Raw genomic sequence first — 57,671 nt, forward strand, 5'->3', positions numbered from 1 at the left:
GCGATTTGATATAGTGCGCGCCTGCGAAACCTGCTCAATCAGGAGTGACGGTCATGCGGTGCGGCAGCTCAGCCTTGGCATTGGCGGCCATGCTTTTTTCAACGCACGTCTTCGCCGATCCGCTTCAAAAGTCGGAAGACATCGTGAAGTTCTTCGCCGGCCAGGCCGGCAACCTAGGTGCCTCGCGCGGCATCTGCGTCGGCACGGAGGAAGAATGCAAGAGCAAGGCCGATAAGAGCGGCTCATCGCAAAAGACCGGTCTCGACATGATGATCAATTTTGCCCTGGATTCCGCGCAGCTCGACCAGACCGCGCGCGCCGAACTCGACGAGTTCGCCAAGGCGCTGAAGGACAACCGGCTGAGCACGTTCAGCTTCGTCGTCGAAGGCCACACCGACGCGACCGGCCCGGATCAATACAACCAGACGCTTTCGCAGCGAAGGGCGCAGTCGGTGGCCGCCTTCCTGGAAGCGAATGGCGTTGATTCGGCGCGGCTCGAAGCGATCGGCCTCGGCAAGTCGCACCCGCGTGTCGCCAACCCCTACGATCCGGTCAACCGCCGGGTGGAAATGCGGATCAGGACCGAATAGGTCGCCGGAGCCGCCCAGGTGGTCATAGCGAGACTACCGGCGGGAGCCTTGCCCACAGGCTCCGCTTTACCTCCAATCAGTTCTTGAGCGCGCCGCCCACCGCGATGCCGGTGCCGAAAATCAGCGCCTTGCTCAGGAAGTCGTTGTTGTCTCTCGGCGGCGGCTCGTCGCGCACCACGGTGTCGCCGTCGCGCCGGCGCTGGACGACCTGTTGTTTCTTGCGCGGTTTTTGCTGCGCCACCGGCTTGAGCGCACGGGTCTTCTGCACCGCCTGTTTCTTCGGCGCAGCCGGGCCCTGACCGGCGGCATGCTTGGCCCGCACGGCATCCATCATCGGGTCGGTCTGGATCACCAGGAAAGCCAGCTGTTCGCGCGTCAGATAGGTGGTCGGCGGCAAGCCGTTCTTGCCCTGCCAGACGCCGATCGCCCGGCGTGTCCGCGGGCCGATATTGCCGTCGACCTGGCCGAGTTCGTTGCCCAGCGCTTCGATGCGCAATTGCAGATCGATGCGGCCGTCGCGGTCCAGGCCGATGGCGCTTTCCGTCAGCTCGCTGCCTTGCGTCTTTCTCATCTCGTCGGTGATGCCGACCGAGGTGCGAACCGCCGAGCCTGGATTCGCTTCGTCGAGCGCCGCGAGCTGCTTGCCTGCCGTCGGATCCTTCAGCTGGTCGATGTTGAGCTTTGCCACCGTGGCGAAACGGCCGTTCGGGAACTGGTCGAGATAGGCCTCGTAATAGGGGACGGCATTCTTCTTCGAAGCCTCGTCCCAAAGCCGCTGTTCGACTTCCCAGGACGGCGCCTCGCTGGACACCGCAGCGGCGGGCGCTGCCGTCTTGGCTGCGTCGGCCACCGGTGCCGTGACAGGCGCTGCCGCCGCCGACGGCTTGCCCAGGAACACCTCGCGGCCCAGCGATGCGTTGTGCCATGGCCGCTGCCGGCCCTGTGTGGCCTCCGTCACCTCGCCGCGAACACGCGTCAGCGCGCTCTGGATCTCGACGCCGGGCTCGGTCAGGTGCTTGGCCAAAGCCAGCGAATAGGGGCTGTCGACGCCGTTGCCGTCGAACGCGATGGCGCCGGGGTCTGTCGCATAGGCGATCAAGACGCCGCCGGAGCCCATGCCCTCGGCCTTCGCGTCGACGGGCGCGAGACCGGCGCCGAGCGAGCGGCTCTTCGGCAGCGCGGCGGCCAGCGTGCGTGCCAGCGGATTGTCGCGGCAGGCATCGAGGATGATGATGCCGACGGCGGGATCGGCCGGCAGCGCGGCCATGAACTCGTCGATCTCCACGGTGCGCGTCTTGAGATAGGCCGGCGATGTCAGCTCGGCATCGACGGGGATGAGGTAGTTCTTGCCGTCCACCTGCATGCCGTGCCCCGCATAGAAAATGACGGCGACGTCGGCATTGTAGGACTCCTCGGTGAACTTGCTGATCAGTGTGTGCATGCCGGCATTGTCCTGGTCGACGCCTTCGATTACCTCGAATCCGGCATTGCGCAGCGTGGATGCGATCAGCTGCGCGTCATTGGCGGGATTGGGCAAAGGCACCGCGTTGACATATTTGCTGTTGCCGATGACCAGCGCGACCCGCTTGTTGTCGGGCGTGGCCGCCTGGGCGCCGAAGGCGGCATGGAAAAGCAGGATCAACCCGCCCAAAAGGATGGCGAACGCTTTCATGGATCTACCCTCCGCCCACTGGGCGCGTTATCGATGTCTGCGCATGCTGAATTTCGTAAGCGACAACGTCGCTTCTGCCAAAATGTCTCTCGGACGTCTGTGATCTCGACCACAGATTTGGTTCACGAAAGGTCCGAAAGTTGCTCTGCAAATATTCGCTAATGTACCATTCGCGGGTCTGAAAACCAATCGGCGCGCCGAAAACACCGCCTTGGTGAACCCGCTAGCCGGGCTCCAGCGTGCTCTGGATCGAACTGACCAGCGCGGTGATTGCCTGCTTGTACTTTTCGAACTCCGGCGACGTCTGCCGGACTTCGGTCGTCGTCGGCTGCCTCTCATCGGTCGCCACGCGCGGCGCTTTCTGCCCCATCTTCCGCTCGGCCCAATCGATGACATAAGCGACGGTCTTGCCGGTCAGGAACGGGTTGGCCTGGATGACGGCTGACCCGAGAACGGCGCTCAATTGCGATGCACCCGGCGCGGCCAGCACCTGATGCGCCCCCTCCATGCCCAGGAAATGACAGAGATAGAGCCGACCGGCGGTGATCTGGTGGCCGCGGGCGCGCAGATAGGCTTCCCCTTCGCGCGCCAGGTTGCGCACCATTTCGCGCGACAGCGTCGCGTCGTAGCGAAGCGCGAGCAGATCGGTGGACGAAAGCGATCGGGCAAGATCGGGACGATAGGTGTTCATCATCCGGATCCAGGTCTTGGTGATGAACTGGCCGGCGCCGGTCGCCGACGAGTTGGGATTCTTGGCGCGGGCGCTGCCGCCGCTTTCGACATGGACGATCCTGTCGGTCAGCGTCTCGACAGCGGAATCGCCGGAACCGCCGGAACTGACGGATACGGCGGTGGCGACCGTGGTCACCGTTCCCAGTGGGTCGATCGCCTCGCCGTTCTGGTAGAGCTCGAAATGCAGATGCGGGCCGGTCGAAAGCCCCGTGGTGCCGATAAAGCCGATGACGTCGCCGGCCTTCACCTTGGTGCCGACACCGCTGGCGATGGCGAATTTCTGCATATGCGCGTAGCGCGTCTCGCGACCGTTGGCATGCGCGATCTTGACCAGATTGCCGTAGCTGCCGCCATCGCCCTGGAAAGTGATTTCGCCGTCGAAGGCGGCCATGATCGGCGTGCCGACCGGAGCCGCCCAGTCGACGCCCTTGTGGATTCGAACCGTGCCCAGGATCGGATGCTTGCGCGGGCCGAAGGTCGAGGTCATCACCCCGCTGACCGGCGTGACCATGCCGTTGGTGACGGCCAACGAGCGAACCTGATCGTCGCCGGTCACGCAGGCATACTGGCCGTCGCTCTGCTGGAAGACGAAACAGTCGAGGCTCTTTTGCGTGCCCTGGACGCCGACATAGAGCACCCGCCCGGAGATCTCGCCCTGGCCGCGCGGTGTCTGCGAATAGATCAGCACCAGACGCTGGTCCTCGCTGGCGAAGGCGTCGAGGTCCTGTCCCCGCGACAAATACATGATCGCCTCGCCGATCACGCTGGTCGGCACCTTGTTGCGCGCCGCCGTCGAATAGATCGCGTCGAGCAGTCGGTACTGCCGCTTGGGCCCGCCCTGATCCGAAGCACCGGAATAGTTGAAGAGGTCCTCGCGCACCCATGGATCGACGCCCGACACAAAGGCGCCGGCCGCATTGCGCGTCAGCGTGCCGACATAGACGTTCCTCGCGTAGATGGAGACCTGCATCAGCGACATGGTCGTCGTCTCGCGGTTCGGCCGGAACCCGCGCATGGCCACGACGAAGCCGGGCTCAAGCCCGTCGCGATTGAACAGCGTCTTCAGCGCCTCGCCCGCAAGCTTCGCGTCATCGGCGGAGAAATGCGCGTCGAGCGCCACGCTGTCCAGGCTGCGGTCGTTGAGGATCTTCACAAAGGTGTCCTCGGTCGCCTCGAAGCGCTGATATTCGCTGGTGACGGTCGCGACGGTCGTGTTGTTCTCGATCGCGGTTTTCTTGAAGGCGGGAAGCGCTGCTTCCCCCTGGTCGATGGTCTCGCCCCAGCCGGCCTCGGGGTCGTCGGCGTCGGCCTTGGGCGCCGAACCGGCGTCGCTCTCGTCCGGCGCCGCCTGGAGATCGTTTTCCAGATCGCCCTGTTGATCGTCCGGCGCCGCGGCGGGCGCGGGCGGGGCCGATTGCTCATCATCGGGCGCCGTTGACGAAGGCTTGGGAGCCGCCTGCCGCTGCGCCTGGAAGAAGGCGAAATCCTCCTGCGTCGACGGGATTGTCGTCATGAACTTTTCGCTGGCGCTCAGCATCACGTCGGAGAGGATTTCGATCTGCGGCGAGGCCCCGGAACTGTCGAGCTCGGCCGGGCGCGCGACCGTATGACCCTTCGTCGCGGTGTCGGCATCGGGCGCGAGCGTGATCCACATCGGATCGCCGGCGAGATCGATGATGGCCGGCACATAGACCGAAGCGTCGGGCGGCACGTCTTCCATGCCCTCGACCGGATGCAGCTCTTCGTCCTCGTCGCCGAAGGACCAATAGTCCCTCGTCAGATAGAAGCCGGTGGCTAAAGCAACGACGGCGAGCGTGGCAAGGCCGGCAAGAGCCCGGCGCCAAAGCCTGCGCCGGCGCTTGGCCAGGCGCGCCTGCTTCTTCTGCCTGAAGCTCGTGTCGATCGAGTGCGTCACGGGCTGTTTCCGGTCAGGAAATAGGTCCAGCGCGCTTGCTCCAGCGTGTCGACCTCGACGAAGCGCGCCGCGATGTGGCCGCGCTGCCAGCACTCGTCGATGCCGCGGATCGAGAAGCGCCTCCGGTCGATGCACATCTCGGTCGATCCGTCGAGGATGGCGTGGCCGAAGACGTCCGTCGCGTAGAGGTAGATGTAGCGGTTGGCCAGCTCCTCGCGGATGACGTTGACGCACTGGTTGGCGCCGATCGTCCACCAGCCGTCCGTCTGGTCGGCATTGTCGACCTTCTGTCCGACCGCGAGATTGACGACGTCGAGCGTCTGGTTGCAGACGGTGAATTCGGCATGCGCCAGGCTCGGCGAAAGGATTGAGAACAGCGCGGCGCCGAGCAGCGCGGCAAGCGCCGCGCGGCCGGAGAAGTCAGGCAGGAATCGGAGCCGGCTACGCTGCTTGCGTGGCGAGGGCTGGCACAATGAACGCTGGCGGCGAAGGTCCATCGGCGTCCATGCTATCCGCCGAGCCGGAAATACGTGGCCGTGGCCGAGAACTGCGATCCATCGGCCTCGATCTCCTCGAGGATCTTGGGCAACAGTTCCGAGGCCGGCGTCGGTCTGGAGAAAATAGCGGCCTGGATGTCCTTGGGCCCGGTGATCACCAGCATGATCTGCGGCACGGCCTTGCCGGCTGCCTTGTCGGTGGCGGCAAGACCGATGGGGATGTTGAAGGTTACCCCGTCGGCTTGCGGCACCATGCGGTCGTCGAGGTTGAACGCGATGCCCTTGTGGTCGATCAGCATGATGTTCGAGATGAGCCCGCCGCCCGTATGCAGCGCGCCGCTGACCGGCGAACCGTCCGGGATCGAAGTCCGGTCGAGGACGAGTTGCGGCTTTTCAGCCGAGCTCCGGTCGAGAAAGCGCAGGAAAGTGGGCACTCCGCACTGGGGTGGGGTTATGAGGCGCACGCTGATGTCCGGCTCGACATGGAACCTGGATTGGAAGTCGTTGAGCAATTGTTCGAAGGGCTGCACCGCCGTCCCGAAACCCTCGATCGCGGGGGAAGCGCCGGGTCCCGATGTCACGTTGGCGTAAAAGCAGCTGCCGCCGCTGAAATCGCGCACCCAGGAGCGGCGCTCGGTCCACGTGGCCGTATCCTGTTCCGGCGACGGAAGCGCCGGCTTGGGCACGTTGATTGCGACGTCGGTGTCACCGGGCTTTTTGGTCGCCGGCGGCTGAGGTTGCTGCGCCGGCTGTGTTGGCGCGTTCGGCGTTTCCGGCCGGCTGGCTGTCGGGGTCTGTGCCTCTGGCTCGGCCGGCGGACTGGTCGGCAGCGCCGGCGCCTGGTTTTCCGAAGCCGGCGACGGGGCGGCCTTCGGCTTGGGTAACTTGGAAAGCTTGTCCACGAGGTCTTTTACGCTGGGCCTGGTCGTCGGCGGATTTGCTTCCTGCGTCGGCTTGTTTTCAGCCGTCTGGCCCGGTTCCGGCGTCTTGACTGCCGGCTCGCTTGCGGGTTGCGTCGGCTTCTGGCTTTCCGCGGCCTCCGGTGCTGGCGTTGGCGCAGGCGTTTGCGGTTCCGCGGCCTTGGCCTCGGCCTGGGGAAGCTGCGCCTGGTCGTTGTTGGCCTTACTCTCCGGCCGAACCGCGGGCGGTGCCGGCTTCTCGACGGGCGTCTTGGTCTCCGCAGCGGGTTCTGTGGGAGGCTGTGCTGTCTCGATGGTGGCCGCGGCCCCGGGCTTCGGCGAGTCCGGCTGAGGCGCGGCCGGCGCCTGCGATTGAGGTTTCGGCTCCGGTTGCTGCGCTTCGGTCGCTGGTTTGGCCGCCTCCGGGATCGGCTTCGGCGTCAGCGGCTTGGACTTTTCCGCCACCGGCGGCGGCGTCAGGATGCCGCTGAAATAAAGGCCTCCTCCCACCAGCACCGCGAGCGCCGCGACGCTGCCGGCGATGGCGGGCATCCGCGAAGTCCTTTTCGGCGCAGCCGCTGCGGGCGCGCTGGCCGGAGCGGCCGCCGGCGCGGGCCGTGGTTCCGACAGAAGCGCGGGGCGCACATGCTCGACGAAGCGCGGCCCGCCGGGAACCACCGGCGGCTGGGGTTTGGAGGCCGGCGGCGCCGTCCAGCCGGCGCGCGGCAGGCCGGAGCGCTCGCGCGCCCCAAACGACACCGGCGGCAATGTCGCCTCGAGATCCTCGCCGCGCGTCGCCCTGGCGATCTCGGCCATGCTGGCGGGGCGGTCGCGCGGATCCGGCTGCAGCATCGCTTCGAGGAGTTCGTGAAAATCGGGATCGATATCCGACAGGTCCGGCACCGTCCGACGTTTCTCGATGACCTCGTATTGCGAGCCGCTCATGTCGAGCGGCTTTCCGCGCAGCGCCGCGGCCAGCACCAGCCCGAGACTATAGATGTCCGATTGCTCGCTGACGTCGCCGCCATAAAGGCCGAGCTGCTCGGGCGAAACATAGTTGTATTTGCCGGCGAATTTTCCGCCGATGAGCGTTTCGCCGCCGGTAGCCGATCGCGCGATGCCGAAATCGATGATCTTGGCCCGCTCGACCCAGCCACCCGGCAGGATGATGTTGTCGGGCGAAAGGTCGCGATGCACGGCGCCCGCCTGGTGCACGGCGCTGAGCCCCGAGGCGAGGCGATGGCAGAGCCGGCGCACGTCTTCCCCCGGCATAGGGCCGCGCCGCATGACGTCGAACAGCGACTCGCCGTCCACGAACTCCATGGCAAGATAGGGGCGGCCGATCCCCTTATCGATGGTGAAGACGTGGTAGCGCACCACCGCGTCATGCGACAGATGGTTGAGGATCGACGCTTCCTTGCGGAACAGCGACAGGATCGTCTGGTCGCGGGCGAATTCGGGCAGCACGATCTTGATCGCCACATGATCGCCGGTCTGGATGTTGTGGCCGCGATAGACCTCGCCCATGCCGCCGGAGGCGATCTTCTCGTCAAGCTCGTAGATGCCGCTGAGCTGCGTGCCGACACCGGTATAGGTGACGTTCGTCGATAGCCGTGTCTTGTCGTCGTCGCTCATCTGGCCAAGCCCTCCACTCCGGACCGATCCGAATGGAGCGCGCCGTCGCGCCCGCCGCCGATCTTCACGAGTACGATGGTTACATTGTCGGTTCCACCGCGCGCCAGCACCGTATCCAGCAGGGTCTGGCAGGCTGCCCGCGGCGTGGCCGATCCGACCGCGGCCTCGATCTCGTCGTCGCTGACATGCGCGGTCAGTCCGTCGGTGCCCAGAACGAAAACGTCGCCCGGCATCAACTCACCCTGCTGGAAGTCGATCTCGAGTTCGTCGCTGACGCCGACCGCATGCGTGATCACATTGCGGCGCGGCCAGGTGCGCGCTTCCTCCGCGCTGATCATGCCGCGGTCGAGCAATTCCTGGACTTCAGTGTGATCCTTCGAAACCTGGAAGATCGTGCCGTTGCGGACGAGGTAAATGCGGCTGTCGCCGGCCCACAGGCAGGCGAACCGTCCGTCCATGGCAAGCAGGGCCGCGAACGTGGAGCCTATGGTGATGCCGCGCGACCGCGATATGTTGCGGATCTCGGCGTTGGCGCGGCTAAGCCGGTCCTCGAAGCGGGCGCGAAGATCCGGCGCCGAACTTGGAATGCCGATCGTCGCCAGATGATCGACGATGGCGGCCGAAGCAACTTCGCCGGCCTCATGCCCGCCCATCCCGTCGGCCACCACCCAAAGCCCGGTCTGCGGTTCGATGAGGTAGTTGTCCTCGTTATGGTCGCGCACGCAGCCCTTGTGGCTTACGCCGAAGCTTTCGATGGGGAGGGCGACAGTGCTCAATTTGCCACCAAGCGCTTCGCGAGCGTCCTCTGTGACCAGCCATGGGCCGCGTGCCCAAGCCACTGTGCCACAAGCGCATACATTAGAGTACCGAAATGAAGATACGCGCCGGCCATCTCAGAACGCCTTCGGACAACTGAAACCGGACAAGGCCGGCAGCAGGAACGGATTGGCGCCCGACCCGGCCTGGATGGTGTAGGCGACATCGCGTCCCCCGATCACGAAGCGCGCTTCGGTGTTGGCGCCGTCGCCGGTGATGGTCGCCTTGTCGAGCAGCCGCTTCAACGCCCATGGGCCTTCGAATTTGAGCGCGGAGTCGCGGCCCGGCATTTCCGGCACCAGGCTGAGGCTCGCCGACCCGGAAGCGGCGCCGCTCGGCCATGTCACCGTGCTCGGCGCGTTGCCAGCCTGCGCGCTCTGGACCGTTTGCCCGTCGACGTTGAGCACGGCGCTGTCGGCTTCGCTGTTCAGCGAGGTCGGCGTGAAGGTGATAGAGACCGACGGCGTCGATCCGCCCGAAGGGAAGAAGGCGCTGCGGATTTCCGCCGCCGCTTGGAACGCCTTCAAGGTCGATTTCGCAAGGTCCTTGCTGGAACGGGTGTCCTGCTTCCAGGCCCACTCCTGGCCGGTCATGTCGATCAGCGGCGCAAGATTCTGCGCAAAGAAGCGGTCCATCAGGCCGCCCGGTGCGAACAGTTTGGCGAAATCCGCCATGGACATGTCTTCGGTGGCGTCACCGGCGAAGGGATAGCGGCCGTTGACAGCCTCCTCGCAGGCGCGCGTCACCGTCTGGTCGAGGATCTGGTTGAGATTTGCCACGGAGGCCTCGGCGACATTGCCTTCGAACTCGTCCGCCGCGGCATTGACCATGCGCGCCAGCGGCTTGGGCAGGCGCGAGACATTGGCGCGCAATGTCGAGATCTGCAGCTGCAGGTTGGCGTTGACGCGTTCGGTCTGCGAGGGGATATCGGCCGCGAGCTTCAGGCTCTGGAAGATGTCGTGGAAATTCTGCGTCAGCGCATCGAGCGGCCGGCGGCCGGCGGCCCCGCCGACCAGCGCCTGGAAAGACCGGAACTGCGCCTCGACGCTCGCGCCGGCATTCTGCGCAACGGCCGAGCTCGCGCCGGCGCGGCTCTGCGATTTGCCGCCGGCGATCTGCAGGCCGATGCGCGCCAGCCCCTTGGCTATGCCGGCCGGATCCTGCTGCGCCGTGCCGGTCTCGTCCTCGGCGGCGGTACCGTCCTTCGTCAATGCGGTCTCGTCCGCGATTGCCGTGAACAGCTGGTCGAGAGGTGAGCCCGCAGACGCGACGGCTGAGAGCGCCAGATATTGCGGCTTGTCTTTCAGCATCGCCTTGAGCTTCAGCTGGTCGAGCACGCCGTTCCAGGCGCCGGCGAATTCCTTGCCGTAGCGGTCGATGAGCTCGGGCCCGAGCCTGGCCAGGTCCTGGTCGATGCCGCCCTGTTCGCCGCCGCCGCCAAGCACCCACTGGTCGTCGACCAGCATCTGCGCGATGCGCGCGAGCTGCGGCAGGAAGAAACGATTGAAGCCGACGCGCGTGTAAAGCCCGGGGACGCGAAGATCGGCGAGCTCGCTGCCGTCCACGCGTTCGAACAACAGCTGTGCCTCAGGCCCGGCCTTTGCCGCGACGGAGAAATCCTGCAGCCGTGCCGCATAGACCGCAGACTTGATCTGCGCCGAGGCGCGGTCGGCAAGGCTCATGCGTCCGAGCGAGCGTTGCGCGGCCTCGACCAGCGGCTGGTTGAGCTCGAAGACCGGATCGTAGGCGTCGTCGAGCGCAAGCATGGCGCGCAGGTGCTTTTCGAGCTGCGCGCGGCCCTCGCGGTTGTTCTCGCCGGGGTAACGGTTCTCTTCCCAATCCTGCTTCATCCAAGAGACGATCAGCTCGTCATCCACCTTCGGCGCCTTGCCGCCCAGCATCAGGTAGATCTTAAGCGGCTCGTAGAGAGCGATCGGATCCGCCATCCTGGCCTGGATCGTCCGCTCGGCCTGAACCAGAAGCCGGGAGCGGAAGGTCCGCTCCAGCGCTTGCCGGTAGGCAGTCCTGGAAGCGGACAGCAGCCTTTCGCGCTGGCTGAGGCCGAACGTCTCTTCGATCGGCTTTCCCTGCTCGGCGTTTTCGAATCCGGCCGGCAGGTTGCGCAACTGGTCGAGCGGATCGATGACGTTTTCGAGATCGACGTCGGTCACCGTCGTGCTCTTCAACAGCGAGTCGGCGCTGTCGCGGTAATGCGCCATGGCTTGCCTTGTGGAGGCGATCAGCGACTTGTTGGCGGAGAAGCTGAGCCCCAGCACGCCGAGCGCCGCCAATGCCGCCAGCGTGATCGCGGCCAAGCCGCCGAACCTGGCGAGCCTAGAGCGCCGTTCGGCGGCCCTGTCGAAGGAAACCCAACCCGATTCCGGGAAGATCACATTGGCCAGGAGATTGTGCAGGAAGAAGCTCTTGCCGGTGCCGGAAAGATGCGCTTGCGAGGCGTTGCCGAAACTGCGGCCGATCGCGCCCAGCACCTGGTCGAAGGGCGTCCCTTCCTGGGTGCCCGACGAAAAATAGAGCCCGCGCAGGCTGACATTGACCTGAGACCGCGAGACATCGAACAGGCTGCCGACAAACCGGGTTATCCGGTCCTTCAGCGCGCCGAACTGCGCGGGGAAGCCGAACAGCGCGATCCGCGCCACCGGATCGGCCTCTTCCTGCAGGCGGTCGGCAACCTCTTCGGCGAGCCGCCTTGCCAGCCCGTCGAATTCGGCCGGAGCCTCGCCGGCCATGTTTCTGGTGCGATCGGCGGTCTGGAACGTCGCGCCCCACACCTTGCGCCTGCGCGCCTCGTCGAAATCGCCGAAATATTCCATGAAGCCGGAGACGAGATCGGCCTTGGTGAAGAGCAGATAGACCGGGAACTGGATCTTCAGCGTCTCGTGCAATTCGCGCAGGCGGCTCCTGATTTCGGTGACATTCGCTTCGAGCTGCTGGTCGTCGAAGCCGATCAGATCGGCAAGGCTGATGGCGAGGATCACGCCGTTGATCGGCTGCCTGGTGCGGTGTTTCTTGAGCAATCCCAGGAATGCGAGCCAACTCGCCTTGTCGCGTTCGCGATCCGACTCCTGCGTCGTGTAGCGGCCGGCGGTATCGATCAGCACGGCTTCGTCGGTGAACCACCAGTCGCATGAGCGCGTGCCGCCGACGCCGGCCACCGGCTGCGCGCCGTCGGAGCCGGCAAGCGGAAATTTCAGCCCGGAATTGACCAGCGCCGTCGTCTTTCCGGCGCCTGGCGGGCCGATGATGATGTACCAGGGAATGTCATAGAGGAAATTGCGCTTGCCGCTCGTTCGCTTCAGCGTCGCGATGGCTTCGCTCATGCGCGATTCGAGCACCTGGGAATCGTCGTTCCGTTCGTCGCTGCGCGCGATGGCCGTTTCGAGCGCTTTTTGCGCCTTGCGCCGCTGCCAGAAGCGGACCCCGTAAAACAGCGCAAGCACCGCAACGGTGACCCCGACGATCGTTGATCTGAGCCACACAGGTTCAAGCGGGCGTGTGTCGGCGAAGCGGATCAGCGGCCCGGCATACCAAACCGCCGCCGCGAAGCCGGCAAGCGCAAGCAGGCTGAAGATCCGCAGCACCCAGCGCATCAGTGCCGTTCTCCGCGGCACCCGCTCACAGCGTCTCCTCCTTCGGGATCATGACGTCGACGCGCCTGTTCTTGGCGCGGCCGTCCGCCGTTCCATTGTCGGCGATCGGTTCGTCCTCGCCCTTGCCGTCGACATTGAGCCGCGACGGGTCCTTCAAATGCTTGGCCATCATGGCCTGGACGGCTTTCGCCCGGGCGACGGAAAGATCGAAATTGGATTTGAACGCGCTCGACTTCTTCGGTTTCACATTGTCGGTGTGGCCGACGATCTTGATCGGTCCGGGTTCGGCATCGAGCGCCGTAGCGATGTCGGCCGCGACCGGCTGGAACTGCGGCTTCAGTTCCGCCTGTCCGGATGCGAACAAAAGCTGGTTGTTGATCTCGACGACGATGAACTCGCCCTTCGTGCCGACGCTCAGTCCGCCGCCCGCGATCTCCTTGGCAAGTGCCGCGCGGATGCGGTCGATCTGGCTGGTGTCCGCGATCGCCGGCGGCGGCGGGCTGGCTTGCGCCGGTTCGGCGGGGGTCGCCACGCTGGCGCGCTCGATGGTGACGGGCGCCGACGGGTTGAGCGCCAGCAACTCGCCGGCTGTCGCGTCGCCTTCATCGGTGATCATGACCCGCAGTCCGAAGAAGGCCGCCGTCACCAACGTCGTTGCGGCGGCCGCGACCGCCCAGAGCGGCAGCCGCGCCCTTGGCTTTGACAACGCCGCGGCCATGCCTTGCCAGCGGGGCGAGATCTCGTCGCCGGCGCGTGGCTTGAAGTAACGCAGCGTGTCGTAGACGTCGCGCCGGACACGTTCGAGGGTGTTTCGTTCGGCCGGCAGCGCCCGATACTGCCCTTCGAAGCCCAGCGACAGGCAGGCATGCATCAGTTCGAGCAGATCGTAATGCGCCTGCGGCGTGGCCAGCATCTTGTTCAGCGCCTCGTAGAATCCGGCGCCCGTCGGTTGGCTATGAAAGAACTGCGCCACCAGGCTGTGCTGAAGCCAGATGTCGTTGCCCGGCCAAGGCAAATTGCCGACAAGGTCGTCGGCGGTTTCGCAAAGAGCGAATTTGGCGATCCGCGCGTCTTCTTCCCCAATGCCGGCCTTGGCGATTGTTTGGTCGAAGGCCTCAATCGCATCGGGCAGATGCTCCGCCAATGGTGCCGCCTGCCGCTCGACCGGCATCAGCCGCAATTGGCCCAGGAGCATCAGCAGCGGTGCCGCGGCGGCAAGGATCGGATTTGCCGTGACGTATTTTACGGCGCTGGCGGCGTTGAGCAGCGCATCCTGCTGCAGCCCCGGCGCCGCACCCGCGGCCGCGCCCGCGCTGGGACCTTGAAAGAGCACGGTTCCGGACGACCAGCCGGGCGGCATCTGCGGGCCGCCGCCGGGGTCGAACACGGTCGCTTCGCGGCTGGGCGATGGAGCAGGCCGAACGCCTTGCGGACCGGGGCTCTCGGGAGCCGCAAGCGGTCTTTGCTTTGGCCGCGGCGCGCGGATGACGGTTTTATCCGCCGGCCTGGAGGAATCGTCCTTCGAACTCATCGGCGGCGCCCGATCGTCCAGGCACAACGAGTATCGCTTCGCCCGGGCAAGCGCGTTTCAGGCTGAGCCTCGGCGGCGGGCCGCATGGAAAGGCTCATCTCGCCGAAACATGACATTGCTGCACACGCCCCAAGCCACGCCGCTTACCCGCCAGGCAAGCTTCCCTGCGCATCCTAATCGCCCAACCATCCAATTGAAACGGGCCTGCCGATTGAAATCGGATTGCAAGATGATCGAAGAGGCGGCTTCTTCTATGAGACCCGTCACATACAGCCGCCGCGGTCGGTGCGCGCCCCGGCTATTTCTGCTTGTCGGTCTTGGCGTAGGTGTCGGCGAAATAGGCGAGGAAGACATCCAGCATGCCGTTCTCGTGCTTGTCTTCCATCGTCCGCCAGGTCGCGACAAGCGCATCCCAGGCCTGGCTTTTCCTGGACGAGAAGGACGCGGGCGGAATTTTCTTGGCGATCGCCTCCGGCGACAGGTCGTCGAGCAACCGGGAGAGCGCGGCCTGCATGGCGGCGTAGGTTGCGATTTCGTGCGTCTTCAGATCGCGGAACGCATCCTCGATGCTATGCCTGGCATCGAGATAGCCGGCCCTGCGCTTGGCAAACATGATCTCCAATATGTCGTCGGTGCCCGGCACGAATTTCAACGGGTTGTTGTCCTCGGCGCCGATCATCGTGCGGTGCGCGCTCTTGGCGAGCACCTTTGCCGCCGCGCGCGCCTTGAGCAGCAGCGACAGTTGCTCGACCGTAATCCTCAGCACCGCGCCGATCTCGGCCGCGACGTCATGCGGGTCTCGCGACTGCAGCAATTCAGGCGCAATGCCGGCCGCCCTGGCGATCTCCCGCAATATCGCGTCCGCTTGCGCGGGCCGATTGGCTGGAACTGCGTGGCTGGGCTGCAGCGCCGAGGATGTCGACACGGGCGCCGCCCCGGTCGGGCGCTGCTCCGTCGGGTCGAAGGCCGGCTCGTGGCCACGATCCAGGGGGCGGCCTGTCGAGGGCGGCGGCTCGCGTTGCGTCGATCCGGTCGTGGCTTGCGGATGTCCGGTCGCGGCTCGTTCGTCTTCGATCGAAACGCCGACGACATAACGGCCGATCAACAGCCGGTCGCCCTCAGTCAGCCGATGCGGCCCGGTCATGCGCTGGCTTGAACCGTTGACGAAAGTGCCGTTGCGCGAAACGTCGTAGAGCCAGAATGAACCCGCCTGGTAGCGGACCTCGCAATGCCGGCCCGAGATGAACTTGTCCGGGTCGGACAGCGTCCAGTCGCAATTCTCGCGGCCGATTTCGAAGCTGCGATCGCGGGCGGCGTAGCTGGCGCTGGTGCCGGCCGGCAGCCTGTCGACATTGCTGATATGGAGCGAGATGAACATCCGGAAGCGTCGCCGAACTTGGTCAATAAATGCTTATTTTTCGCGCAATTCCGTATGGAACACCGCTACGCGCTTTCCTGGAATTGCTCCAGCATTCTAGCAGCTTGCAAGCGCAGCGGGAGAGGAGCGTTTCACACCGGCGCGTGGGCGCCATTTAGCCATCGCTGTTATTTGGCCTCCACCAAACATGTGCTAGGCTGACGGTGGTACGGTGCGGTGAATTCGAGCATTCCCGAACGTGATCTAGTTAATAGAGCGGGGGCTTCAATCCATCACACTGGCGGCCGCGTCGAGGAGGGGCACGACCCATGCCGAACGAACGTGCCACGGTTGTGCAGACGCCGGCCGGCGCCGACCTGACCTTCACCCATCTCATCGGCCGCGATGAGATCAGCCGTTGTTTCGCCTATACCGTCGGCTTCGTCTCGAAGAACCGCGACGTCGATCCGCTGAAGATGCTGGGCGGTATCGTTTCGGTCGAGGGCGAATCCGATCCGAAGCGCTGGTTCAGCGGCCTTGCGTCGGATTTCAAGCTTACCCGCATCGAGGACCGGCTGGCCTTTTACGAGGCCACCGTTAGGCCATGGCTCTGGTTTCTCGGCAACACCACCGATTGCCGTATCTTCCAGAACATGACGGCGGTGGAGATCGTCGAAAAGATATTTTCGAAATATGGCATCGCCAAATTCGAGAAGCGGCTGCAGGGGTCCTATCCCTCGCGCGAATATTGCGTTCAGTACGACGAGAGCGATCTCGATTTCGTGCAGCGGCTGCTCGAGCACGAAGGCATCTTCTATTTCTTCGAGCATGACGAGGGCAAGCACACGCTGGTGCTCTGCGATGCGATGAGCAAGCTGAAGCCGGCGCCCGGTTACGAGAAGGTGCTCTATAATTTCGAAGGCCAGGCTTCACGGCGCGATGTCGAATACATCACCGAATGGATACCTGGCAGCGCGGTGCGGCCGGCGGCCTACGCCCATACCGACTATGATTTCGAGAAGCCCGGCGCTGATCTGATGGCGAAGTCCGCCCAGCCGTTCAGCCACAAGGAGGCCTCGGGCGAGAACTATCGCCAGCCCGGCGCGCATCTCGATGTCGGGCGGGGCGACACGATTGCCGGAATCCGCCGCGAGGAACTTCAGGCCGTGCACCAGCACAGCACGGCGGTGGGTACGGTGCGCGGCCTTTTTTCCGGCTGCAAGTTCACGCTCGAAAGCTTTCCGCGCGATGACCAGAACCAGGACTATTTGGTGGTCAGCGCCGAGTACCGGCTGTTCGACCCGGGCTACCGGACCCAGAACGAGGCCCACAGCGAGAATTTCAAGGCGGTGCTTGGCGTGGCGCCCACCAAATTGCCCTACCGCCCGCCGCGCATCACGCCGCGACCGATCATGCGCGGACCGCAGACCGCGACCGTCGTCGGCCCTTCGGGCGAAGAAATCTTCACCGACAAATATGCGCGGGTGAAGGTGCAGTTCCATTGGGACCGCCTAGGCAAGAAGGACCAGAACTCCTCCTGCTTCGTGCGCGTGTCGCAGACCTGGGCCGGCAGCGGCTGGGGCTTCATTCAGATCCCGCGCATCGGCCAGGAGGTCATCGTCGACTTCATCGAGGGCGATCCGGACCTGCCGATCATCACCGGCCGTGTCTACAACGCGGCTGAGATGCCGCCCTATGGGCTGCCGGCCAACGCCACGCAATCAGGCTGGAAGTCGAATTCCTCGAAAGGCGGCGGCGGTTACAACGAGCTGATGTTCGAGGACAAGGCCGGCTCCGAGCTGGTCAACTTCCAGGCCCAGAAGGATCATCACCTTCTGATCAAGCATGACCGCAACAAGACGGTGCAGCACGACCAGTCCGACCGCATCGACCACGACGCCAAGCACTCCGTCGGCCACAAGCTCGACGAGGACGTCGGCAACAACAAGACGGTCAAGATCGGCGTCGACCAGACGACGAATATCGGGTCGAACGATACCGAAACGGTGGGCGCGAACCGCTCGCTGACGGTGATGGCAAATGAGACGATCCACGTCGTGGCGAATTCGACGGAGAATATCGATGCGAACCATTCGCAGACGGTGGGGCTCAACCAGACGGTCACCGTGGGTGTCGCGCGCGTTGATACGGTGGGGGCAGCGGAAGCGCGAACGGTTGGCGCCTCGCAGACGAACACGATTGGTGCGACACGGTCGGTGAGCGTAGGGATCAACCAAAGCCACAGCATTGGCGCCGCGGACAGCTGGGACATCGGTGCGGCGCAGACGGTCAACGTCGGCGCGGACCAAAGTGTCACCGTCGGAAGCGCTCAGACATTCAGTATCGGTGCGGCGCGCAGCGCCAGTATCGGAGCAGATGATTCGACGAATGTCGGCGGTGCTCATTCATTGGGCATCGCCAAAGGCAGCTCCATCAGCATCGGCGAGGACAGCACGATCAACGTCGGCAAGAAGCTGGTGATCAATGCCGGCGACGAGATACTGATCCAGACCGGATCCGCCAAGATCATGATGAAGAAGGACGGCTCGATCGCGATCGAGGGCAAGGATATCTCGGTCAAGGGATCGGGCAACATCGTTATCAAGGCATCGGGCGACATCACCATGAAGGGCTCGAAGATTGCGGAGAATTAGGAGGGCGCATGGCAAAGCTTCGTAATCGCATCGAAGGTGTCGTCATTGGTCAGTTTCTTGGCTTTGACGACGACAAGCCGCTGGTCGTTTTTCCCGGCAATCCCCGGGAAACCGCGTTGCCGGCACGCAGCTTGGCCGCATTGAGTTCCGACATGATCGGACAAGAAGTCGCGCTGCTGTTCGAAGACGGCAATCCGCAAAAGCCGCTGATCGTCGGCCGTATTGTGGAGCCTGCGAAAAAATCGACAGGAGCTCAGGTCTTTCGCGATGGCGAGCGCGTGAGGATACATGCCGAGGAGCGGCTTGAACTGCGCTGTGGCAAGGCCACGATCTTGATGGAGGCGGACGGCCGCATCATTATCCGCGGCACCTATGTAGCCAGCCATGCGAGCGCGACCAACCGCATGCGCGGCGGGTCGATCAGCCTGAATTGACGGTCAGATGGCGGACGCGGCGAAATTGAACCGGCCGCCGATCGCGGCGCAAGATCAGATTGTCCCCGATATTGTACGCCAGCACGTCGAGCAGGCCGCATTTCTCTGGGCGCAACGCGACGTGCTGGCGGCGCGGAACCCGCCGGACGAGAAGACCATTGTGGGGATCGACCGCCGACTGGAGGCCAATCTGGACGGTGTGCGCGTTGCCGGACCGGCCGCTTGGCCATTCATCATCGCCGCCTACGATGACTTTCCCGAGAGGGGCGAACTGTTCCTCTACGGCTGGACGGCAATAGAACAGACGGATGGGCGACGTATTCTCGAAGCCGTCGAGCTAGGGCGCACCCGGGAAGACGAAGTGCACGGGCTGGTCGGCGCGCTTGCATGGCATGACGCCAAGGCGATCGGACCGCTGGTGCGCAATTGGATCGCGTCCGAGGATGAGTTCAAGCGTTATCTCGCGGTTGCTGCGTGCCTGGAGCACGGCGTGGACCCCAAGGATCTACTGCTCCGCCTTGTCCACGATCCTGATATACGCGTGCGCGCAACAAGCCTGCGCCTTGCCGGCAAGGCGAGGCGCGTCGACCTAGTGCGCGAGATTGCTGCGGCCCTGGAATCGCAGCATGAGGCGGTGCGCCTTTCCAGCGCCCTGGCGCTGAGCGAACTCGGTCATGCCGCTCTGGCAAAGCCCGAACTGTACAAGCAGGTCCTGGCGAACAGACCCGACGCGCTGATTGCCTTGCGGACCATTGTGAAGATCGGGCCGGACAAGGATGTCCGCGCCTGGATGGGCAGGTTGCTGAAGTCGCCTGGCACAGCTTCGCTTGCCGTGCGCGGGGCCGGCATGCTGGGTGACCGCACGATCCTGAAATGGCTTATTCATCAGATGCGCGATCCGGCGCTCGCTGTCGCGGCGGGCGGCGCGTTGCTCGAACTTTTTCCGGAGGCGCGCAATGCGGATCTCTTCACGCTCGACCCCGCCGAGATCGGCCAGGCATTCGAGGATCATTTCGGAGATTTCGCTGCGAATTTGCCCGTGGCCGACAAGGTGGAGGCCTGGGGAAGGGCGGCTGCACTGCTTGGCTGACTGAACCGGGTCACCGTTACGAGGTTTATGCGGACATCCATGCGCCCGGCGCGGCAAATCGACGGATCCAGTCCACGGTGCAGGACCTCTCGGCGAACGGTCCTTCGAATTCGGTGACGTCCGACAGCAATACCGGATCGAGGAGAGACCCGGCCGCGAAATAGGAGGCCAGTTCGGGCTCCAGGCGGTGTCGGTCGCCGAGGATGGGTTTGTCCCCGAGTTGAAGCAATGCGCCGGACCCGCAGGGCTTGAGCACCGCGCCGGGTATCGTCTTCAACGACTGTCGCTGGGACGTGAGTTTCGGATCGGCCAGGAACTTGGCGCCGATGAATGTGAGCCAGGAAATTGCCTTCATGCCATTGTGCATGAACGGCAAGGCCGCGTTCAAATCCTCGACATCGACCGCCCAGTAGCGTTTTGCCCATGGGAAAATCTGGGCGAAAGCGGCCGTCTTGAAGTAGGGATCGTATAGGTGACAAAATCCGGCATGGCCGGACAGGTATTGGATTTGTTTTCCCAATTCGTTGGCCAAGCTCGCCACGAGAGCCGGTGCTGTGTCCCAGGGAAAGAGAAACCGGTAGAATGCGTGCTCCGGCTCGCCGGCCTGATGCGCGAGGCGGTATATGCAGGCGCTCCAGCTTTGTGAGAGCTTGCCGTCCCAGATGCGCAATTCCGTGCGCCATCCTCGGATGGTCCGATGACGGATACGGTGCAGGAATGGAAAGGTTGCAACATCCGAAAGCGGAGCGTTGATATAATTACCGGCCGGCAGCCTGTTGAAGCCGATATCGGGTGAAGCCTTAACCTTAGTCCAGACGTCTGCCGGCGCGTATTTTCGGTAGATGTCGAGAACCGCCTCCCATTCCGGCACCGATAGGCGTTCCGCATAGATAGTCAGGTCGAGCCCAATCTCCAGCAGGGGAGAGTCGAGATCTCCGGGGGAGGGCAGTGTCAGCAGCGCGGGAGACGTCATCTAGAATCCCTGGTTACTCTTCGGGGTCCGGACCAGCGTCCGCCCCCTTCTCGTCCTTGATCCACTGGCGCACCTCGTCGTAATTGCTCTTGAGATATGCAACGATGTCCTTATGTCGGGCCAATTCTCCCTCTTCGTAGGTGTATTCCACGACATCCATTTCGCCGTCGGCCCGGAGGGTGTCGATGTCAAGGTAAACGACAAAGGTGCTATCCGCTCCGCCGACGACCAGCAGATTATCCTGATTGTAAGGGTCTTCTCCCTCGCGCATCATTTTCTTGAAGCTTTTGACGCGGTCACGAATTTCCTCCTCGTGGCGCTGCGCGAGGGACAAGAGGTCGGCTTCGTCCTCCAGGGCTACCCAGCCATCGTGCAGCAGCAGCATCTCGCGATAGCTTGGAGGCAGAGCATAACCAAGGCTGCGTTCGAAGGCCTGTAGCTGCTGCTCAGAGGCAGGCGGCCCGAGGACCTGGTCGGCGGACTGACCAAACGCCACCTGATAGAACTCTTCCCGGACCTGATATAGTTTCGAGACCAGAGCCTGTAGCCGTGCGCGGATATCCTTGGCCATCGTTTTCCATCCATCTATTTGCAGCAATCGAGCGTGACGCCCGTGTGCGCCTTCACCTTTTTCCCGTTCGCGTAAGTAAAGTCCGTGGTCTTGAACCCCTTCATCTTCGAACCGATCCATTCGTTCGGTTTGGACGGCATCATCCTCAGGTTCGCGAAGTCCTTGGTCGCACCACCCACCTGGATTTCCTTCATGTGATCTGGGCTCATCCCCGGCAGGTTGGGCTTGGCTCCCTGATCCTTCCATCTGTCGTGCGCGCATTTGTGGACGAAGTTGTCTTTGATATCGTCCGGCTTAGCGGTGCCTTTGGGGGGAAGCTGGTCGGTCAGCGCCTTTCGATAGGCGTTTGCCCCCGCGTTGCCGAGCTTGCGCAAGCTCTTTCGCCCGCCCGAGCGCGGCGCGTGCGAGGCCTGACGCCGAAAATCGCCTTGTTTGTTCATCGCCAGGCATTTGGCGCACATGCACTTTATGTCGCATTCACGCTTCTCTTTGTTCCGTTCCTCTTTGTAGTCGGAGCATTTGATAATCAGTGGATTGCTGCCGGCCTTGCACACGTCGGGGATAATGCCCGCCATACAGATCGTGTTGCCATGGTTCATTTTCAGCTTGTCGCTGAATCGGCATACGTTCGCCCCGTCCATCTTCACATCGAAGGAATACGTGATCCATGTCGCCTCCTTCATAAAGGTGCTCGACACGACACCGCCCGCGGTTCCAGCCTCATCGCCGGAGCAGCGGCTGAGTTCAGAGCCCTTGATGGCGCAGGAGTTTCCGTCCGCCGTGACAGTCGTGGTGCCATTAGCCAAGTCGCTGGCGTTCGATATGATGATGGGATACGGGATAGGCACAGGTCCGCCAGGGCTGGGTGTCTTGCATACGTCGGGAGCCGTGCTCATCGCGAAGTCGGAGCTGCCCTTGTGAACGATTCCGTTCATCGTGCCGTTGACCTTGACGGTTACCGACATCAGCGCCTCTCCACCTCCATGCGGTCGTGGACGAGGAACCCACAGCGTTCGCCCGACTCCGAACTCGTGAATGCCGCCAGGACAGGTCCTTCGGCATAACGTTTCCTGGTAGCCGCCTCGGCCAGCATGAGCAGTAGCGGACCGGAAGCCGCGCCCACATCGCCCCAGCAATCTGCGGGTGCCGTGAAGGCGTCGGGTGCGCGGAACAGCTCGGCCGCGCGGATGCTCGCAAAGCCAAACTCGTCCGCACGGTAGGGCTCGCCGTTCATGTCGCAATACAGATGGTCTACCTTGATTGCGGGCGGGTCGCCGGCCAGGTTTCGAAACATCGCCAGCAGGCCTTCGCCGGTGCACACAGTATCGGTCTTAATCAGCTTGGTTTCGCGGGCGAGGGCGACCGACATGAGCTCTAGCGCTGCTGAGAGTTGATATCTTTGCGCCGCGGCTGTGGTCGTCAACAAAACAAATCCAGCGGCCTCACCGGGGACGAAACCATAGGCATTGTTCTCCGCCCCGGCCGAGTGAACCTGATCGTTTTCTTCCAGCCATTCCAACGTTTCCGGCTCCAGATAGGAATCGACGCCACCCGCCAGCGCGAACTCGCAGGCGCCCGACCGCACCGCCTGCCACGCCCTTTCGATCGCCATCGTTCCGGCGGCGTGCCCAGATTCGATGACGATGGTTTTCTCGATGTGGCACAGAGGGGCCAGCCCCTCGCGCAGCCGGTCGACGACGATCGTCGCCGCGCCGCGTTCGCGGCCCGGCCGCGGAGGCGGCAAGCCGACGAGCAGGGAAATCGGCAGTTCGCCAGCCCAAAGCGCTGATGAAGGTCCGACGGCTTCAACCGCGGCGGGCGCCGCCAGTTCCGCTAACCGGGCCGCTCCCCTCACACCTATGTCGACGTATGGCGCCAGGGCCACGATCATGCTCTTGCCGGTAGTGTCCACCACGAAAGGATGTTCGCCGAAACCGGCAATACCGGCACGCACGGCGGCAGCTGTCGCCGCGGCCGTCATGCCGACGGCCGTTCGGGCTCCTGATCCGATAAGCGCCACTCTCACCGTCTTAACCACCTTCTTCATCAGGATCGCGCCAACCCTCGTCGATCCCGGATGGGACCGAGCGGGGGTGTGCGTTCGTCACCGACAATAGGCTCACGCGCGTCCGGTCCAGCCGCTGCACATCGGCATGCGCCGGCAACGACGTTCGCCAGACCAGCACCACCCGCGGCACGTCCGGCTCGATGATGACGGTGTGCAGGGTCCCCCGGTGCATAATGCGTGGTTTTCCCTTAATGTCCGTTTCAAACCGGAAGGCGAGGCGAGGCAACAGAAACGCCATCCGCCCGGTCGGCGTCAGGTTCAGCAATTCCACAGGCTCTCCCCCGCGGAAGAAATGTTTTGGTCGCTGGTCCTCGGGAGAGCAAAGAAAGAAGCGATCATCCAGGTCGAGCGGATAGAGCGGGAAGCGATTTTTCTGCCAGGCTTCATCGTAGGTGCCGGCGTGTTGGGCACGCTGGCGCCAATGCGCGGGCACCGGTCCGAAACCGGTCGCCTTGCTGCCGCCGTTAGAGCCCATGGTTTCTATATTCGGAGCGATCTTGCCGGGCACGGGCACCAGCCCGGTCCCGACCGGATTGTATTGGTCGAAGTGGGGCCGCGCCGGATCCTTCACCGGATCGGGCTCGGACCCGCCATAGGCGCGCTCGTAGACCAGCGGCATGCGCATGAAGGGCTGCGGCGATCCGACACTGACACCGGACACCGAGTGCTGGTAAGCGCGATCCCCGGTGACTCGGAGAGATTTTTGCAGGTCACCTATTCTCAAACTCACGCCCACGGATGTCGCCGGTTTGCCCCCAGGGGCGTAGGCATGGCCACGCAGCAGCACGTCGGTCGTCGGTTTCGTCAGGTAGAAATCGGAATCGTACACCAGGCTGCCGGCGCCCGGCCCGGTGCCGAATTTGGGGGCCACGACCGGGGGCTCTTGTTCATCGGCGACAGCCGTCGTCCCATCCGGATTGACGCGAAGGCTGCATCGTACGGCGACCATCCAGACCTCGCCTCCGTCCCGGCCTCGGGTCCAGATGCCGCTTGCCATGAATGGTGTATCGTTCTCGACCTGCCACATCAGCTGGTCTCCCAACTCGCGGCGAAGATCTGCTCCAGCGTCGGTTGCGGCGCCTGCGGATCGACGTCGAAAATATCCGTATGCGCCGTCCACATGACGAGGTCGCTGATGACATCGCTTTCGCCATCGACCAACGGAGCCGGCAGGTTGACCAGCGCCGTGTCGAGCTCGTCGGGCGTCAACTCTCCGCGTTGCGCGGCGAAGGCTGCGCTCTCGATGCCATCGAACCACCCATCGCAATAGGCAAGCTTCAGCGGCGCCTCCGAAAGCCGGGCGACCACGCTCAACGGAAATCGCCGGCCGACCCGGTCGGCGCTTTGCAGCACGATGCCCGCCGAGGCGCCGAAGGAACCAGGACCGCTGAGGAAGCGCAGCGCCGTGTTCTGCGGCCAGGCTTCGACCCCGAACAGCGGCACGATGTGCTGCGCCAGCCAGCGGTCCCAGCCGCGCACGAAATCGCCCGGCAGCCGCCGCGTGACGAAGTCGCCGGCGGCGGGCATCTTGCCGTAGAAGCCGGGCAGGATCAGATCTGCGGCGGACATGTGAACTTCTTGAACATTTCGAGTGTGTAGGGGTTCTCGACGCTGGCCGCCTTGAGCTCGAAATCGGCCCACATCCCCTTGGTGCCGAGCCGCAGGCTGTAGACGTCGGTGAGCTTGGTCGCGGCGAAGCGGCCGCCGCGCAGCATTCTCAGCCACGCCCAGCTCCCGGTCTCGTTGAGCATCACTTCGGGCGAGCCGTCGACCGGCTGGAAGGCGAGCGAGATCACGCCGGTGCCGTCCTTGCCCGGCCATGTCATCGGCTGCGGCCTGGTCGCGTTGTTGTAGTAGACGAGGTTCTGGCCATCGAGGTTGAGCGTCACCCGCGCCACGTTGGGCGACAGGTCCTTGGGCTCCAGCGTGAAGTTCATCACCGGGCCGGTGCCGCCGGGAAACAGGTCGTCGCGGATATGCCTTGCCTGCTCGAACGCGGCGAGCGCCGCCGGGTCGAGGCCGAAATCGGCTCGCCATTTCCACGGCTCGCTGGCGGTGTCGACATAGTTGATCAGATGGTCGTTGGTGAAGGCGTCGATCAGCCCGGTCGGTCCGAATAGGCGCTGGAAGTCGCGCACGTTGACGTCGACCGCGCTTTCCGGGCTGAACGGATAGCGGTTGTTGAGCGCGGCCTGGCAGAACGGCAATATATCCGCCCGCCAGATGGCGTTCAGCTCGTTGGTGACCGCCTTCTGCGACAGGCCGCTGGTGTCGCCGGCAATGCCGCCCAGCCAGTCGTTGATCGGCGAAGGCAGGATCTGCGCCTGCCTGGCGACCGCCCCTGTCAGTTCGGCGAGGCCGCCCTGCTTCTTGATCGCGTCCTGCGGATCGGGGTTGGCGGTCACGGTCTGCAGCACGTTGGACAGCGCCGTCAGCGCCACGACCGCGGCGTCGAGCGCCGGCGGCTGGCCGTCGACCTGCGCGATCGTGCCCTTGAGCGGCTTGAAATGCTCGGCCACCAGGCTGCCAGTCATGTCGACCTGATCGGCCGAGCCAGCGCGGGGCAACAATTTCGCTCCCGTCTTCACCACCTTGCCCAATTTGCCGAGCTTGCTGAGCAGCTTCGAACCGGTCTTGGCGGCGCCGCTCTTGTCGTCGGCCGGCGCCTCGTCGGAGCGTGTCAGGTCGGTCTCCTGCACCACGGCTGTCAGCAATCGCTTCAGCGCGGAGTCGGCGCTGGACAGATCCTTGAGGTTCTCGCTGGCGACGTTGAGGTCCGTCAGTGGCGCGAGCCGCATGTCACGCAGGAAACTATCCCACTGCGCGATATAATCATCGTAATAGAGCTTCAGGATGTCCTCGGACAGCGCCGAGACCGACGTCTCGGAGTTCTCCGAGCAGCCGCCGGCAAACACCGCGCGATCTAGCGCCGCCTGGCCGGCGACATCCTCGACGCGGTCGAGGATCGCGTCGTGAAAGCCAGCATAGGTGTAGGGGCCGGGAACGCCGACGCGCAGCGTCTTGTCGGAGCGGCGTGCGAACACCTTGGCGCCGTTCGGTCCGGCGAAATTGGCCGGCACCCATTCCTTGACGGCCGTCACTTCGGGGTCGGCCAGAAGCTGCTTGTAGGCGCGCTCCGGCAGCGAGATCGTGCACACCGTCTTCAGCGCCTCCGCGACCAGCTCCTTGTCCGGGGCGATGTAGCTGTCGTCGACGGCCATGCGGCGGATCGCGGCCAGCTGGTGCCCTTCGGCATCCGCGGTCGGAAAGGGCGGAGCCGGCGCGAATTGCGGCAGGCTGTTCACCCACCAGTTCTGGACGAAATCGGTGTCCATCTGCGACAGGCCGGTCATCATCCGGTAGGTCTTCAGCGCGCCGAGCATGAAGTCCGGATCGCGGATCTGCCGCCACATCGTGGCCTCGAGCAGCGCGACCATATGTGGCTCGAGCACATTGCGCAGCGCATGATCATAAGTGTCGGCCTGCGCGCGCACCAACTCCGGCGAAGCGGTCGGGCCGAGCAGATTGTGGACGGCATCCGGCGGTGCGGTGCGCGCCGTCGCCACCGCGTCCATCGCCGCCAGCGCGCCGTCCATGGTCGGCTGCTCGACCGACGCCGGCATGGCGGCGACGTCGGTGAGTGGCGCCTGCAGCGCTTCGAACTGGCCGGCCTGTTCGGTGATCGCATTGCGGTTGTCGAGGTAGGACCAGGTGAACAGCCCGCTGGCGAGCAAGGCGGCGAGCGCGCAAGCGGCGGCGGCACCACGCCAGATCCAGGCGCGGCGGCGTTGCGCCAGCGGGTCGAATGTGCCGAGGCCGGCTTCCTTGAAGATCACTTCGGTCAGGAGGTTCCTGAGGAAGAAGCTGCGCTTTTCGACGCGTGATGCCGGCATGGCGCGGCGCGGCGGCAGCCCGAAGGAGGACGACAGCGCCGCCGTCAGCCGGTCGATCGGCGCGCCTTCCTGCGTCGCCGAGGTCAAATAGAGGCCGCGCAGCCAGGCGGCTTCCTCGTAGCGGCTCTCGCCGAACATCGCCTCGACCAGCACCTGGATCGGCTCGGACAGGCTGGCAAGCTGCGCCGGGAAACGGAAGATGTCGGCCCGCTGGCCGAGCTTGTCCTCGTCCTCGAGCCGCGGCACCAGCCGCCGCTCCAGTTCGGTGGCAAGCCTGGCGAGTTCCGCCTGGATGGTGGCGGCGTTGACACGGGCATCGAGCGCAAAAGTGGTTCCCCACACCTGCTCGCGCGCCGTCGTCGACAAGCCGCCGAAGAAGGCTTCGAACCCTTTGACCAGGTCGGCCTTGGTCAGCATCAGGTAGACTGGCAGGCGGATTTCGAGCCGATCGTTCAGCTCCGCCAGCCGGCGGCGAATCTTGCGCCCATGCGCCTTGATCGCTTCCTCACCCTCCGAGAGCGCGTCGATCGACAGCGCGACGATGACGCCGTTGAGCGCGCGCCGGCCCCGGTGCTTCTTCAACAGGTCGAGGAAACCCAGCCATTCCGCCGCGTCGACGTCCGGCTGGCTCTCCTGCTGGACGTAACGGCCCGCGGTATCGATCAGCACCGCGTTCTCGGAGAAGAACCAGTCGCAATTGCGCGTGCCGCCGACGCCCTGCAGATCATCGGTCAGGTCGATCGGAAAGTTGAGGCCCGACTGGCGCAGTGCCGTGGTCTTGCCTGTGGCCGGAGGACCGACGATCACGTACCACGGCATCTCGCGCAGGAATTTGCGGCCGCCGAGCTTGCGCCGCTTCAGCTCTGCCATTACCTCGCCGAACTTGGCGCCGACCGCGGCGACGCTCTCCTCGCCCGGCGTAAGCTGCTTTTCCTGAACCGGCGCCGCGATCTCGGCAACGAACATGCGGTTGGCGCGGATCGCGCGGCGTTGCGCGATGATGAGCCAGATCAGCCACAGGATGATCAGCCCCGCGATGATGGCGATGCGCACATTGTCGGATTCGAACGGCGCATAGGGGCCGACCTGCACGATCGGGCCGAATACCCAGATCAACAGCGAAAGCAGCGCAATGCCGATCAGCGTCCATAGGAATCGCGAGGTGATGACGGCCCAGAGGAAGCGCAGGATGAACATCTCAGAGCCTCTTCTCGACCAGGACCTCGACGCGCCGGTTGAGCGCGCGGCCCTCGCGCGTCGAGTTGTCGGCGACGGGATCCGTGTCGGCGCGGCCCTCCGAATGGATGCGCTCCTGCGGTACGCCGGCCTGCACCAGCATGTCCGCTATGGTTTGGGCACGTGCCTCCGAGAGCCGTTGATTGCTCGAAAGCGGATTGGACTTCTGCAGGCGCACATTGTCGGTGTGGCCGACGATCGTGATGTTTCCGATCAGCTCCTGATTGGCGAGGATCACCTTGGCGATCGACTCTATCAGCGGCTCATAGCCTTGGCTCAGTGTCGGTCGCGAAGACTGGAACAGCTCAGGATTGGAGGACTGAACGATCAGCTTGGCCAGCGAGACGCTCTCGGTGCCGCTCAGCGCCCCCTTGAGGCTGTCCGGCGCTTCGGCCTTGAATTCGGGCAGCAGCGCAAAATCGACCGGCTGCGGCGGCTCGGGTTCGGGAGCATCCTGCTTCGGCGCGGCGCGGGTAACGTCGCCGCGCGAGGCCGGCGGCAGCGTGCGCACCAGTGCCGAGAGTTCCACCGCCTGGCTGCTCAGGCCCATCGACAGGCCAATGTAAGCGGTGGCGGCGACGACGACCGCGGCAAGCACCATCACCCAGATCGGCACGATGAAGCGCTGCGGCTCGTCGGAGGCGATGACGCCTTTCCAGTTCGGCGACAGCGGCGCGTCCTCGGCATCGGCATTGCGCAGGAAGCGCGCCGCCGCCACGCGAACCGCATTGAGCGAACGGTCGCCGGCGCGGCCGGGCACTCGATACTTGCCGCGGAAGCCTAACGCCAGGCAGTAATACTGCAGTTCCAGCATCTCGCGGTCGCGGTTGGGGTGGCGCTCCAACTCGTCGAGGCGCGAGAAGAACTGCGTGCCGGCATCCACGTCGCCGCGCAGCATGACGACCAGTGGCTGGCGCGGCCAGGCGCTGGCGCCGCCCCACGGCGTGTTGAGCGCGAGGTCGTCGAGCAGCGCCGCCACCGCCCAGGCGGCCTGGTCGGCGCGCTCCAGCGATGAACCCGCGGCAATAGCGGCATCGCGAGCCCGCACCAGCTCGTCGAGCAGGCGCGTGCGCATCACTTCCGGGTTCTCCGGCGCCAGCGCGCTCTCGAGCTCCGGCGCGAACTCGAGCAGCGGCGCGAAGATGTTGATCAAAATGTTGGGATGCGCGCGCGCCCGCTTCGCCGGGGCGCCCGGCGCCAGCGGCGCCATCGGCCGGGGCGCAGCGCCGGTCAGCCGAATGCGTGTGCGCTCGCGATCCTCCGACAGTCCGAAAGGATCATCCCGGCTCATGGCCTCACCTGTTCACCGAATAGCAATCGACCTGCGGCTCGCTCGGCAGGACACCGGAAACGCCGATGACGAAGCCTGGGGCGTCGAGCAGCGAGGCCCAGTGCTCGCTCTTCTGGTCGAGCTCCAGGCATAGCCGGTCGCCATCATAGGGGATCTCGCGCGGCTGCGAATGGAGCGGTTTCAGCGGAATGCCGGGCAGGCGCGACTTCCACAGCCCTTCGAACTGGTCGGCGGCGCCCACAGTCGCCTGGTTGACGAAGATCTTGCGCAGCGCGTCTTCCGAAAGCTCGGAGCCGACGCGGATGACAATACGGCTGGCGACCAGGAGCTTCGGGTTGTCGATGCGCACCTTCCAGACATTGGTGGCGTGCCGCATCACTGGCAGCGCGCGCGATTTCGGCTCGATGTAGCGCAGGCTGAGGATGAGCGAACGCAAGGCGTCGGCCAGCGCCATATAGGCGGGGCCGGGCGCCATGTGGTCGTAGGCCGGCAATTCGCCGAGCCGGCGCGAGCTCGACCCGTAGGTGGCCATCTCGCCGGCGAGGCCTGCAAGTTCGAGATAGAGCTCGGCCGGGTGGAAGACATCCTGTGCCAGCATATGCGCAAGGCGCGGCCGCGCGGCATTGGCGAGATGCAGCATCAAAAGATCCTCGACGCTGCGGCCGGCGCCGCCCATCACCATCTTGCCATGCGCCTCGGCGATCTGGTCGAGGCCGGTGACGACCTCCTGCAGCAATTGCCGGTACCAGTGGACGGCACCGGTGATCAGCGTCGGCGGCAGGAACGTCTCGTCGAGCGAAATGCCGCCATCGGCGCGTACGCCTTTGATATCGGCGATCGGCAGGGCGGTGTAACCGCCGACCGATTTGCCGGGCGCCAGCAGCACTGCTTGCGGCCGGGCGACCTCGATCTCCTCCGGATCGGCGCCGCCCTGGACGGCGTCCCGCACCGGGACGATCTTGCCGTGGTAGCGCGCGCCCGTCGATGCCGCATGCGCAGGATCGAATCCGACGCCGCCGGGCGGCTCGAGCGGCAGCGCGACCAGCACCGGGCCGGCGCCGGTGTCGGCCGTTACCGGCAGCGGCTTCGGCGCGTCCATCAACTCCGGGATGGAGAAGGGTGTGCCGTCCGGGAAGATACCCCGGGCGGAGACGATCGAAATCTGCCCGGCATCGAGCAGCGACTGGTCGAGCGTCAGCTGCTGGAAGCCGAACGTATGGAGCTGGCCGGCCTGCAATGCGCCGCGCACCATGCCTTCGAAGAACCGATCCTGCTGCTGGAAGTGCTGGGTCCTCAAGAAGAGGCCCTCCGACCACAGCACCCTGTTTGCGTCGCTCATGCTGCCACTCTCTGCACTGCCATCCCTTGTCTCGCCGTCAGGCGGAGATACCGCCCTTGCCGAGGCTGACATTGATGGTGAATTTCGAACCTGGCGATACCGATTTGGTCGTGCGCCAGTTGCGTCCGCCGGGCTCGCGGATCAGCGCCACGAAGCCGAGCGCCGTCGCGTTCGGCTCGACCGTGATGGTCTTGGCCGCCGTCTTGCCGGTCGCCACCGAAATCGCGTCGGACCCGATGAGATCGGCGCCGAGCGCCGAGCTCGCGTCGCCTTGCAACGCGAAATAATCGGCCGAGTTGAACTTGCCGGTGCTGGCAAGCCGCATCACCAGCACGGTCACCGGCCGGTCGCCGCCGCCCGGTCCCGGATTCATGCCGGCGCCGCCGGTCACGTTGACCGAGATAACCGATGGTTTCGGGGGGCCGCTCTGGCAAGCAGCAAGCAGCCCCGTGGCGCCGATGGCAACGATGAATTCGCGTCTGTCGATCATGTCCCTACTCCTCTTCATATGCGTCCCTGAAATCGGCGCCGATCTCGCCCAGGAAGCTCGATTCCGCGCTCTGGGCGATGTCGCGATGGCGTTTCTGGTAAAGCTCCCACAGCTTGGCGTTGCGTCCGCCGGAGAGCAGATTGCCGATCGCGGAATTGGATTTGAGCTCCTCCTCGATCGCGGCCGGATCGAAACGGTCGATCATGCGCCGAAGCGCTGCCTGAACGCCGCGCCAGGCGCGCACGTGATGCTGCGCGAGGTCCTTCACCGCGTCGCTGATCGCGGCCTCGCCGGAGAGAAATCCCGGACTGCGTTCGGCGATGATGGTGACGATGACATCCTCGACCGTCGGTAGGAACTTGAGCGGGTTGACCTCGGAGGCGCCGACCATCGTCTGGGCGACGCGCGCGCTCCCCTTCTCCTCGGCGCGCTTGCGCAGGAGCTGCACCAGGCCATCGAGCATCAGCCTGTATTCGCGTCCGAACTTTTCCATTTCGGCGATAGCATCGCGCCCGGGAAAATCGGCTTCCTCGACACCCATGCCGCGTAGGAACGCGGCGCGCAGCGCTGCGTCGCCGGGCGCCGGCTGCGTCGCACGGGATGGCTTGGGCACGGGAACAGGGCGCGGCGCCGGCGCAGGGGGTTCGGCCACCCGCACCGGCATCTCCCATGGACGAGCGGCCTGCGGCTTTTCGGCGGGGCGCTCGACGCGGCCAACTGGATCGGCGCCGTTGCCGGAATTGGGGATCGCGGCCGGCCCGAAACTGAAATCGTCATCGAAGCCAGGCGGCGCGGGCTCGGGCGCAGTGTTGCGCGATGGCATGTCGCCGAACCCGAACGGATCCGACCGGCCAACAGCGGCCCCTTCGTTCGAGGCCGGCGTCGCTACCGGATCGAGGCTGAACGGGTCGTCGAAGGCCGGTGAACTGCGCTGGCTCGATGCGCGATCGTAAGCTCCAGGCACAGGCTGCTCGAACGGATCCGGCAGTCCGGCGGGGCGCGGCCGTTGCGGCTCCTCCTCGGCTCTGGCCGAGAAGAAGTCGTCGCCGCCGACGCTGGGTGGCGTCCGCGATTGCGGCGATGACCATGCCGGCGCCGACTGGCCGGTGATTGGGGCCTGACCGATCGACGTATGGCCAGCGCTGGGTTGAACCTCGACATGGAACACATAGTCGCCCATGCGCAACCGCATCCCGCTCTGCAGACGCGTCGACCTGCCGACGCCGAGCGGGGTCTCGGAATCGTCGATGAACAATCCGCTGCTCGACGTGTCGGTGATGTAATAGCCGTCGCGGCCGCCGCTGACCTTGCAATGGGCGCGCGAGACGAACATGTCGGGGTCTTCGATCTGCCAGCCGGCATCGGCGCTGCGGCCGATCACCAGTTCGCCCTCGTCCAGCCGGGTCTGCCTGACCGCCTGCGAGCGCGGGCCTTGCTCAAGCGTCAGCAGCAGGCTCATGCGGCCGCCTCCGCCATTTCCGGCCTCCAGCCGACGATGGTGCGCAGCCTCAGATCGTCGGCGTCCCCCTTTTCGATCGGACGTGAAAGCCACGAGGTTCGTCCAAGTTGAACGGTTCCCATGCGCGGCGCAGGCACCGCGTCTCGCGCCAGCACGATGCGCAAATCGACGTCGAGCGCTTCGCCGATCATGTCGCGCACCGCCTTCTTGAACAGGGCAAGGCGCCGTTCCCCGGGCAGGAACGATTTGAAGTCGTCAAGGCCGAGTGGACCGACGCGCAATTCGATCCGGCTCTGGCGGCTGAAGACGCGCGGCCCGATCGTCGCTCCGCCGCCGAGCGCCGCATAGGCCTTGCCAACGCGGGTCTGCAGTGCCGTCGGTATGGTGATCCAGGCGGCGACGAATTCCTTGATCCGCACCGGCACCTTGAAGGCCGTGGCGAGGAACAGCGTCAGCCGCTCCGCGCCGTCGACCTGGTTGGCCAGCGATCCGGCCTGGCGCAATCGCACCGCATCGAGTTCGGGATCCTGCGTGCCCGGCAGCCCGATCCCGGCCATCGCTTCAAGCATTGCGCGGACGCGCCCACCGACCGATCGTTCGATCTGTACCGCCGGATGCGCGTCCGCCCAGGCACGATAGTAAAGCGCGATCATGCGGTGTTGCAGGATGTTGACGAAGTCGACGAAGGTGGTGTCGCTGGTCTGCTCGGCGTCGGCGCCGGTGAACCAGCGCTGCGATAGCCGGTCGAGCACCCAGCGCGTCAGATGCAGCGGCATCGGCCCTTCCGGCCCGAGCAGGCCGAGATTGGCGACGGTCACCCGCGCCGGAACCTTGTCCCTGGCATCCTGGAATTTGACCACGTCCCTCGCCGAGAAGCTCAGGCGCACATGCTGGCCGAGCCTTGCCGGCTCGCGGTCCGCGGTTCCCGAATGCCCGAACAGTCCGCGCCGCTGTTCCAGGCGGCGTAGCAGCTGGAAGAAGTCGAAGCTCTCCGACAACGCCTCGCCTTCGCTCGGCGCGGACCGCGTCAGATCAGGTAGCGATTGCCGGGCGTCATCGGCCATGGCACATCCTCCTGCTTCTGCAGCAGCCGCGTACGCGTCCGCACGAAACCATTTATCCCGGCATGGCGAGCAAACAGTCGCGCAAGCAGCGCCGAAAGCAGCAGCGTGCTTTGGCCCGCCAGCACCGACTGGTCGACATGCAGCGTCACCTCGGTGCCGCGCCCGAAGCACATCGGCCCGTCGATCTGCAGCCGCTCGATCACCGGGCGCGAATCGATGCGGGTGATCGAATGCACGTTGCGGGCAAGGCCCGGATCGCCGCGATCGGCGTAAAGGTCGAGCAGTGCATGCAGCGGGTCGACGCCGCGGCCTTCTTTGGCAAGGCTGAGGAAATTGAGCGACAGCTGCGCCACCAGCCGCCAGGCGAGGTTGTCAGCGCGGGATTCGCCCTCGGCGCCGGCCGGCAGCGCTGCCGGGATCGCCGGCTGCGGCGGCCGCAGCGCGCCGAGCAACCGTACCGCTTCGACCGGGTCGGCCGTCTCCAGCGTCAGCGTCGGCGTGTCGTCCAGGATCGGCAGGTCGCGGTTGGTGCAGAGCGCCATCACGTCGAGCCGCTTCAGCGGCCGGTTGGGCTGGCTGCCGGCCGGACGCGAAACGGCCAGGAACACATCGTCGCCTGTATAGGAGGTGCGGGTCAGGCCGTCGCGCCGTTCGTCTTCCGTGGCGCGGCGCGGGCGCCGTTCGGTCGAATAGACCCAGCCGCTGCCGCGGTTCTGCCCCAGGCTGAACAATTCCGGAATGATCGCCTCCGAGCCTTCTGCGTCGGCATCCTCGACCCGGGTGACCCGGAAAATCTCGAAATCTCGTGCACGGGTGCGGTCGGCATGCAGCACCTGGCGCGTCTTGCGCGCATCGATCTCGACGACGTTGCATTCGCGTTCGAAGAGATTGATGACCGGTGCGACGAACAGCTCGAAATCGGCGGCCGTCACATCGGCGAGTTCCGGCACCGGACGCCGGAACAGGAAAATGATCTCGATGCCTGCGTCGCATTTGCGCACCACCGGCTGCAGGCCGGCGACGCGCACATAGTGGAAGCGCTCAGGGATCATGAAATATTCGCGCAGCAGCCGGTATCCCTCGAAAGTCGGGCGGGTGCGCGGCATCAGCGCCTCGTCGTCGCGGATGCCGATCATCTCGGGCTCCGGCAGCGCCGTGAGCGCATTCGTCTTGCCTTCCGCCCGCGCGCCGACGGCCGAGCAGGCGCCGAAGATCGCGTCGAACAGCAGCGGCGCCTTGGTGCGCCCGGCGAAATAGAGGTCGAGACGGTCGAGCGACAATTCGCTGAGCTTGCCTTTTCCGCTCCGGGTCAGCGCGATGCGGAACGCCGCTTCGCCACGCACGCCGCCGGCCGGCGCGATGCCGGCCGCAGCCAGCGCGCTGCGATCCTGGAAATAGCTGACCGAGGTGATCGCGATCGGCCACAGCGTGACTTCCTGCGCGGTGGTGAAAGTTGAGCGTGTCGAAAGCCCTGGACGCAGGCTGGAGACCAGTCGCGTGCCGCGTGCGACAGCGTGGCCGGCGATCATCGACTGCACTTGCTGGCCGGGTTTCAGCACCGCCATTGCCGTCGCCGGCGCCGGCGTCACCAGGTCCGGATAAAGCACGTCGAGCACGGCGCGCGAAAAGCGCGAGCGCTCCGCGTCGACCTTCAGCCGCGTGCGCGCGGCAAGAAAGGCCACGCCGTCGAGCAGCCGTTCGACATAGGGATCGGGGCAGGGAACGGTGTCGAGCGAAAGGTTGCGGGCGACCGCCGGATGCATGTCGGCGAATTCCGCGGCCAGCGCGCGGATGTGGGTCAGTTCCTCTTCGTAATACTCCACGAAGACCCGATCCATCTCAGGTCTCCCGGAATTCGGTTCGCGCCAGGCCGTTGTCGAGATTGATCGTGGTGCGCAGCCGCATGCGTTCCGGCGTCGGCGTCATGATCAGCACGGCGTCGATCTCGATCTTGAGGCCGACGCTTTTGTCGCCGAGCGTGACGTTGACGGTCGTGGCGCTTTCCTTGAGACGCGGCTCGAAGGTAGCGAGCACCGCGCGGATCTCGCGCGCCAGGGTATCGCGGTCGAAATCGCGCGACGAGCGGCCCGAAAAGGACGGCACGCCATAATTGACGACGCTGCGGCGCACTTCCGGAAAGTCGGCGAGCGGCGGCAGTTCGTCCAGCGGCTGTTCGTGCTCGGCATCGGAAAGCATCGGCATGGACTCGAAACGCTCGGTGTTGAACAGGGCCTCGATGTCGCGCCGGACGGCTTCCCGCAGCACGCGCGCCGACACGACAACGCCGCGGCTTTCGATTTCGGCGCGATGCTCGGTCTGGAACACCAGTCGGTGCAACCGCCGTTTCTGCTCGGAGGTAAGTTCGGCATCGGCGTCGATGGCGCGCGCGCTGCCGGCGAGGAGAGCCTCCACGCGCTCGGCGCCGAGTTCTTCTTCCAGCAGACGGCGCAGCCCGTCGATCTCGGACGTCAGCCCGGGCAAGTCGTTGACGAGGCGATCCCAGAGGGAGGGCTGGACCGCCTCGCGCTTCGCCCGCGAGCTGCCGGCAAGCTGCGATTTCGCGCCAGCCCGCTTGGCCTCACTTGCCGACATAGACGTCCATTTCGATCTCGTCGTCCTTGTCGTAGACGAACTTGATCTTCTTGTAGGCGAAGCTGACTTCTTCCTCGATCAGGTCGGCCTCGTCGTTGGCCTGCCGCATGTCGTATTCCATGATCGAGGCGTCGGTGAGCGTCACCACCAGGTAGTCGCTGGTCTCGCCGTCGATTGTACGACGCGCCGAAAACACCACCTCGTCGAGCGCCTTGTTCTCGAACAGCGCCTTCTTCAGGTAGGGAGACGACTTGTCGTAGTGCTTGGTGAATTTGATCATCCCCATCGACACGCGGCCGCGCCGCGACAGCGAATTGGGATCGTAGGGCGCGATCATCTTGTAGTCGACGCCATGGATCTCGATCTCGTCTTCATGGCCATCGCGCTTGCTCGGACCCTTGATGTCCGGGACTTTCAGGAAACCATCGATCTTCATCGAAGGTGCATCGGTTCTGTCTGGCATTGTCTTTCTCCACCGCTTTCAAACGAAACAAGACGACTATGCTTGCGATTTCAGCCCTTCACTGACGGCAGTTCCGACACCAGCCGGAGCGAGGCGTTGATGCCTTCCAGCTGGTAGTGCGGACGCAGATAGAAACGGGCATTGTAGTAACCGGGCCGGCCTTCGACGCTGTCGACCTGGACCTCGGCCGCGGCGAGCGGGCGCTTGGCGCGCGCCTTGTCGTCGGCAAAGGCCGGATTGGCCAGCACGTACCGGTTGATCCATTCGGTCAACCAGATCTGCATGTCGGTGCGTTCCTTGAACGAGCCGATCTTGTCGCGCGCAATCGCCTTGAGGTAGTGCGCGAAGCGCGAGACCGGGAAAAGGTAGGGCAGGTTGGCGCTCAGCCGCTCGTTGGACTGGGCGTCGGGGTCGACCAGACGCCCGGCGCGCGTCTCGTCGTCCTGAAGCGAATGCGCGCCGATGAAGGCCGCAAGGTCGGTGTTCTTGCGATGCAGGATCGGCATCAGGCCGAGCTTTGCCAGTTCCGCCTCGCGCCGGTCGTCGATGGCGACCTCGGTCGGACACTTCATCGCGATCGATCCGTCATCCGTCGGGAAGGCGTGCACCGGCAGGTTAAGCACCGTGCCGCCGTTTTCGACGCCGCGGATCTGCGTGCCCCAGCCATAGAGCTTGTGGCTGCGGTTGATGTTGACGCCCATCGGGAAAGCGGCGTTCATCCAAACGTATTTGTTGTGGTCGCCGCCCACCTCCTCCTCGAAGGTGAAGCCCTTCACCGGAACGGTTTCCGAGCCGTAGGGCAGGCGCGCCAGCACGCGCGGCATGGTGAGCCCGATATAGCGGGCGTCCTCGCTCTCGCGCAGCGACTGCCACGATGCATAGGCCGGGTTGTTCACGATCATCTGCAGGTCCTGCGGGTTAGGCAGTTCCTGCCAGCTGTCCATCCGGAACAGCCGCGGCGAGGCGGCGGCGATGAACGGCGTGTGCGCCGAGGCGCAGACGCCCGAGATGTTGCGCAGCAGGCCGACGTCGCGCGGATGGTTCGAGAATTCATAGGCGCCGATGATGCAGCCGATCGGCTCGCCGCCCAGCATCGAATATTCGTCCGTGTAGACTTTTTTGAAGATCGGGCTCTGGTCCCACATCTGGCCTTCATAGTCTTCGAGCGTGTCGGCCAGCTGCTCCTTGGAGATGTTCATCACCCGGATCTTCAGCTTGGTATCCGTCTCGGTGTTGTTGATCAGGTACCAGAGGCCACGCCACGTGCCTTCCATCTCGCGCACTTCCGGCGCATGCAGGATCTCGTTGACCTGCGTCGTCAGCATCTTGTCGATGCCGGCGATCAGCGACTTGATCGACTTGATCGCATTGGACGAGATGGTCGTGGTCTCGGAGCGCGACTGAGCGGCAAGCGCCAGATTGCGCACCAGCTGCTGCAGCTTTTCGCTGTCGTCCTTCTTGACCTTGAAATCCTTTTCCAGGAGTCCGCTGAATTCGCCAAGATCGATGGCTTCCGCCTCGGCGGTGGCGGCTGCTGTCTTTTGCTGTTCGGCCATGACTTACTCCTCGCCCTTGCCGTCATCCATCGCCTGGCTGGCGATCTTGCTCAGCAGCGGCTCGTTGTTCAGAAGCTGCGCGATGCGCTTTTCCGCGTCGACGCGGCCATCCATGAAGCCAAGCAGTTCCTCGAGCTGACGGCGCATCTTGAGGATTTCGGCCAGTTGCGGCACCTGCTCGGCGATCTTGTCCGGCGCGAAATCGCCCATTTTGGAGAAGGTGAGATCGATCGCCAGCTCTTCGTCCCGCTCTTGGCCCTCGGCCTGGGGCAGGGTGTTCTTCACGCGTGCCTTCACGCGCGGTCCCATCGCTTCCATGAATTTCGGGAAGCGGTTGGCGTCGGTTTCGACGAAGTTGCGGTCGAGCACCGACTTCGACGCTTCCTTGGTCTGTGAAGCGCCGGAAAGGTCGGCCATCACGGCCATGACGAACGGCAGTTCGATCGTCGTCGGGCTGCCGTAGGTTTCCACGTCGTAGGCGATCTGCACGCGCGGGGCGCGGTTTCTTTCGATGACCTTCGCTTTGCTCTCTGCTGGCATGCTCGTTACCTTTCATCCTTCTGGGCCGGCTTCTTGGGATCGGGTACACCGGCAAGCAGCCGGAATTCCTTCAGCCCCGACGGGGCGAGATCTTCCATCAGTTCCACGAAATCCATGTGCACCATCCGGCGCACCCGCCGCGCGAGATGCGGGATGGGGCTGGACGGTTCCGTCCGGTCGTAGAAGGCGACCACCAGGTCGAGGCACTTGACCACGTCGTCGCGCGAGGTGATCCGGTCCGGCAGACCGGCGTTCGCCTCCACAGAGCTTGCCACACTTGCCATCGTCTCGGCTCCATGACCGTTTCGGGCAGGCGTCGATGCCGGCTGCTCCGGCTGCAGGGAGGTCTTTGCCGCACCATTCGCCATGGCGCCGGCACTGGAATTGCGCTCCAGCGTCGTCAGCAAACGCTGCAGGAATCTCTTCAATTCCGGCACCGTGGCGCCATTGCCTTCGATGCGGGCGTTGAGCGCGGCGTCCACCGCGTCGAGGGCGGTGATCGCGGCGCGCGCGTCGGCCAGCAGCGACGTCATCGCTTCACCCGCCTGATCGATCTGGGCCGCGCATCCGGCCCTCACCCGGTTCAGCAACTGGTTATGCGCGCTTGCCAATGCCGCCCTTTCGGCGGCATTCAGTCCCGAGGCCGCTTCCTGCAGCATGACGCGCTCGTCGAGCGCGCCCTGTTCCAGATCGCGCCCGCTGATCGGGCCGACCTGGCGCGGCGAAAAGAAGATCGTCTCGCGCAGGTTCGCCAGCAGGCCTTCCTGGGCGTTCTGAAGATCGAGCAGCGCATTGATGCGGCGCAAGGCCGCGTCGCGCGGCGGCGCGTTCGCCCGCAATGCCGGATGCATCGTTTCCCAATGCTGGTCGAAGGTGCCGGCGATGAGCGTCAGGCCTTGGGCGAGGCCGGCCAGCCCTTCCTCGTTGGCCAAGGCGCGCGCGACGATGACCAGCAGGCGCAGATCCCGGCCACGGGCGCGCAACTCCTCAGCTTTTTCGAGCACCGCCGCCCAGTCGACCGGACTGGATTGCGAAATGGGCTTGCTGTTGCCGTCATGGACAACCTTGAGCTGAGGCTCGGTCAGGCGCTCCAGCTCATGGAACGCCGGGTCGTTGCGCAAGTCCTCTCCCGACGGATTCTCACCGTTCAGAGGATTCAGCCAGAGTGCGAGATCAATCACACCAACCCCCAGCCAGCGGCCCTGAGACCTCCATGTGACGTTACGTTATCACCGGCCTCACGCAACAACAATTGAGCACCTGCGCAAAAACTAACGAAAGCTGAACGCGCCCCGTTTTTCACTCGGCGCAACCCATCGCGCGATTGGTGGACCCGGTATGTGAAATGGCTCGCATAGTCCGGGCCGCAATCCGGTGTTTGTTACAGCGAGTTTGCAAGGCTTGTGTAACCGGGAGGTGCCGCCCGGATAAATTCAAACGCCCTATCCGCCACACCGCTTTGTCAAGCGGCCGCTTATATGGCAGGGTACAGTCGACAGGTTGCGGGAGCACGTTCGATGGAGCAGCGCCGGTCATCGCAAAGTTTCAAGCGTAAGGAACTGGTAGCCAAGCTCAATGCCACGGGGGTGCGCGCCTTCAAGGCTGCCGCCGACACAGCGAAGCTGCGTGGCAACCCCTATGTCGAGCTCGTCCATTTCATCCAGCAACTGGTGCTGTCGGAGCGCTCGGACGTGCAGATGATCGCTGCCGACGCCGGACTGGATGCGAGCCGGCTGGCGGCCGACATGACGCGGGCCATCGACAAGCTGCCCTACGGCGCCACCTCGGTCGAGGAATTCTCGGACCACATCTTCCACGCCATCCAGGAAGGCTGGAACTTAGCGACGCTGGAATTCGGCGTCGAGGAGGTGCGCAGCGCGCATATCCTGCTGGCCTGCCTCAAGACGCCCGTGCTGGAAGGCCTGGTGTCCAAGATCAGCGGCGAATTCGACAAGATCGACGCCGATGGCGTCATTTCCCGTTTCGCCGATGTCACCGAAGGCTCCCTCGAAGCCGGCTCACCTCCAGTGGCCCCCGCCGCCGAAACGTCGGTCAAACGCGGTCCGGGCGGAGACTCGGCACTGGCGAAATACGCCACTGACCTCACCCAGCGCGCGCGCGACGGCAAGATCGATCCGGTGGTCGGTCGCGATCCGGAGATCAGGCAGATCGTCGACATCCTGATGCGACGCCGGCAAAACAACCCGATCCTGACCGGCGAGGCCGGCGTCGGCAAGACGGCGGTAGTCGAGGGTTTTGCGCTCCGCATCGCCCAGGGCGACGTGCCGCCGACATTGCAGAACGTCAGCGTGCGCATGCTCGACGTCGGGCTGATGCAGGCGGGCGCCAGCGTCAAGGGCGAGTTCGAGAAGCGGCTGAAGGCGGTCATCGACGAAGTCCAGGCCTCCGAGGTGCCGATCATCCTGTTCATCGACGAGGCGCACACGCTGATCGGCGCCGGCGGCGCGGCCGGGACGGGCGACGCCGCAAATCTGCTGAAACCGGCGCTGGCGCGCGGCGAACTGCGCACCATCGCCGCCACGACCTGGGCCGAATACAAGCAGCATATCGAGAAGGATCCGGCGCTGACCCGCCGCTTCCAGGTGGTCAAGATCGAGGAGCCGTCGGAGGCGGTGGCCGTGCTGATGCTGCGCGGCGTCGCCGGCGTGCTGGAGCAGCATCACAAGGTGCAGATCCTCGACGAGGCGATCGAGGCGGCCGTCTCGCTTTCGCACCGCTACATCCCGGCCAGGCAATTGCCGGACAAGGCGGTCAGCCTGCTCGACACGGCTTGCGCCCGCGTAGCGATCTCGCAGCATGCGACGCCGGCCGAAGTCGAGGATATCCTGCGCCGCCGCCAGGCGCTTGAAGTGGAGAACGGCATCATCGGCCGCGAGGCGGCAATCGGCATCGATGTTGCGGACAGGCAGGCCCGTGTCGAGGCCGGGCTGGCGGAGACCGAGACCGCTTTGGCCGCTGCCCAGGCGCGCTGGGACCGGGAAAAGGCGCTGGTGGCCGAGATACTCGACCTGCGCGCAAAATTGCGTGGCGAGGGCGTGCCGCTCGATGAGGCGGCGGCTGAGGAAGCCGCTGCGCAGTCGGAGAGCGCCGAGGCAGCAGCGGCGGCGTCCGGGCAAAAGCCGGTCGAGATTACGGCTGTTGAGATCAAGCCTCACATGGCCAAGGCGTCGAAAGGCAAGGAGGCCACGAAAGCGAAAGGGGCCAAGGCGGCAAAGGCCGAAGCAGCTTCCGCTGAGCCCGCGGATGAAGCCGCCGCCGATCTCGCGCGGCTGCGCGAACTGATGGCCGAACTCACCACGGCACAGGGCGAGACGCCGCTGATCCTGCCTTCGGTCGACCGCAACGCGGTGGCCGCGGTCGTCCAGGACTGGACCGGCATTCCGACCGGACGGATGCTGTCCAGCCAGACCGAAAAGGCGCTGAAGCTCGCCGCCACCTTGTCTGAGCGGGTGGTCGGCCAGGATCACGCCATGGAGATGATCGCCAGGCGCGTGCAGACCAGCCGCGCCGGCCTCGGCGCGCCGGAAAAGCCGGTCGGCGTGTTCCTGCTTTGCGGTCCCTCCGGCGTCGGCAAGACCGAAACCGCGCTGGCGCTTGCCGAGACGCTTTACGGCGGCGAGCAGAACCTGATCTCGATCAACATGTCGGAGTTCCAGGAAGCGCATACGGTCTCGACGCTCAAGGGCGCGCCGCCCGGCTATGTCGGCTACGGCAAGGGCGGCATCCTGACCGAAGCCGTCCGCCGAAAGCCCTATTCGGTGATCCTGCTCGACGAGGTCGAGAAGGCGCATCCGGACGTGCACGAAATCTTCTTCCAGGTCTTCGACAAGGGCATGATGGATGACAGTGAGGGCCGTCGTATCGATTTCAAGAACACGCTGATCCTGCTGACCTCGAATGTCGGCTCCGACGTCATCATGGACCGCACCAAGAACGGCGCGGTCCGGACCGGCATCGACGATCTCGACACAGCGCTACGCGCCCCGTTGCTGAAGGTCTTCCCGGCCGCCTTCCTTGGCCGCGTCGTCACCATTCCCTATTATCCGCTGTCGGATACTATGATCGAGGCGATCACCAGGCATCAATTCGGCAAGATCGCGCGCCGCCTTAAGGCGACCAGCGATGCCGATCTGATCATCGGCGACGGCGTGATGGATCTGGTCAAGGCGCGCTGCACCGAGATCGAATCCGGCGGCCGCATGATCGACGCTATCCTCACCAACACGCTGTTGCCGGAACTCAGCCGCGGTGTTCTCAATCGCTCGCTTGAGGGCAAGAAGATGACAAAAGTCATCGTCGGTGCCTCGGCGGAAGGATTTACCTACTCCTTCGAATAGAGCTTTATCGAGCTTCACCGTGCGTGCGTTCGCGCCGGACCCGCATCGGAGATTTTCGATCTGCGCACGGTGACGGCCAGTGTGGTCTGGCAGGTGAGGGTGGAGCGCAATGGCTTCCCGCCGTTGGAACTGCGCATATTCCAGTTGCGCCGCAACGGGAGCGGCCCGGCACTCGGGCGGCTCGAGCCGCCACGCGCCGGGCCTGACCGGTGGGGGCTCGGAACAAAAAACATGGCACCGGCTGAAGCGAGTAATATCAGTTCTTGCTCATTTTTCCGCCATGCGAACGAAGGATGCGAAAGGCTTCGGCAAGAAACGTCCGAACGGCCCACGCCTCGGCGCTTTTGCAGACGAGGCATCCGCCGCATGGGCGGGCACTCTCATGGCGTTCGAGCCGGACCATTTGCACGCCGGTTGGCGCTCATAAGACGCTGAACCGAGTACCGTTGGGCAGGCCCGAAGGCGCGCATTGCATCCAAGGACTGCCCTATCGGAAAGCGCGTAACATCTGGTCGGTAAGCGGCTTCAGCAAGTAAGACCATACGCTGCGCCGATCGGTGGTTATGTGGACTTCGGCCGGCATTCCCGGCTTGAGCACCTTGGCGTCCGTCAGGCAGGCGGCTTTGTCTTCGACGCTGATCCGGCCCGTGAAATACGAAAGCTGGCGCTGTTGGTCCTTGATCAGGTCTGCGGAAAGCCACTTCACCATACCCCGGCAGGCCGGCGTTGTGCCGGCATCGAATGCCGGGAATCGGATTGAGACCGGTTGGCCGGCACGCACGTCATCCACTCGAGACGGAGGAATCAGCGCGTCCACGACAAGCGTGTCCGAGTCGGGGACGATTGTCATGAGCAACTCCCCTGGGGCGATTACGCCGCCAACCGTATGGATCGTGGATTGTTGTATCGTGCCGGACTGCGGAGCGCGAACTTCCGTTTTGGTCAGCTCGTCCTGCGCTACGATCTTGCGCTCGTCGAGCTCGGACCGCTTGGCTTCCGTCTCGCGCAACTCGTTCGTCACTTCGCTGCGCCTTTGTTCGTCCAGCTGCAGGACCTGCAACTCGGTTTCGGTGATCTTGACCTGGGCTTCCGCGACGGCCGCCGCCAGCCGCCCGGACTCGCCTTTGGCGCGCGTCGCGTCCAGCCTGACGTTGCTAAGCCTTTCTTTCGAAACCAGTTTCTTGGAGTAGAGAGTGTCCACATCAGTGAGATCGCGGCCGAGCAAGGCCGCTGATTCGTCCATGGCGGCCTGCTGGGCCTTCAAGCCTTCGAGCTGCCGCTGGATCTGCTCGGTCTGGCTCCGAAGCAGTGATTTTTGGCCGGCCAATTCCGATGCCCGCGTTTCGAGCAAAGCGCGCTCGCCATTGACCAGAGCCACCACGCTTGGATTGTTCATTGCCGCCTGCAGGCTGGTTGGAAGCTGCATGGTCGCCAGCCCCTGACGTTCCGCCTCCAGCCGGGCAAGTCGTGCCGTGGCGCGGTCGAGGTCCTCGCTGATGATCTCAAGGTTTGCCCGCGCCAGTGTATCATCGAGCCTGACCAATACGTCGCCGGCCCGAATATGATCGCCATCTTGCGCAAAGATGCCGCTGATCGTGCCGCCAGTCTGGTGCTGGACCTTCTTGGTGCTGCTTTCAACCACCACGGTCGCGGGTGCGATCACGGCGCCGGCAATCTGGGTCAAGCCAAGCCACAGCCCTCCGCCCACGACCAGCAGGCAAGTCACCGTCAATCCCAGCGCCAGGCTGGGCCCGAGGCTGCCTGGCGCCTTCAGCGGGTTCGCATCCGCGGGAGGCTGAACGGGACCGAACCAGGTATGAGACCGCAGGAACGCAAAAACGCGAGGCAGGAGATCACGCATGTCCGCTCACGCCCCTTTGGGTCGGAATAACCGGGCGTGGGGTGGCGGGAGAGGGCGGCCGCCCCATGCTCGCCAAGACCTCCTCGCGGGAGCCAAACGAGCGGATCATGCCGTTGGACAGCACCATAACCTGGTCAATGTTGGTAAGAGCGGACGGACGGTGCGCAACGACGATGACGATGCTGCCGCGCTCACGCACAGCCAGAATTGCGCCCGCAAGGGCTGCGTCACCTTCGACATCGAGGTTTGAGTTCGGCTCGTCGAGGACAACGAGAAATGGCTCGCCATAGAGCGCCCTGGCGAGGCCGATCAATTGTCTCTGGCCTGCCGACAAGGCCCTGCCTCCCTCGCCGATGCGTGTTTGGAAACCCTCCGGCAGGTGCATGATCATCGAGTAGACGCCCGCGGCCCTGGCGGCTGCAAGCACGCCTTTGGGGTCGCTCTTGCCGCCGAACCTGGAGATGTTGTCGGCTACCGTGCCATCGAACAGCTCAACGTCCTGCGGCAGATAGCCGATATGCGTGCCGAGCGAATGCGGGTTCCACTGATCGAGGGAGGCCCCGTCCAGCCGTACTTTGCCGTGCAGCGGCTTCCACGCTCCGACCAACGCCCGCACGAGCGTCGTCTTGCCGGAGCCGCTCGGCCCGACAATGGCCATGCCCGCGCCGCTGGACAGTTGGAAACTTACATCGAGCACAGTCGGCCTTGGCATGCCAGGCGGCGCCACCGTCAAATTCTCGACCGTCAGCCGTGTTTGCGGCCGGGGCAACTCCATGGGCTCGATCGGGTTTTCGAACGAATCCAACATCGCCTTGAGCTGGAAATAGCTATGTCGGGTCGCCAGGAAACTTTTCCAGTTCGCGATCGCCGCATCAACCGGAGCAAGCGCGCGGCCCAGCAATATCGATGACGCGATGATCACTCCAGGGGACGCCTCGCCGCCGATCACCAGATAGGCACCAAGGCCCAGCACGGAAGACTGCAACGCCATCCTCAGTGCCTTCGACAGCGAACTGGTCCCTCCTATGATATCGGAGAGCCGCTCCTGATAGGCGAGGTAGCTATGGACGATGTCGCTCCAGCGCTCGGCCAGCTTGAAGGAGAGGCCCATGGCGTGGACGACCTCTGCATTGCGACGGCCGGACTCGGCAAGGGCGCGGTGCGAGATCATCGCTTCGGATGTCAGCCGCGCGGGCCTGCGACCGAGAATTTCCGCGACCGCGGTTAGCGCCACAACTGCCAGAGCACCAATCGTCGCCAGCACGCCGAGCGACGGGTGCAGCATATAGATGACCAGCAGATAAATCGGAATCCAGGGCGCATCGAAGACGACGGTCGGCCCGGATCCTGAAAGAAAGCCGCGCAGATTGTCGAGGTCCCGCAACGGATCCAGCCGGTCTGCGTCCCGGCCAGCCTTGAGCGGCAAAAGCACCGATATGCCGAAAGCCCTCTGGTGCAGGTTTCTGTAGAATCGGCTGGCGATGCGGACCAGAAGGCGAAGCCGCACGAAGTCGAGCAGCCCGTAAGCCGCGTAGAGGCCCAACATTCCAATCGTCAGTCCGACCAGGGTCGGGACGCTTTGGGACGGCAGCACCCGATCATAGATCTGGAGCATATAGAGGGACCCGGTCAAACCCAGGACGTTTGTCACCGCGGAAAAAAGCCCGACGCCCAACAAGCCCTGCGCGCAGTCCGACAGTGCGATCCGTAAGAGGGAGGATAACTCTTGCTTGCTTTTCATTGACTTCTTTTTCACACGCGGATAACCGCGCGGCTTTGTTGACCCTGCCAGATACGGGGAAGCCTTTTACTGCACGGATATTGTCAGATCCGGGCGATGCTGCCGGAGGTAAGGCGTCGCTAACTCAGCCTATTTTAATCAAAATGAAGCGAAATCGTGGCCCGCTTGCGAGCGGCAGCGGGCGAATCGGTGGAATTCGGGGACAAAAGCAGGGATTACGCTCCGTGGGTTCTCCCCCGCAAAAGCGAGACTGGGCTGAAAATGTTGAGGTTTTTCCCGCGGGCCTCAACGAGCCGTTGCGCCGCAATCAATTATTTTGACCGTCGAAGTCTTTATGTGATTTCTGTCTAATGTAGCTTTCGATTAGGCAAGCGGTGCAGGGGGCGTTGCCGAATCACAAGAAGGAACAAGCATGGCAACTCTGCACTATGCGTCGGGCGGTTCAGCCACCGAAGTTGCGACGGCCGGATTCAATCTGGTCGACGTCCAATATCTTTCCCAGGTGAATGCGCTTCCTGATGGAATGAAGGCGTTGGTTTACCTCGGCGCCCATGACGGCGTTACCCAATCGTTCATCGACCAGGTCACCCCTTTCCTCAACAATTCGAAAGTTTTCGGATTCTACCTGATGGACGAGCCGGATCCGACCGGGAAGTGGGGGACCTATGCCAGCGCAGAAAATCTGAAGGCAGAATCGGACTGGATTCACTCGCATTTCCCCGGCGCAAAGACCTTCGTCACCATGATGAACATGGGGTCTTCGACCAATCCGGATTTCACCAACACCTATAATCCCGCAAACACGGGCATCGACTATTACGGTCTGGACCCCTATCCGGTGCGCACCGGCATAACCAGCGTCGACTACGACATGATCGACAGGGCCGTGGCTGCCGCGGTCAAGTCGGGTATCCCGATCGACAAGATCATACCGGTTTACCAAACCTTCGGGGGCGGCGGCTGGGAGACCGATACCGGCGGAAAGCACGTCATGCCCACCACGTCGCAAATGCAGACGATGATGGATCACTGGGCCAAGCTCGTGCCGTCGCCGGCGTTCGACTATGCCTATGCCTGGGGCTCGCAAAACGGCGACACCGCGCTCGAGAACTCACCGGAACTGCAGGCATTTTTCCGGCAGCACAATGCCATCTCGACTGCGTCGACGCCGCCGGCGACCACTGAGCCGACACCGCCAACCGCCGAGCCGACACCGCCAACGTCTGAGACGCCGCCGCCAACCACGGACCCTTCGCACGTCGATCATGTCATCCATGGAGGCAAGGGCAACAACACCTATCACATCAGCAATGCGCACGACAAAGTGATGGAAGCTGCCACTGGCGGCTTCGACAAGGTGATGGCTTCGGTCAGCTATGCCCTGTCTGCCGGCTCGCATATCGAGCAGCTCTCCACCTCCAGGACAGGCGGCAAAACCGCCATCGATCTGACAGGCAACGAGTTCGGCCAGACGATCATCGGCAACAACGGCAACAACAAGATAAACGGCGGCGGCGGGTCGGACCTGTTGAAGGGCTATGGTGGCCACGATGCCTTCGTGTTCAACACGGCCCTTGGCGGGAACAACATCGACAGGGTCGCCGACTTCAGGGTTTCTCAAGACAAGATCTATCTAGACCACGGCCTATTCACCGGGCTTCAGAAGGGCGCCCTTGCATCCGGCAATTTCCACGTCGGTCAGGGCGCGCATGACGCCAACGACCACATTATTTACAACAGCACCACAGGGGCGCTGTCTTTCGACAGCGACGGAATTGGCGGCCACGCGCAGATCCAATTTGCAAGCCTAACCCCGCATCTGCACCTGGGCGAACACTCCTTTCTTGTAGTCTGAGTAAGGCGCCTTGCCGGTAGGAGCGACCCCCATGCTCCTACCGGTCCGGCCGTGGAGACCGCCTCGTGCCGTCCCGCGAAACAAGCCGTCCACGCCGGTACGTTCCAGCAACCGCCGCTTTCCCTGGACATCAAGTCCACCCTTCAAAATCTGATCGCCTCTTGCACGCCTGCAGCAGCAGTCCTTGCCGCTTCTCCGGGTTTGTGGAACATTTCGTCTCGATCGAGGTTGAAGGGGACTTGTCGCGGGATAAGGGTGCGGGAGGGTGGCATGCCGAACTACGAGGTCGAGGAGATCTTCGCCGGAAAGGTGATCGTCTCTCATAAGGTTGTTGCGCCAACGCCGTTCAGGGCTGCGAAGCTCGCAACAAATCGGGATATTACGCTGCGAAATTCCGAGGTCCGGTGGATACGGGTCTTTGAAGAAGACAGGCGACACCGGGCCTACGAATATACGGTCATTGAGCGGCCTCAGTTTGGTTTGCGCGGCGAGCCGTCATAGCCTGCAACGCCTGCCGATATCGTGTGGGCCTAGAGCAAGTCCAGGAAAAGTGTGACACGGTTTTCCATCAGGAATTGCGTCAAAACAAAGAGATAGAGCGTTTCGCCGTTCCCGTGAAAGGGTGAAATGCCTTTGCATCCGAAGCGACAGATGATGCTCATCTGAAGAGCCATCCTGCGGCTCCAATCGCCCGCTCCATAGCGAGGAAACCTCCGCCGTACAGCGTCACTGCATGTCGCCCGAAAGCGTGTCGCGGTCTTGGGAGGACGACAAGCACCGAACAAAGCCTCTAAGGCGCGGCGCCTGAATCCGTCTCGGCGCGACGTGCATAACGATCTCGGAGTCGCCGCCAAAACCTGCATCGGTTTCCGGTATCGCAAGTGCGCTGATCGCTGCGCCGAACCGAGCGGATTTGTGTCATTCGAACAGACGAGGACAACCTAAGGGCCCGCCCGTAGCTTTGAAGGCCGATTGAACGCATCCTCGCAAAGACAGCGGGCCATGAGAGACTATCCAAGTTCGGGCCCTTTTGGGCAGCTGGTGGACCGCAGGATTCTGGGAGTGGCAAAATGAAGCCGCACCTGGTCTGCGTCGGCGGCGAGGATCACGCGCTAAGAATGCCATTTCTCATGGAGGTGCGCGACAGGGGCTTTCAGGTCACTGCCGTTTCGACTTGCGACGGCGCCTCATTCCTGAGACATGGGATCGCACACAGGCGCTATGGGTTCGACCGCTTCAGCAGCGGCAGCGGACAAGCAGGCGCGGTCAGGACGCTTCGCAAATTGATAGCGGAGTTGCGTCCGGACATTGTGCAGAGTTTCGATACCAAGCCGAACCTGTTGACCCCACTCGCGGCACGAGGACATGTGCCCGTTGTCCGCACGATCAACGGATTGGGCTGGACCTTTTCGTCGCTTGCGCCGCGCGCTCTGGCGCTTCGGCCGATCTTCTGCGGCTTGCAGTTGCTGGCGTCCTTTTGGACCGCCGCGACGGTCTTCCAAAACCGTGACGATCAGACCTTCTTCGAGAGATATCGGCTGCTCGGATATAGCGACAATCGCCTCATCGCCGGTTCCGGCATCGACGTCGCCACATTCGCGGCCGCAACGCACCTTGGGCCGACACCCACGAGGATGCGCCAGGAATTCGGGCTTCAATCGGCTGAAGTCGTGATGTTTGTCGGCCGGCTGACTCGTCAAAAAGGCGTTCCGACGCTCCTCAAGGCCGTGCCAAAAGTCCTCGCCAGAAGGCCGAATGCGCGCTTTGTGCTCATCGGGCCTTGGGATTCCGAGGGACCGTTCGCCGTCGACGAATCGGAACTTCGACGATTTGCCGCCAATGTAGTCGTTTTGGGCAAACGCCAGGACGTTCCCGCGCTTCTGGGCATGGCTGACGTATTCGCCTTTCCGACCGAATATCGCGAGGGAATTCCGCGCGTATTGCTGGAGGCCGGACTCGCGGGTCTGCCCATCGTAACCTCACGGATGCCAGGCTGCACCGACGTCGTCCAGGATGGGTGGAACGGCTACCTGGTTGCGCCGCGAGACCCCGACGCACTGGCGGATCGCATCATCGAGCTGCTTTCGGATCGCCGGCTCGCCAGGACCATGGGTGGCCGTACCGCCGCGCTTGTAAGAGAGCGTTTTGCCCTCCCGGCGGTCGTTGACCAGTATTGCGACCTTTACCGGAGCGTCCTGGTGGCTCAGGCCAGAGGCGGCCTTGCACACGCAACCGCGGGCCTTGTCGCCAAGCGTCGTTTCGACGAGGTGCGCCGATGATCAGGGAGGCGTTGCTTGCCGCAGGCGTAGCCTTGTCCTTCGCCTCGCAGATATCCGTGCCGGGCCTGTCGTTCGGGTACGGCGAGATTTTCCTCGTGCTTTGGATCATGCTGTCGGTCAGCCGGATATTGGCGGGCGGCCGGATCGAGGTGACACCGGCCTTTTTTCAACTGGCGAGTTTCTGGCTGCTTTTGTCGCTGACTTTGGCGGTGGGCACCGTTGTCGGGTATTTTACGACCGTGCTCTATGTCACCGGGCTGTCGCACGACACGATGGCCTACGGGCTTCTCGCGGGCGTCACCTGCCTTGCAACGTTGGAGCCCAATGCCGAGCTTAGTCTGCGGCGCAGCGCCTGGTGGGTGATCGCGATCGCCTTCGGCGCCCTTGCGATACAGATCGGCCTTGCCTGGGGTTGGATCCATCAGCCGGGAATCGATCCATGGTACTGGGACCGGTTGCGCGGCTGGTCCGAAAACCCGAACCAACTCGCACTTTATTGTGCGGTCTTTGGTCCATTGGCGGTGCACCTTGCAGTCACCACCAACAGCCGGTGGGCTCAGTTCCTCGCGTTCTCCACCCTTATCCCGATCGTTTATGTCGGACGGCTGACCAAAAGCGATACATACCTCTACACGACCATTCTGAGCGGTCTCGTTTTTCTGGGGCTACGATTGAGGGCGTGGTTCCTTTCCGGCGACAACAGGGCGGGCCTTGCCCGGCAAATCGCGCTTTTGCTGATGATCGGCGCAGTCCCGCTCGCGGCCGCGGCGGCGCCGTACGCGATTACCGAGGAGAGCAGCGTGGCGAAATTTGCCAAGAGCCTGACAAAGGACGGAGGCGGCGAGGCGACGGCCGAGACTTTCGAACTCAGGGTCTTTTTGTGGAACGAGGCGATTGAGAAGGGATTGCAATCCGGCTCGCTCGGCCTTGGTCCCGGTCCGCACCTTGAACGCCCGCCGATCGCAGACAGGCAGTTTCTCGAGCGCCCGTTCGAAGCTCACAACACCATGCTTGATCTCTACCTTCAGGGCGGGCTGGTAGCGGCCCTTGCCTTGGTTTGGCTCGTCGGATCGGCCGCCATGTCGGTTTGGCGCAGCCGATTCGATGCCCTGCTGGTGCTTCTCGCTTCGGTGGTCGTCTTCAGCATGCCGCATCTGATCATCCGCCATCCAATCGTCTGGTTCGCGCTGACATTCTGCCTTGTTGCGGGAACGCCCCACAGGCTGCATCAGCGGCTGCCGTCCATGAGGGTTGCGTGATGTGTGGGATTGCCGGAATTCTTCTCGCGCCCAACGCGACGGATCCGAAGTCGCTCGAGGCCATAGGGCGCATGACGGCGTCGCTTCGACACCGCGGGCCTGACGGCGAAGGCCTCTGGGTCGATCGTGACGCCGGGATTGCCCTGGGCCACCGGCGGCTGGCCATCGTCGACCTGTCTAGCGCAGGGCGTCAGCCCATGCGTTCCGCGAGCGGCCGGTACGTGATCACCTTCAACGGCGAGATCTATAATTTTCGCGACCTGCGGCGCGAACTCGAAGGGGCGGGGCGACAGTTTCACGGCACCGGCGACACGGAAGTGATGCTGGCTGCCATCGAGAGTTGGGGTCTTGAGGCCGCCGTCAAGCGTTTTGCGGGCATGTTCGCGTTTGCGTTGTGGGATCTGGAGACCAGGACCCTTCATCTTGCCCGGGATCGAATGGGCAAAAAGCCGCTTTACGTGGCATTTGCCGGACACGCCCTGTTTTTTGCTTCGGAACTGAAGGCAATCCGGTGCTTTCCGTTCTTCTCTCCCGAGCTCGATCTCGATGCCGCCGGGGCGATGCTCTCGAAGGGCTGGGTGCCGGATGACAGATGTATCTGGCAGGACGTGTTCAAGCTGCCCCCCGGTTCCCTGCTCTCGATTGCGGCCACGGATCTCGCGCAGGCAGGCAGTGCGGCCGCGCTTTCCCAGCGTGTCGTCCACTGGTGGTCGCTGGCCGAAGTTGCCGCGAGAGGCCGCGAGGGACCGGTCGTTGGCAGCGACGACGATCTCATCAATAGGCTCGACGATCTGCTTCGCCTGGCGGTTCGCGAACGTATGATCGCCGATGTGCCTTTGGGCAGTTTTCTGTCCGGTGGGGTCGACAGTTCCACCGTCGTGGCGCTGATGCAGGCTCAATCCAGAAGTCCGGTACGCACTTTCACAATCGCGTTCGCGGAGGGCGGCTTTGACGAGAGCCGCTATGCGGCCGAAGTGGCGCGACATCTCGGCACCGATCACACCGAGCTTCGCCTTTCGCCCCACGCCGCGCGCGACGTCATCCCCGAGTTGCCGGGCATATGGGACGAGCCGTTCGCCGACGAATCCCAGATACCTACTCTGCTGGTGGCGCGGCTTGCGCGCCAGCATGTCACGGTCGCTCTGACGGGCGACGGCGGCGATGAGTGCTTCGCCGGCTATGGCCGCCACTTCATGGCGAACCGGCTGAAGCGTCAACAAAGCCTTCCCCTGGCGCTGCGGCGAACGGCAGCCGCGGGTATAGGCCTGCTGGCTCGCATAGCGCGCGAGGATCTCCTGCACAGGCTCCCTCTCGGGGCAAATGTGCATCACATGCTGCGCAGCGACCGGCTCAATCGCTTCTCCGGCTTGCTCGGCGCGAGGCATGAAGACGAATTATTCCAGCGGCTGGTGACGTCCCCCACCGCGAGCCTCACGCGTCAAAGCCTGCCCGCGTCAATCGGCAGCGCACCGAAACTCGACGGACTGCTGTCACGAGTTCTCTATGACGACATGGCCGGCTATTTGCCCGGCGACATACTGGTGAAGCTGGACCGCTCGACCATGGCCAACGGGCTTGAAGGACGATGTCCCCTGCTTGACCATCGGGTCGTCGAATTCGCCTGGCGCCTTCCGTCCGACGCAAAGGTGCGCGACGGCAGAGGCAAGTGGATACTTCGAAGCCTGTTGCGTCGGTATCTTCCGGAAAAATTGATCGACCGGCCGAAGCAGGGCTTCGACGTTCCAATCGCCGCATGGCTGAGGGGTCCGTTGCGCAGTTGGGCGGCCGATCTTCTCACCGACATCCGGCGCGACGACGCCGACGTGCTGGATAGCGCCAAGGTGGACGGCTGCTGGCGCGATCACATGCGAGGGCAGGACCGCTCGCGCGAATTGTGGTCAGCGTTGATGTTTCAGGCCTGGCGCAACGAGGCAAGGCAAGCGCCGCGCGCGACCCCGTCGCGTGAGTTCGACATGGCAGGAGTGTGAAAATGGCAGGTTCCGCCGTCAGCCGCATCAAACTTCCGCGAGCCGGCTCTCAGGCCGTCCCGACGGTTATCGAACCCAGGGAACGCATTCGGCCGCGGCGCGAATACGCCGAACCGCCGACCGCCACGCACGATCTGATGGCAATCCTTGCAAGAAGAAGGTGGTTGATCCTTGCCTTTGCTGTTCTGGGTGGGATCCTCGCGGCAGTTGTGGGTGTTGCCCGTCCCGTGATGTACGAGGCCACCAGCCAGCTGATAATCGACCCTCCGGCACGCAGTTCGCTTGCTCCAGGCGGGTCTTCCGCCCAGGACCTTATCGATTCCAGCATTGATGACCACATCACCATGCTTTCGTCACAGGGCCATCTGCGCCGTGTCGCGACGGCGCTGCACGACATGGAGCGTGCCACGCCAGCGCAAGGCGCGTCTAAAGCCGAAACATCCACGCCTGGCTCGGCTCCTGCATCGACGAGGTCTGCCGCCGGGATCATCGAGCGACTTTGGCCGCAAAGCGCCGAGACGGCCGATCCCGACCTCAGGTTGCTGAGGAATAGAATAAGAATTGGGCAGGAACTGCGATCGAGGGTTATTTCGGTCGCTTTTGCGGATGAAGATCCGGTGCGCGCCGCCATGGTGGCTAACACCTTCTCGCAAGTCTATATCGATGAGCTGGCAAAAAGGAGGCGGGCCGAAGACAGGCTGGAACTCACCGCCGTGACCACCAGTCTGCCGGCCGTGCAAAGCGATCTCGTTGCCGCGACCAATCGACTGGAGACGTACCGGCTAAGCCATGGGGCCGTCGATCAAGGCTCGGCGGATAGCGCGGCCAGGGAACAGTCCGACCTTAGCCAGCAAATATCGATGTCCAAGGCTGATCTCGCAGCGATGGAAGCGCGCCTTCAACATATTCAGGACCTTCGCAAACAGGGTGCCGCGGTCGCCTCGCTGGCCGAAGCCATGGGCGCACCGGAGCTGGCTGACCTTGCGGCTCGCCAGGCAAAGGCGCCTGCGGACAAGGACCTCGGCCTCGCGATCGAGAGCGCGATCCAGCAGGGTCTCGCTCGCGTCGAGGCGGAGGTCAACACTTATCGGGCCCAGCTCGGCGCGCTGGAAGATCGCAAGAATGTTCTCGATGCGGTTGTCGCCGACACCGCCAGTCGGCTTTCCGGGTTGCGCGCGCTCGAGCCCCAGGTCAGCCTGCTCACCCAAAGATACAACGAGCTGCTGGGCCGACAGCAGGATCTGATGCGGCGCATTGATTCCCCCTCGGCAGGGGTCTCGATCCTTTCCCCGGCATGGCCGCCGGCCAAACCGCAGACCTTGCCGCCGATTTTCCTGGTTCCGCCGGGAATGATTGCCTTCTCAGTCCTTGGCGCGATCTTCGTGTTGATCCGCAATCGATTCAATCGCACGCTGCGTGCTGAGGCTGAGGCCGGGGCAGCGCTTAGGGTTCCCTGCATGGGCCTCATTCCCGATCCCGGCAAGCTGCACATCAAGCATCTGCGGGACCTGGTTCTGGGCCAGCCCAAATCCGCTTACAGTCGTGCCCTGACGTCGCTTTTGGTCGCGGCGTCGCCAAATCAGGCCAGGACGCGTTCCCCGCACACCATCCTTATCACATCCAGCCTGCGTGATGATGGCGCGGATGAACTTGCATGGGGCTTGGCATTCGCTGCCACCCGGCTCGGCGGCCCAATTCTTCTGATCGATCTCGATCGCACGCATCACCAACTCACGCAGGATTACCTGCATCAATGCAGCGGGCCAAGGGCGCGCCGTTCGTTTGGCGAGTTTATCAGCAACCGCTGTACCTTGGACGATGCGGTCGCCGGTGTGCCTGGCATCGGCATCGACCTGATGACCGTTGCACCGACCGACGACTTGCTCGGACTTCTTGCGCGCGCGGACAGTCTCGAATGCAAGCATGAGCTGCAGGCCGAATACAGCCTGATCATCATAAACGGGCCGTCCGGACTTGCCGGGCCGGAAGCAAGGTTCCTGACGAGCTGGGCGGATGCGATCCTTCTCGCCATTCGCTGGGATAGCACGCCGCGCGATATCGCTCGCGGGGTCTTGGACCTGCTCCAAAGGGACGGCGCGATTTCGGTTCCGACAGCGAGCGTGCTTACGCGAGTCAACCTCAAACGATATGCCAAATACAGGTTCGGCGACGGCGCGGATCTGCTCCTTGCGCGGATCCCATGAAGCCTGCCGCGAGCCGCCATGTTGAGTATTGAACCTTGATCGTCGAGCTCTTCGGACCGCCCGGTTCAGGCAAAACAACCCTCGCCCACGCGCTGGTCAGCCGTTTGCGCGAGGACGGATACCGTGCCGATGTTATCCGCAGTTACCGGCCAGCGGTAAGGTCCGGAGCACTCGATCTGGGCGTCTTCCTGTTCATGACGAGGATCGTCTCGGCAACGGTTTCTACGGCTAAAGTGATTTTCTTCCCGCCAAACGGCAGGTCAAATCTATCGAAGTCTCTGTTGATGCTCAGGGCAATGCCCCCGAAAAAACCAATCTGGCGTGCCCGAATTTGGCAGCACATACTGAAGCTTTCGCACGCTTGGGATCGAGCTAGGCTGGACCAGGATATTCTGATTTTCGACGAGGGTTATGTTCAGGCGGTTGGGTCTCTGGCGTTGCTCAATGGGAATGCGGACAAAGCCGTTCTCGGAACGATGCTGAGCAATGTACCGGCCGCGGATCTGACGATTAGAGTTACGGCGCCGCGGGCCGCGGTTGCAGCCCGTCTTCGCCGGCGCATGGAAAGCGAGCCTCCGGCGGAGCGGCTCTTCGAGGCCGATTTCGACGTCAATATGCGTTCCCTCAGTGTCTTCAAAACCATAAGCGACATACTCGCCATCTCGGGGCGGGACGTTATTTGTGCCAGGACTTCAAGCCAGCGCTCGACGATGATGAGCACTCAAGACGTTGAGCGGGCGATCATCGCCAAATACATTCATTCTTGATAAGGCGGGCGGTGAGCGCCGGCGGTCGCGTAGCCGTCCCAAACCCTGAGCGGGGCCATAGTCCAGCCGCCGTGCGGCCATTCGACCTGTTCGTCCGTCTCGGGCAAACGTGGGGCTGATGCGCCGATAGGCTTGCTGGTCGCCAAACAGAGCCCTGAGACGTCTGCCGACCCTCGCTCCATTTTCGCATCATGGAACCGAACCGGCATTTGCAAGCGCAATATCATTCAGGTGAATGATGGCGAGGTGCTGCAGCCGCCATACGTTCCCATTCCAATCGTCAGCCGCTTCTCGGAATCGCGAGCCAATGTCCTACAGCGACTTTCTGAGATCCAGGGAGGGGCGGATTACAGCAAGCCCAATCGGCAAAATCGTCCGCGCGGCGGGCGGCGTT

At 63.9% G+C, this 57,671-nt stretch carries 41 protein-coding genes (1 of these 41 cut by a window edge); 13 read left to right on the plus strand and 28 right to left on the minus strand.

Annotation, left to right across the window (positions count from 1 at the left end; genetic code table 11):
- The first annotated feature begins 89 nt into the window (after nt 1-89).
- A complete protein-coding gene (locus F3H96_RS03745; protein ID WP_149790565.1) occupies nt 90-590 on the plus strand; it encodes an OmpA family protein in 501 nt (166 codons plus the stop codon).
- Between the two features lie 76 nt (nt 591-666).
- Here the strand turns inward: F3H96_RS03745 and F3H96_RS03750 are convergent, their stop codons facing one another.
- The 8 genes from F3H96_RS03750 to tagH (F3H96_RS03785) form a co-directional block, all read right to left on the minus strand.
- Complete coding sequence (locus tag F3H96_RS03750; protein WP_149790566.1) at nt 667-2,262, minus strand: caspase family protein; 1,596 nt, start codon at nt 2,260-2,262, stop codon at nt 667-669.
- 223 nt (nt 2,263-2,485) lie between these two features.
- A complete protein-coding gene (locus tag F3H96_RS03755) occupies nt 2,486-4,909 on the minus strand; it encodes a M23 family metallopeptidase (protein ID WP_149790567.1) in 2,424 nt (807 codons plus the stop codon).
- Nucleotides 4,906-5,406 (minus strand): DUF1036 domain-containing protein, encoded by a 501-nt coding sequence (locus F3H96_RS03760; RefSeq protein ID WP_188131269.1) that lies wholly within the window; start codon nt 5,404-5,406, stop codon nt 4,906-4,908. The genes F3H96_RS03755 and F3H96_RS03760 overlap by 4 nt, the downstream gene beginning before the upstream one ends.
- An 11-nt stretch (nt 5,407-5,417) precedes the next feature.
- Complete coding sequence (locus tag F3H96_RS03765; RefSeq protein WP_149790568.1) at nt 5,418-7,940, minus strand: protein kinase; 2,523 nt, start codon at nt 7,938-7,940, stop codon at nt 5,418-5,420.
- Nucleotides 7,937-8,716 carry a PP2C family serine/threonine-protein phosphatase gene (locus F3H96_RS03770; RefSeq protein WP_149790569.1) on the minus strand — a complete coding sequence of 260 codons (780 nt, stop codon included), beginning with the start codon at nt 8,714-8,716 and terminating at the stop codon, nt 7,937-7,939. Before F3H96_RS03770 ends, F3H96_RS03765 begins: the two co-directional genes overlap by 4 nt.
- A gap of 117 nt (nt 8,717-8,833) precedes the next feature.
- A complete protein-coding gene (gene tssM, locus F3H96_RS03775; RefSeq protein ID WP_188131270.1) occupies nt 8,834-12,364 on the minus strand; it encodes a type VI secretion system membrane subunit TssM in 3,531 nt (1,176 codons plus the stop codon).
- 25 nt (nt 12,365-12,389) lie between these two features.
- Entirely contained in the window at nt 12,390-13,751 is a 1,362-nt protein-coding gene (gene tssL, locus F3H96_RS03780) for a type VI secretion system protein TssL, long form (protein WP_348530046.1), read from the minus strand.
- A gap of 442 nt (nt 13,752-14,193) precedes the next feature.
- Nucleotides 14,194-15,273: a type VI secretion system-associated FHA domain protein TagH gene (tagH, locus tag F3H96_RS03785; protein ID WP_149790571.1), complete on the minus strand. Its 1,080-nt coding sequence runs from the start codon at nt 15,271-15,273 to the stop codon at nt 14,194-14,196.
- A gap of 308 nt (nt 15,274-15,581) precedes the next feature.
- Here tagH (F3H96_RS03785) and tssI point away from each other — a divergent pair, with 308 nt between their 5' ends.
- Genes tssI through F3H96_RS03800 form a run of 3 tightly spaced genes read left to right on the plus strand, consistent with a single transcriptional unit; the run spans nt 15,582 to nt 19,430 of the window.
- Nucleotides 15,582-17,906 (plus strand): type VI secretion system tip protein TssI/VgrG, encoded by a 2,325-nt coding sequence (gene tssI, locus F3H96_RS03790; RefSeq protein ID WP_149790572.1) that lies wholly within the window; start codon nt 15,582-15,584, stop codon nt 17,904-17,906.
- Between the two features lie 8 nt (nt 17,907-17,914).
- Nucleotides 17,915-18,340, plus strand: a complete 426-nt coding sequence (locus tag F3H96_RS03795) for a DUF6484 domain-containing protein (protein WP_149790573.1) — start codon at nt 17,915-17,917, stop codon at nt 18,338-18,340.
- Nucleotides 18,341-18,347: 7 nt separating this feature from the next.
- Nucleotides 18,348-19,430, plus strand: a complete 1,083-nt coding sequence (locus tag F3H96_RS03800) for a HEAT repeat domain-containing protein (RefSeq protein WP_149790574.1) — start codon at nt 18,348-18,350, stop codon at nt 19,428-19,430.
- A 25-nt stretch (nt 19,431-19,455) separates the two neighbouring features.
- Here the strand turns inward: F3H96_RS03800 and F3H96_RS03805 are convergent, their stop codons facing one another.
- From F3H96_RS03805 to tssA, 18 genes are all read right to left on the minus strand, one after another.
- Complete coding sequence (locus tag F3H96_RS03805) at nt 19,456-20,403, minus strand: type VI immunity family protein (protein WP_149790575.1); 948 nt, start codon at nt 20,401-20,403, stop codon at nt 19,456-19,458.
- A gap of 13 nt (nt 20,404-20,416) precedes the next feature.
- Complete coding sequence (locus tag F3H96_RS03810) at nt 20,417-20,974, minus strand: SMI1/KNR4 family protein (RefSeq protein ID WP_188131271.1); 558 nt, start codon at nt 20,972-20,974, stop codon at nt 20,417-20,419.
- A 14-nt stretch (nt 20,975-20,988) separates the two neighbouring features.
- On the minus strand, nt 20,989-21,939 hold the full coding sequence (locus tag F3H96_RS03815; RefSeq protein ID WP_149790577.1) for a DUF4150 domain-containing protein: 951 nt from the start codon (nt 21,937-21,939) through the stop codon (nt 20,989-20,991).
- A complete protein-coding gene (locus tag F3H96_RS03820) occupies nt 21,939-23,021 on the minus strand; it encodes a beta-ketoacyl synthase N-terminal-like domain-containing protein (RefSeq protein WP_149790578.1) in 1,083 nt (360 codons plus the stop codon). The genes F3H96_RS03815 and F3H96_RS03820 overlap by 1 nt, the downstream gene beginning before the upstream one ends.
- Nucleotides 23,005-24,069: a DUF2169 domain-containing protein gene (locus F3H96_RS03825; RefSeq protein WP_149790579.1), complete on the minus strand. Its 1,065-nt coding sequence runs from the start codon at nt 24,067-24,069 to the stop codon at nt 23,005-23,007. The genes F3H96_RS03820 and F3H96_RS03825 overlap by 17 nt, the downstream gene beginning before the upstream one ends.
- A complete protein-coding gene (gene tagF, locus F3H96_RS03830; RefSeq protein ID WP_188131272.1) occupies nt 24,069-24,611 on the minus strand; it encodes a type VI secretion system-associated protein TagF in 543 nt (180 codons plus the stop codon). The genes F3H96_RS03825 and tagF overlap by 1 nt, the downstream gene beginning before the upstream one ends.
- A complete protein-coding gene (tssM, locus tag F3H96_RS03835) occupies nt 24,593-28,132 on the minus strand; it encodes a type VI secretion system membrane subunit TssM (protein ID WP_149790580.1) in 3,540 nt (1,179 codons plus the stop codon). The genes tagF and tssM (F3H96_RS03835) overlap by 19 nt, the downstream gene beginning before the upstream one ends.
- Nucleotide 28,133: 1 nt before the next feature.
- Nucleotides 28,134-29,462, minus strand: a complete 1,329-nt coding sequence (tssL, locus tag F3H96_RS03840) for a type VI secretion system protein TssL, long form (RefSeq protein WP_149790581.1) — start codon at nt 29,460-29,462, stop codon at nt 28,134-28,136.
- 4 nt (nt 29,463-29,466) lie between these two features.
- The gene (gene tssK, locus F3H96_RS03845; RefSeq protein WP_149790582.1) at nt 29,467-30,801 is read right to left on the minus strand and encodes a type VI secretion system baseplate subunit TssK; all 1,335 of its coding nucleotides are present in this window, start codon (nt 30,799-30,801) and stop codon (nt 29,467-29,469) included.
- A gap of 37 nt (nt 30,802-30,838) precedes the next feature.
- A complete protein-coding gene (gene tssJ, locus F3H96_RS03850; protein ID WP_149790583.1) occupies nt 30,839-31,291 on the minus strand; it encodes a type VI secretion system lipoprotein TssJ in 453 nt (150 codons plus the stop codon).
- 4 nt (nt 31,292-31,295) lie between these two features.
- The gene (tagH, locus tag F3H96_RS03855) at nt 31,296-32,750 is read right to left on the minus strand and encodes a type VI secretion system-associated FHA domain protein TagH (protein WP_149790584.1); all 1,455 of its coding nucleotides are present in this window, start codon (nt 32,748-32,750) and stop codon (nt 31,296-31,298) included.
- Nucleotides 32,747-33,814 carry a type VI secretion system baseplate subunit TssG gene (gene tssG / locus F3H96_RS03860; protein ID WP_149790585.1) on the minus strand — a complete coding sequence of 356 codons (1,068 nt, stop codon included), beginning with the start codon at nt 33,812-33,814 and terminating at the stop codon, nt 32,747-32,749. The genes tagH (F3H96_RS03855) and tssG overlap by 4 nt, the downstream gene beginning before the upstream one ends.
- Nucleotides 33,778-35,652 (minus strand): type VI secretion system baseplate subunit TssF, encoded by a 1,875-nt coding sequence (gene tssF, locus F3H96_RS03865; protein ID WP_149790586.1) that lies wholly within the window; start codon nt 35,650-35,652, stop codon nt 33,778-33,780. Before tssF ends, tssG begins: the two co-directional genes overlap by 37 nt.
- Nucleotide 35,653: 1 nt before the next feature.
- Nucleotides 35,654-36,406, minus strand: a complete 753-nt coding sequence (gene tssE / locus F3H96_RS03870) for a type VI secretion system baseplate subunit TssE (protein WP_149790587.1) — start codon at nt 36,404-36,406, stop codon at nt 35,654-35,656.
- The gene (locus F3H96_RS03875) at nt 36,393-36,842 is read right to left on the minus strand and encodes an Hcp family type VI secretion system effector (RefSeq protein ID WP_188131293.1); all 450 of its coding nucleotides are present in this window, start codon (nt 36,840-36,842) and stop codon (nt 36,393-36,395) included. Before F3H96_RS03875 ends, tssE begins: the two co-directional genes overlap by 14 nt.
- 77 nt (nt 36,843-36,919) lie before the next feature.
- On the minus strand, nt 36,920-38,425 hold the full coding sequence (gene tssC / locus F3H96_RS03880) for a type VI secretion system contractile sheath large subunit (RefSeq protein ID WP_140636303.1): 1,506 nt from the start codon (nt 38,423-38,425) through the stop codon (nt 36,920-36,922).
- Between the two features lie 3 nt (nt 38,426-38,428).
- The gene (tssB, locus tag F3H96_RS03885) at nt 38,429-38,965 is read right to left on the minus strand and encodes a type VI secretion system contractile sheath small subunit (protein WP_149790589.1); all 537 of its coding nucleotides are present in this window, start codon (nt 38,963-38,965) and stop codon (nt 38,429-38,431) included.
- A 5-nt stretch (nt 38,966-38,970) separates the two neighbouring features.
- On the minus strand, nt 38,971-40,146 hold the full coding sequence (tssA, locus tag F3H96_RS03890) for a type VI secretion system protein TssA (protein WP_149790590.1): 1,176 nt from the start codon (nt 40,144-40,146) through the stop codon (nt 38,971-38,973).
- Nucleotides 40,147-40,482: 336 nt separating this feature from the next.
- On the opposite strand from tssA, the gene F3H96_RS03895 reads away from it, so the two are divergent.
- A complete protein-coding gene (locus F3H96_RS03895; RefSeq protein WP_149790591.1) occupies nt 40,483-43,323 on the plus strand; it encodes an ATP-dependent Clp protease ATP-binding subunit in 2,841 nt (946 codons plus the stop codon).
- Between the two features lie 487 nt (nt 43,324-43,810).
- On the opposite strand, the gene F3H96_RS03900 is transcribed toward F3H96_RS03895, so the two are convergent.
- Nucleotides 43,811-45,184, minus strand: a complete 1,374-nt coding sequence (locus F3H96_RS03900; RefSeq protein WP_149790592.1) for an HlyD family type I secretion periplasmic adaptor subunit — start codon at nt 45,182-45,184, stop codon at nt 43,811-43,813.
- A complete protein-coding gene (locus tag F3H96_RS03905; protein WP_149790593.1) occupies nt 45,177-46,925 on the minus strand; it encodes a type I secretion system permease/ATPase in 1,749 nt (582 codons plus the stop codon). The genes F3H96_RS03900 and F3H96_RS03905 overlap by 8 nt, the downstream gene beginning before the upstream one ends.
- A gap of 412 nt (nt 46,926-47,337) precedes the next feature.
- On the opposite strand from F3H96_RS03905, the gene F3H96_RS03910 reads away from it, so the two are divergent.
- The 8 genes from F3H96_RS03910 to F3H96_RS03945 all read left to right on the plus strand — a co-directional run.
- Complete coding sequence (locus F3H96_RS03910; protein ID WP_149790594.1) at nt 47,338-48,780, plus strand: calcium-binding protein; 1,443 nt, start codon at nt 47,338-47,340, stop codon at nt 48,778-48,780.
- A gap of 270 nt (nt 48,781-49,050) precedes the next feature.
- Nucleotides 49,051-49,281 (plus strand): hypothetical protein, encoded by a 231-nt coding sequence (locus tag F3H96_RS03915; protein ID WP_149790595.1) that lies wholly within the window; start codon nt 49,051-49,053, stop codon nt 49,279-49,281.
- 569 nt (nt 49,282-49,850) lie between these two features.
- The gene (locus tag F3H96_RS03920) at nt 49,851-51,059 is read left to right on the plus strand and encodes a glycosyltransferase family 4 protein (RefSeq protein WP_149790596.1); all 1,209 of its coding nucleotides are present in this window, start codon (nt 49,851-49,853) and stop codon (nt 51,057-51,059) included.
- On the plus strand, nt 51,056-52,318 hold the full coding sequence (locus tag F3H96_RS03925; protein WP_149790597.1) for an O-antigen ligase family protein: 1,263 nt from the start codon (nt 51,056-51,058) through the stop codon (nt 52,316-52,318). Before F3H96_RS03920 ends, F3H96_RS03925 begins: the two co-directional genes overlap by 4 nt.
- On the plus strand, nt 52,318-54,306 hold the full coding sequence (asnB, locus tag F3H96_RS03930) for an asparagine synthase (glutamine-hydrolyzing) (RefSeq protein ID WP_149790598.1): 1,989 nt from the start codon (nt 52,318-52,320) through the stop codon (nt 54,304-54,306). The genes F3H96_RS03925 and asnB overlap by 1 nt, the downstream gene beginning before the upstream one ends.
- A gap of 2 nt (nt 54,307-54,308) precedes the next feature.
- Nucleotides 54,309-56,510, plus strand: coding sequence for an exopolysaccharide transport family protein (locus tag F3H96_RS03935; protein ID WP_149790599.1), 2,202 nt, complete (start codon nt 54,309-54,311; stop codon nt 56,508-56,510).
- Nucleotides 56,511-56,545: 35 nt separating this feature from the next.
- Entirely contained in the window at nt 56,546-57,277 is a 732-nt protein-coding gene (locus F3H96_RS03940) for an AAA family ATPase (RefSeq protein ID WP_149790600.1), read from the plus strand.
- 307 nt (nt 57,278-57,584) lie between these two features.
- On the plus strand, nt 57,585-57,671 hold the 5' portion of the coding sequence (locus F3H96_RS03945) for a lipopolysaccharide biosynthesis protein (RefSeq protein ID WP_149790601.1). It continues 1,272 nt past the right edge of the window; the window shows 87 of its 1,359 coding nt (coding positions 1-87); the start codon lies at nt 57,585-57,587; its stop codon lies off the right edge, out of view.

The sequence above is a fragment of the Mesorhizobium sp. NFR06 genome, from assembly GCF_900115245.1.
Taxonomy (GTDB): Bacteria; Pseudomonadota; Alphaproteobacteria; order Rhizobiales; family Rhizobiaceae; genus Mesorhizobium.

Excerpts from the sequence above, each read along its gene's own strand:
- F3H96_RS03745 (WP_149790565.1), top strand. The coding sequence starts at position 90 with ATGCTTTTTTCAACGCACGTCTTCGCCGATCCGCTTCAAAAGTCGGAA.
- F3H96_RS03750 (WP_149790566.1), bottom strand. The coding sequence starts at position 2,262 with ATGAAAGCGTTCGCCATCCTTTTGGGCGGGTTGATCCTGCTTTTCCAT.
- F3H96_RS03760 (WP_188131269.1), bottom strand. The coding sequence starts at position 5,406 with ATGGACCTTCGCCGCCAGCGTTCATTGTGCCAGCCCTCGCCACGCAAG.
- F3H96_RS03765 (WP_149790568.1), bottom strand. The coding sequence starts at position 7,940 with ATGAGCGACGACGACAAGACACGGCTATCGACGAACGTCACCTATACC.
- tssM (WP_188131270.1), bottom strand. The coding sequence starts at position 12,364 with ATGCGCTGGGTGCTGCGGATCTTCAGCCTGCTTGCGCTTGCCGGCTTC.
- tagH (WP_149790571.1), bottom strand. The coding sequence starts at position 15,273 with ATGTTCATCTCGCTCCATATCAGCAATGTCGACAGGCTGCCGGCCGGC.
- tssI (WP_149790572.1), top strand. The coding sequence starts at position 15,582 with ATGCCGAACGAACGTGCCACGGTTGTGCAGACGCCGGCCGGCGCCGAC.
- F3H96_RS03795 (WP_149790573.1), top strand. The coding sequence starts at position 17,915 with ATGGCAAAGCTTCGTAATCGCATCGAAGGTGTCGTCATTGGTCAGTTT.
- F3H96_RS03800 (WP_149790574.1), top strand. The coding sequence starts at position 18,348 with ATGGCGGACGCGGCGAAATTGAACCGGCCGCCGATCGCGGCGCAAGAT.
- F3H96_RS03805 (WP_149790575.1), bottom strand. The coding sequence starts at position 20,403 with ATGACGTCTCCCGCGCTGCTGACACTGCCCTCCCCCGGAGATCTCGAC.
- F3H96_RS03810 (WP_188131271.1), bottom strand. The coding sequence starts at position 20,974 with ATGGCCAAGGATATCCGCGCACGGCTACAGGCTCTGGTCTCGAAACTA.
- F3H96_RS03815 (WP_149790577.1), bottom strand. The coding sequence starts at position 21,939 with ATGTCGGTAACCGTCAAGGTCAACGGCACGATGAACGGAATCGTTCAC.
- F3H96_RS03820 (WP_149790578.1), bottom strand. The coding sequence starts at position 23,021 with ATGAAGAAGGTGGTTAAGACGGTGAGAGTGGCGCTTATCGGATCAGGA.
- F3H96_RS03825 (WP_149790579.1), bottom strand. The coding sequence starts at position 24,069 with ATGTGGCAGGTCGAGAACGATACACCATTCATGGCAAGCGGCATCTGG.
- tagF (WP_188131272.1), bottom strand. The coding sequence starts at position 24,611 with ATGTCCGCCGCAGATCTGATCCTGCCCGGCTTCTACGGCAAGATGCCC.
- tssM (WP_149790580.1), bottom strand. The coding sequence starts at position 28,132 with ATGTTCATCCTGCGCTTCCTCTGGGCCGTCATCACCTCGCGATTCCTA.
- tssL (WP_149790581.1), bottom strand. The coding sequence starts at position 29,462 with ATGAGCCGGGATGATCCTTTCGGACTGTCGGAGGATCGCGAGCGCACA.
- tssK (WP_149790582.1), bottom strand. The coding sequence starts at position 30,801 with ATGAGCGACGCAAACAGGGTGCTGTGGTCGGAGGGCCTCTTCTTGAGG.
- tssJ (WP_149790583.1), bottom strand. The coding sequence starts at position 31,291 with ATGATCGACAGACGCGAATTCATCGTTGCCATCGGCGCCACGGGGCTG.
- tagH (WP_149790584.1), bottom strand. The coding sequence starts at position 32,750 with ATGAGCCTGCTGCTGACGCTTGAGCAAGGCCCGCGCTCGCAGGCGGTC.
- tssG (WP_149790585.1), bottom strand. The coding sequence starts at position 33,814 with ATGGCCGATGACGCCCGGCAATCGCTACCTGATCTGACGCGGTCCGCG.
- tssF (WP_149790586.1), bottom strand. The coding sequence starts at position 35,652 with ATGGATCGGGTCTTCGTGGAGTATTACGAAGAGGAACTGACCCACATC.
- tssE (WP_149790587.1), bottom strand. The coding sequence starts at position 36,406 with ATGTCGGCAAGTGAGGCCAAGCGGGCTGGCGCGAAATCGCAGCTTGCC.
- F3H96_RS03875 (WP_188131293.1), bottom strand. The coding sequence starts at position 36,842 with ATGAAGATCGATGGTTTCCTGAAAGTCCCGGACATCAAGGGTCCGAGC.
- tssC (WP_140636303.1), bottom strand. The coding sequence starts at position 38,425 with ATGGCCGAACAGCAAAAGACAGCAGCCGCCACCGCCGAGGCGGAAGCC.
- tssB (WP_149790589.1), bottom strand. The coding sequence starts at position 38,965 with ATGCCAGCAGAGAGCAAAGCGAAGGTCATCGAAAGAAACCGCGCCCCG.
- F3H96_RS03895 (WP_149790591.1), top strand. The coding sequence starts at position 40,483 with ATGGAGCAGCGCCGGTCATCGCAAAGTTTCAAGCGTAAGGAACTGGTA.
- F3H96_RS03900 (WP_149790592.1), bottom strand. The coding sequence starts at position 45,184 with ATGCGTGATCTCCTGCCTCGCGTTTTTGCGTTCCTGCGGTCTCATACC.
- F3H96_RS03905 (WP_149790593.1), bottom strand. The coding sequence starts at position 46,925 with ATGAAAAGCAAGCAAGAGTTATCCTCCCTCTTACGGATCGCACTGTCG.
- F3H96_RS03910 (WP_149790594.1), top strand. The coding sequence starts at position 47,338 with ATGGCAACTCTGCACTATGCGTCGGGCGGTTCAGCCACCGAAGTTGCG.
- F3H96_RS03915 (WP_149790595.1), top strand. The coding sequence starts at position 49,051 with ATGCCGAACTACGAGGTCGAGGAGATCTTCGCCGGAAAGGTGATCGTC.
- F3H96_RS03920 (WP_149790596.1), top strand. The coding sequence starts at position 49,851 with ATGAAGCCGCACCTGGTCTGCGTCGGCGGCGAGGATCACGCGCTAAGA.
- F3H96_RS03925 (WP_149790597.1), top strand. The coding sequence starts at position 51,056 with ATGATCAGGGAGGCGTTGCTTGCCGCAGGCGTAGCCTTGTCCTTCGCC.
- asnB (WP_149790598.1), top strand. The coding sequence starts at position 52,318 with ATGTGTGGGATTGCCGGAATTCTTCTCGCGCCCAACGCGACGGATCCG.
- F3H96_RS03935 (WP_149790599.1), top strand. The coding sequence starts at position 54,309 with ATGGCAGGTTCCGCCGTCAGCCGCATCAAACTTCCGCGAGCCGGCTCT.